We start from the raw sequence: 55,801 nt of genomic DNA, 5'->3' as shown, positions 1-55,801 counted from the left end.
ATTCCCTCCCCGAAAATACTGGTGCAGCAAGCTAGAACCAATTCGGGTTAACGGCGCAACAACGAATTCGCGGGGCGTACATGTACACCCTTGCCAAGCGCATTTTCGACAAAGTGGTGGACGTTACGGCATGGGCCTAAAATGGCCTCACCGACGCAAATCGATCGAAAAAATTTGGAAAATCGGCCCCAAAAGACCAAAAACAGGTGGTTTTGCGGGTGTTTGGCTCCATTGTTACATTATGGCAACAATGGGGCTAAAACATTCCGTTTACGTCAACATTAACGTAGCGGAATGCCTGTTTTTAAGGCAGCGGAACGGCCGGCCAAGGCCGTTCCGGCAGGTCACGAATCTGCCCGCTCAGCCGGCGTCGCGCACCCGCGTCAGGGCCACCGAAAGCTTCTCCTGCGCCTCGCGATATTCGGCGAGTTTTTCACGCTCGGCTTCCACGATCTCGACCGGTGCACTGGCAACGAATCTGTCGTTGGACAGCTTCTTGTGCAGGCGGGCGATCTCCTCGGTCACCTTGGCCAGTTCCTTCTGCAGCCGCGCCGCCTCGGCGGTCAGGTCGATCAGGTTGCCAAGCGGCAGGCAGATCGTCGCCTCGTTGAGCACGATCTGCGCCGAGCCCTTGGGGGCGGCATCCTGCAGCGAAATGTCACCGACCCGTGCCAGCCGCTGGATGGCGGAGGCATGGCGGTCGAGCCTCTGGTGCGTTTCCTCACGGGCGCCGACCACCACCAGCGGCGCGATCGCCGCCGGCGGCACATTCATCTCCGAACGCACAGAGCGGATGCCCGAGACGAGATCGACCAGCCAGTTGATGTCGGCGGCCGCGGCCACGTCCTCGAAGTCCGGCGACGGCCAGGCGGCGTGGCAAAGTAGCGAGCCGCGTTCCTTGCCCTCGCCCGCGGTCTCGGCCCACAGTTCCTCGGTCATGAACGGCATCATCGGATGCAGGAGCTTGTAGATCTCGTCGAGCACGAAGGCGACGCAGGCCCGGCTCTCGGCCTTGGCGGCCTCGTCTGTGCCCATGAACACCGGCTTCAGCAGCTCCAGGTACCAGTCGCAGAACAGGTTCCAGACGAAGCGATAGGCAGCGCCCGCCGCCTCGTTGAAGCGGTATGAGGCGATGCCATCGGTGACCTCACGCGCGGCACGCGTCAGCTCGGTCAGGATCCAGCGGTTGACCGCCAGCTTGGCGTCGTTCAGCCAGAAATCGTCATTGCGCGCGACCTCGTTCATCTCGGCAAAGCGGGTCGCGTTCCACAGCTTGGTGCCGAAGTTGCGGTAGCCGGCAATGCGGGCCGGATCGAGCTTCACGTCGCGGCCTTGCGCCGCCATCACCGTCAAGGTGAAGCGCAGCGCATCGGCGCCATACTCGTCGATGAGGTCGAGCGGATCGATGACGTTGCCTTTCGACTTCGACATCTTCTGCCCGTTCTTGTCGCGCACCAGCGCATGCACATAGACCGTGTGGAACGGCTCCTCATCCATGAAATGCAGGCCCATCATCATCATGCGGGCGACCCAGAAGAAGATGATATCGAAGCCGGTCACCAGCACGTCGGTCTGGTAGTAGGTCTTGAGCTCCGGCGTCTGATCGGGCCAGCCCAGCGTCGAGAACGGCCACAGCGCCGAGGAAAACCAGGTGTCGAGCACATCCTCGTCGCGGGTCAGGATCTCGCCCGGCTTAAAGTTCTCGAGCTTGTCCTCGACCCAGGCCTTCCACGGCCCTTCCAGCGCCAGATAATATTCGATGGCCGAGGCGAGCGCTTCCTCCTCGGTCTTCTCGACGAAGACGCGCCCGTCCGGCCCGTACCAGGCTGGGATCTGATGGCCCCACCACAGCTGGCGCGAAATGCACCAGGGCTGGATGTTCTCCATCCAGTCGAAATAGGTCTTCTCCCAGTTCTTGGGCACGAAATTGGTCCGCCCCTCGCGCACCGAAGCGATCGCCGGCTTGGCGAGTTCGGCGGCGTTTGCATACCACTGCTCGGTCAGGAACGGCTCGATCGGCACGCCGCCGCGGTCGCCATGTGGCACGGTGTGGCGGTGCGGCTCGATCTTGTCGAGGAAGCCGCCGGCCTCTATCAGTTCGACGACCTTCTTGCGCGCGACGAAACGGTCGAGGCCGTCGAGTTCGTCCCAGACGGCCTGGCGCTCCGGCGTCACGTCGAGGCCAGCGAGGAAATCCTCATTATCCTTGAGCGTAACAGCCGCCTCGGCGGTCAGGATGTTGATCGCTGGCAGCTTGTGGCGCCTGCCGACCTCGAAGTCATTGAAATCATGCGCCGGCGTGATCTTGACCGCGCCCGAGCCCTTTTCCGGATCGGAATACTCGTCCGCCACCACCGGTATCTTGCGGCCGACGATTGGCAGCACGACATTTTTCCCGACCAGGTGCCGGAAGCGCTCGTCGTCCGGATGCACTGCCACTGCCGTGTCGCCAAGCATGGTCTCCGGACGCGTCGTCGCCACGGTGATGAAGGTCATCGGGTTTTCCGGATCGAACGCCTCGCCCTCGATCGGATAACGGAAATGCCAGAGGTTGCCGTTGACCTCCTGCTGCTCAACTTCGAGGTCGGAAATCGCCGTAAGCAGCTTCGGATCCCAGTTCACAAGGCGCTTGTCCTTGTAGATTAGCCCTTCCTTGTAGAGCGTCACGAACACTTCGAGCACCGCCTTGGACAGGCCCTCGTCCATGGTGAAGCGTTCGCGCGACCAGTCGGCAGAGGCGCCGAGCCGCTTCAGCTGGTTGAAGATCGCGCCACCGGATTCGGCCTTCCACTCCCAAACCTTCTCGATGAAGTCCTCGCGCGAAAGATCGCGGCGGTGGATCTGCTTTTCCATCAGCTGGCGCTCGACCACCATCTGCGTGGCGATGCCGGCATGGTCCATGCCGGGCTGCCACAGCACGTTCTTGCCGCGCATGCGCTCGAAGCGCACCAATATGTCCTGCAGCGTGTTGTTGAGCGCGTGGCCCATATGCAGCGAGCCGGTGACGTTTGGCGGCGGGATGACGATGGTGAAGGCATCCGCCCCCTCCTCCGCGCCTGCGCCGGCGCGAAAGGCGTCGGCCTCTTCCCAGATTTTGGCGATCTTCGGCTCGACGGTTTTGGCGTCGTAGGTTTTTTCAAGCATGGAAAGAGGTCCGGGCTGTCGGGATTTGCTGGGTCCGGTGTAAATCGGAAGGCAGTTGGCAAGTCAACCGCGGGCAACTGACAGACGGCGACGACCAATAGATAGTGGCTGAGCAACTCAAGGCAACTCGCGAAGATGATCTGACTGCGTCCCGCGATCGTCAGCATCGTTGTCGGCGCGGCTTTTCGATACACCGTCTCAATCGCTCGATCGCGGAGAACCCTCGAAAAAAAAGCGCCGCCCGAGGGCGGCGCCTTGATCCGGAGATCGGTCTACAACGCTATTGCGCGCCGCGCGCTACGCGCTCGATTTCCTCGCGCACCAGCCGCTCGACCAGCGTCGGCAGATTGTTGTCCAGCCAGTCCTGCAGCATCGGCCGCAGCATGTCCTCGGCCATCTCGTCGAAGGTCTTCTTGCTGCGGCTGGCAAAGGCATCGGAAAGTTCGCCGAAGGCGGCGGCGACCTGACGGCCCGCATGTTCCGAAAGGATCGCTGGACGGGCGGCAACGGCATCGGACTGGCGGGCCATGCCGCCGCTGGAAGCGGCAGGTTCGAAAAAAGGTTCATCTGCGAGTTCGTCTTCGGCGATCTCGACCTCCGGTGCGGCATCAAACGTCCGCGCCTCGACCTTGTCCGGTCTGGCCGTACCCGCAGCCTTCGCCGTTTCGCCCACGGCCGCGATTTCGCGCCGCCAGTCGGCTACGATGGCATCGCTGGTTTCGGCGGCAGCCGCCGGCTCGGCCGAACTCGGCTCGGCGGCGATGCTGGCGCTCACTTCAGCAAGCGTCGTGGGCGCCTTTGGCGTGACCGGCGGAGCCGCCTCCGGGCGCACCTTCGTTTCCATGCGGGCTGTTTCCATGCGGGCTATGACCGGCTCGGCCGCCAGCTGTGCCTGCACCTCAGCCAGCGAAACCGGCTTCCTGGTGTCTGCTTCGGCGCGCAGCTCGGCGCGGAACGCATCCACTTCCGGCACCGGCGGCGCGGCTGGCGCAGGCTGGAGATCCTGTCGCAACTCGCCGGCATCACCGGGCTGCTTGCGACCGGTGTCGCTGTCTTCGATGATCCTTCTGATGGAAGCCAGTATTTCTTCCATGGAAGGTTCGCGCTGAGCGCTGCTTGCCGTTGCCATCGTCACATCCGCCGCCCTTGTGACCTATTCTCGATTTCCGTTCCGGCAAAGCCGGATTCGAATCATGGCCACAGGGTAGCCGACGGATCGTCATCCGAGAATCCCCAATCTGGGGAGATGTTGGATTTCAACAGATTAGCTCGAGCGCCCAACTGAAAAGACCGCGGGCTGAGCAGGGGCTCAACAATGAAAAAGCGCCGCGCATCCCATGGATACGCGGCGCTCCTCAAATCCGGGTTGTGATGCCGTTAGCGGCCGTCCGGCGTGCGCAAGCCGATCCACTTGTCCTTGACGGCGTTGTAGTGCTCTTCCGGCTTGTACTTCACCACATTCAGCGCCAGGCGCTCGACCGACAGCCGGCCCATTGCCGACAGGATGGCGTAGCTTGCCACCACCACGTCGCGCTCGGAGCTGGCAAGGTTGATCTTGGCACTGATGACGGCGTTCTGCGCATTCAGCACGTCGAGCGTGGTGCGCTGGCCGACATTGCGCTCCTCGATGACGCCGTTAAGCGCCAGTTGCGCGGCGGCGATCACCTCCCTGTTGGCGGCGACACTTTGCTGCGCGGCGGTGTACTGCGTCCATGCCGATGTCACGGCCTGGCGCACCTGGTCGCGGCTGACATCGACTTCGATGCGGGCCTGGCTGAGCGACTCCTTCGATTGGCGAACCAGCGCCGAGGTGCGGCCGCCCGAATAGATCGGTATGCTGAGCGTCGCGCCGATGCTGGCCGAATTGGTTGTACCATCCGACGACGACAGGACACCGGGAACTGTATTGCGATAGGCGCTGGAAACGCCTGCATTGGCGGAAAGCTGCGGCAACAGCGCGCCTTCTTGCGATTTCACCGAAAACGACGCCGCGTCGACCAGGTGCTGGGTAGCAAGGATGGCCGGGTGCTCAACCGATGCGATGGTGATCGCCGCGTCGAGGCTCGACGGCAAAAGCCTGCCCAGCGGCGATGCCGCCCTGAGCTTGCCCGGCTCGTCGCCGACGATCTGGTGGTAGGTCGCGGCACTGGCCAGCGCCTGCGCGCGGGCCGCACTCAACTGCGCCACGGCCGAAGAACGCGAAGCGTCGGCCTGGGCGACGTCGGTGCGCGTACCTTCGCCGACCTCGAAGCGCGAGCGCGCCGCGCGCGCCTGCTCGGTCAGGAACTGCAGGTTCTGCTCGGTCAGCACCGCCACCTGACGGTCGCGGATCACATCCATGTATGCGCTTGCCGCGTTGAACAGGATGTTCTCTTCGGTGTTGCGCAGGCTTTCGACAGAAGCGCGAACCTGCGCTTCTGCGGCCGCGACATTGTTCTTGGTCTGGAAGCCGTCGAACAGCATCTGGTTGATCTGGACCCCGAAATTGCCGGTGGTTATGCGCGCGGTCCGGTTCGTGCCGGCGATATGGCTGCTGGAATAGTCGATATCAGCCGAACCGTTAACGGTCGGCCGCCAGCCCGACTTGGCGATGGCCACGCCCTCGTCGGTGACGCGGACGCCCGCACGGGCGGAGTTCAACTGCGAATTGTTCTGGTAAGCCTTGGCAAGCGCGCCAGTCATGGTTTCGGCGGAAGCACTCAGCGGCGAAAGCGCGGTCGCGGAAACCAGGATGGCGGCTAGAACACTCTTGCGTAAGGACGGCACGTGATATCCCTCATTCGTTTTGCACGGGAACTGCGCCACGCCAGCCTCTCCTAGGATCAGCCAGCGCCGCGCTTTTATCGTTCCCCCGCCGACTGCCCCCAAAATACCCGGTTATGCAAATCAGCAACGATTGTTCAAATGCAAGCGATCATGACATCGCTTTCGCTGCAAGGCAAAACCGCTCAGAATTCAAACGCATGAATACGTTCAAATCCGGGTAGTGGCTTAATTGCCGCATTAAAGGCCCGTCTTCCGGTTACAACCCCCCCGGTTTTGAAAAACAGCCGGGCAACGCCCGAATTGCCCTGCCCCTCGACTGCGACAAGACGCCCGCCCTCGGAAAGCTGGTCAAACAGCGAGGCCGGCACGTCCTCGACACTGCCGCCGATGAAGATGACGTCATAAGGCGCCTTGGCGGCGTGACCTTGCGGCAGCGGCCCAGTGACTACCGTCACGTTGTCGCAGCCCAGCGCCGAGAGCGTCGATCTGGCGGTTTCCGCCAGCGCCGGATCACTTTCCAGCGCAACCACGGAGCGTGCCAGCCGCGACAGGAGCGCCGCCGAATAACCGGTGCCGCAGCCGACATCGAGCACCGATTCGCCAACGCCGATCTCAGCCAACTGCAGCAGCTTGGCGAGCGGTGAAGGCTCCATCAGGTAGCGCGCGCCGCCATTGGCGCCGTCGGAAATGCGGATGTCCCCGTCGATATAGGCGAGATCGCGCTGGTCCGCGCCGACAAAGGCCTCGCGCGGCACGGAAAGCATGGCATCGAGCAGCGGCGCGCTGGTCACGTCCGTGGTGCGGATCTGGCCGTCGACCATCTTCACGCGTCGTTCGGAGAAATCAGCGCTCATGTTCCAACCAATCCGCCCAAACCAATGCGCCCAAAACCAATGCGCTTGCCGCGCCAGGATTGCGGCTCATTCGACCGGAACCCCTGCTCCCAAGGGAGCCCAGGCAACTGGAGGCCTCGCCCGGAATCGAACCGGGGTGCAAGGATTTGCAGTCCTCTGCGTAACCACTCCGCCACGAGGCCTCGTTGCTCCCGGCGTTCCGAGCGGACTCAATATGTTGGCGGCAGAAAGTCGTCAAGCGCTCGCACATCATTCCCGACGCTTTCCTCGTCGAGGCTCGATACGCCTTCTGCTGATCTGGAAAGGTCCGCCGGCCAGGTCAATCCGGCCGGCGCCGGCGCTCCCACCACACGACAAGCCGGCGCCGGTGGCGGCGCACCAGCGCAAATTCATAGGAAAGCACCAGCAATCCGATCGGAATCATCCAGAAGCCCAGGATAGGCAGGAAGCCGAGGATGCCGCCCAGGATCAGGACGACGCCGATGGCGATTCTGAGAGCGCGCGAGCGCGGCATGGTGAATTCGCGGCCAAAGACCGTGATTTTCCGCGCCGGTGCGTGTTCGCCTGCTGCAGTCATGTCGAAGCCAGACCCAGTTCCAATCATTAAAGACACCCGCCGGTAAATGCCGCAACCGCCTTTTCGCTCCACGGCAGTGAGCAGAACCGCTCATATGAGGGCCCCCGCCGGCGATTGCCAGAAATCGTCATGCAAAAAAGCCCGGAAAAAATACGAAATGCTTCTTTGCAAAGGCGAAACGGGTTTGCTATAGGCTGCGCCACTCACATGAGAGCGCTGTTCCCCGGTAGCTCAGTGGTAGAGCAACCGGCTGTTAACCGGTTGGTCGCTGGTTCGAATCCGGCCCGGGGAGCCAATCTTTTCAAATACTTAGCAACGCAGCAAAATCGCCGATTTTGGCGATAGGTACGCTATAGGTACGCCGGACCCGATTGCTTTGCTGGAATCACTTGGGCGGCGGACGATTGGCGACCAGCTTTGATTCCCGCTAGTTTCCTGCGACTATCCGCTGGTCCACGCGACATGGAGGGGCTGATGGCAAAGTGGCGATGGGCTGTGTTTCCTTTGATGTGCTCGACCATTACGGCACAAGCCAATTTCTTCAGCGGCAACGACCTGCACGATTTCTGTACGGGATCGCCCCTTTTCGCGCGGGGCTACATAATGGGCGTAGCCGATTTGAACGACCTGAACTTGGGTGGCGTCGACTTGTCTGGCCAGACCTTCTTGCAGCGGAAGTTCATTTGTGTCCCCCAGGGCGTCACGGGCCAACAAGCTGGCGATGTGCAAGTACTTGGTGGATCACCCGGGAGAGAGGCAAAATCCGGCGGCCTTAATCGTCTATAAGGCCCTCCTGGCTGCATGGCGTTGCCCACTATGGGGAAAAAGCCCGCCACCGTGAGGCGGCGGGCCTTAGTTCGGGAGGAAATGAACGTCGCGGTCAAGGGGGCGCCCCTTTGCCCATCCCCTTTGCCCCCGTTTGACGACGGTACGCCTCACTTAGCTGGATAATAAGCGCGCGCCGGTTGAAGCTCTGCATATTCAAGCTGCGTGACTTTTCTGCCACAAGATAAAGAAAGCCCGCCACCAGCGGCAGCCGGGCAGTTTTTGCCGAACGGGCCTGTGAGTTTTGTCACAGACGCATCGACGCATCGGACCTAGCTTGCTGCGCGGGGTGTATCTGCAAGCGGTGAGGAGTACTCGGATGCTTATGAAGCTTCCTCTTGTCGCAGTTAGTCCCCTTGTCGATTGGCTCAGCCGCCGAGCCGCACAGAAGGCGCGGTTGAAGGCAATGGACGAGCTGACCGAGTCACCGGACGACCTGCTCAGCGACATCGGGATTTCCCGTGATGACATCGAGACCAGGCGCCTGCTGTCCAGCCGGAGGGCGGTGGGCTAACAAAAAGCCCGCTGCCGGTGGCAGCGGGCCATAGACTCCCCAAGTTGCGGAATTACTGGCGAGCAGCGAGGAACCGTTTCATTTCGCGATCAGCGCCACCTTTTGCTCCGGCGACATCGCCGCGAGGATTTTGAGAAGCTCGGAAACTCTTATAGCGACACCAAGGCTTCTTGCGATTCGGGATCGTTCTCCCACGTCATCGTTTCGCCGTCGTGGACAATCTCGGGCTCGTCGCCTGCGTCCTGCTCGCCATCGAAGAAAGCCATGTCGCCGCCGCCGGCCGCAAGCGCATGGTCCTGGTTCAATGTCACGGTCCAGCCCAACGAGGGCTCGTGCTCATCGCCGCTGTCCTCTAGATCGCCATCAGCTTCGCGATCGTCGTTGGCGCCGCCATTTGTAGGACCGAGCACCGTCCAGCCAAGCGACGCCTCAAGGTCGCCGGTCTCCTCCATGTCGCAATCGGCCTGCATCAGATCCAGCGCTGTTATGAGTGACATTGCACGGTCGAGTAGGTCGTTAAGGCATGTTTCGACCGATTCGCGCCATTCGCGTGGGTTCATTCCCTTCGGCATACCGAGGGGCTGTAGGATGGGCGTGCGCGCGTTCATGACGGCCACCGCTTCATGACCGAGAGTAGGCGCTTCCTGTTCTCTGGATCGAGCCGTCGCCAAGACTCCTGCATATCCTCGAATGCAATCGGGCGATCGGACATCGAGGCCGGGTAGATATGGGCCACCATGAAGGGGTTGCCGATTTCGGTCGACCAGTCGTCAAGCGCCAGCGCCCGTTCCCTGGCGAGCCTCCTAACGCGGATGCATGGTAGCTCCAGTGTTGCGATGCCGGTTGACGAAAGCGCCTCTGTAGCGACTCCTATGGCCGGAACAGAAGCGAAGGCGCCAAGTAAGGCGCGGCGGGAAAACCGCCCAATGATAGGCATTCCCTCGGCAGCAGGCACAGCTTCGCCGGCTGCCGGAACTGTGAGTTTCGGCATTGGATTTGCCTCCTGATTTGTGCTAACAGCACACTGTGTAATTTACACATGTGGAAATAGCACACAGGGGTATATGTGACAAGCGCACAGATGCGAGCCGCCCGCGGCCTTGTTAACTGGAGTGTCCGCGACCTCTCCGAGAAGTCAGGCGTTCATCGGAACACCATCACGAATTTTGAGACAGGCAAGTCCGGCGGAGATCCTGAGACGCTGCTCAAGCTCCGGCGCGCCCTCGAGGCGGCAGGCGTTGAGTTCATCCCCGAGAACGGCGGTGGTGCTGGGGTGAGGCTTAAGAAGCCGGCGCCAACCACTCATCTGCCCGACGGCGAAGCCGGCATCATCGACAACAGCGAAATGTAGGCGCATTGCGGAGTGTATCGTTTTACACAATCCCCAATTGCTGGACTCGCGCGATGCACCGGCAGTTAATTTCTGCGTCAGGCCAAAGGGGAAAAAGGCCGCGATGGGAGGACTTCGATGATCAAGAAACTTACTCGACACGTCCGGGCGCATAGTATGCGTGGTTTGATCCTTGGCCTGGCTGCCCTCGTGGTCACCTCGTCATTTGTGCAGGCAGCAGGCGACAGCATCGCCGGCCGGAAAGTCATGACGCAATGCCAAGTGTGCCACGGCAAGGATGGCATCGGCAAACTGTCTTACACGCCCAATATCTCCGGGCAGAAGTACGAGTATCTCGTCCACTCGCTGATGGCTTACAAGATCGGACAGCGCAAGAGTCAAATGATGTCGGCGGTCGTCAAGAACCTGAGCGATGAAGACATCGCCAATGTTGCGGCTTACTATGCCGCGATCAAGATTTCCGTCGAAGTTCCGCAGTGAGCCGCCCGCTGCCCGAGAGGTGGCGAGCGGTGATTCATCCTTTGTTCACCATATTAGCGCTCACTCATGAAGCTCAGGCATACTTCGGGTTGCGACTCTGGGCTCATCCGATTTGAGGGAAGAGAACACCGCCGTTTTGCCAAGTAGCAGCGAAGATTGACGGGCCTATAACGTCGCCGGCCGGCTTGCCTTGGCCGGTTAGGCCCGGCGGTCAAGCCAAAGGCGCCCCAGCCCCCGACCGTCGGGCCGCTGGACGTGGCCGAGCCCGCAACGGGTGGGTAGCGCCTACACCTTTGGCGTCGATTGAGTGACCGCTGATATGGTTGTAAACCTCCTAACGCGGGTTCGCACAAATCCGTAATGGCCGGTGGCCCAAAGTTCCCAAATGCACTGGCCATTTCTATTGCGGGGTGTCCCTACGCGAAGCAATTTCAAACTGAGGCACTACCCTCGATTGCGGAATCGATGCTCCTGAGCGCCTTCTCTTCATGGATGAACAAACACTGAGGAACATTCCTGGCATAGGCAAAGCCGGAATGGCGGAGATCGTCGGTTATAGGAATGTCTATACACGACGCTGAAATCGTCCAACCGCCACCTTGCGGGGGCGAAGCTTGCCCCGAATGCCACCGCCTTGAGGTTGGTCGTAGTTGGTGGCAGAATAATAGGGTAAGGGACGGCAAAATGAGGGCTGCCGTTATGCCATTCTCGCGTTACAGCGGAGTATTCGAGCCTACTGATCTGGACTTGCTCCAGCGGGTGTTCAACCAACTTTGTATCGAGCGTCGCCTAGCCCAAAAAGACTCGGAACAGAGGGAGGACCTCGCTGAGGAAATCGTCAGCGTTTTCCGGTGCGGGAGCACGGAGGAAGCGGACCTATTAGAGGCCCTATCTAAGCGCCGCATGGCTTAGGCCGTCACCGCAGTTAGCCCGGCGCCGTCTGGCGATACCGGCAGCGCGACATGGTAGGCATGTGCGCTTGCCTCCTGATGGCCATTCTAGGCCGTAGACTCATAAGCGCGCAGCCACAGGCGCATTGACGCGAGCTGGACCATGGCGAGGAAGTTGTCGGCGAGCTTGTCATAGCGGGTTGAGACGCGACGGAAGTGCTTCAACTTGGAGAAGAAGCGTTCGATCAGGTTGCGCTCGCGGTAGAGCCGCTTGCTGAAGCAGGGCTTCCATTTCCGGTTGCTCTTGGCCGGGATGTTGGGCGTGGCACCCTGCTCCTGGATCAGTTCCCGGATGCGGTCGGCGTCGTAGGCTTTGTCGGCCAGCACGATGGTGCGTGGGCCAAGATGATCGAGAAGCCGATCAGCGATCTGACCGTCATGTGCCTGTCCTGCTGTCAGGCCGAGCCGGATTGGGAGCCCTTGCGCGTCGACGACGACGTGGATCTTGGTCGTGAGCCCACCGCGCGATCGACCGAGACAATGATTTGCCCCCCTTTTTTGCCGTCGCAGCCTGCTGGTGCGCCCGGATGGAAGTGCTGTCGATCATCTGTATGGCGCCGTCGTGGGCGGCGCTGATGGCGTCCATCAGGCGGTCCCATACGCCTGCCTTCCGCCATCGCACAAACCGGTTGTAGCAGGTGGTCCGCGGCCCATAGCGCTCGGGCAGATCCCGCCACGGCGCGCCTGATCGCAGCACCCAGAAGATACCGTTCAGCACGCGGCGGTCGTCGACGCGCGGAACGCCTCGCGATTTGTTGGGTAGCAGCGGCTCGATCACGCGCCATTCGAAGTCGGTCAGATCATATCGGCTCATGCCGACGCTGAATCAGCTTCTCTCGGCTCAGGCAAGCCGTTCAATCGACAACGCTGATCGAAACCGGGGTGCCGTCCGGCAGGTCCTTGGTCTGCGCGTAGATCGAGGCCGTATAGCTGATCCACTCACTCCACGAGCACATCCAGATGTTGTCGGTCTTATATTCTCCACCGAACTGGGGGAGCGTCGTGAAGGCGTAGCACTGGGAGGCGTTGGGTTCATCCCCGCCGACCGGCACTGATCCACTAGTGGGCGCAACAACCAACCATCTTCATCATCGATGCACCGATGACGAAACTCCTCCTTAGAAGCAGCGATCTTTGTGATCGAAGCCGCAGACACTTCCAGCATGTGAACTGCACCGTTGGCATCAGCTAAAAATATGTCGGCGAATAGGTTGGCTCCCACGACACGGCATCGTGCTGGCAAAATGTCCGCCCACCCGCTTAGATCGGCGGCGGTCACCTCATCGGGAAGGAAATCCGAGCGAGCATGGTCCATCACGCAACCATGAACGGTAAGCCGACCGACGACAAGCTGGGACGCCTCAGTCTGTATCGTTTATGAGTTTACGACCTAGCGGTCGTGGTGCTGGTGCTGCCGGCGAGGCTCTAGCTTACGCGATCACACCATACGGAAACGGACCGCCTTACCCTACCTCAAGATGGCGGCGGACTCTTGAGCCCGTCACTGGCCGGCGCCTTTACCCCAAGCCCCCCGCCCAACGGGCGCCGGCCAACTCAATCAGAGATGATTCCTAACGCTTCTCGAAAGTCGGTCTCCAGTTGTGGTTCCGCTCCCGCTGCTGACCTTCGTAGTCAGGAATGCATGTGAAGAACACTGGCCTACGGTGGCGGCCAGCGGCTGCATTTCAAGCAGCCAAAGCGCCCGACCAGATCCTGATGCATCGATCCGTGATCCGGCCCGAGCCTGTCGATCAGCGCCTGGATATCTAGCTTTGTCGATCTGCCGCACATCGGGTGGGCGCAATTGACATAGACGGTTTCGCGAGCGGCCAAAGTGTCGGCGAGGGTTTTTTGGGGCATGCGATCTCCGTTGAAGGGTCCCGCAACTAGAGGCTTATATTCCTGCATCGATGCGAGCAAGGCGTATTGCGATGGAAACTCGCCGGGCGAAGACCCCAACCACCTCGAGCCCGGCGAGCCTAACCTGATCAGAGTATGCGATCAGGACCGGGATCAACCGGCAAGCTGGCGGTGCAATATGGATGCCAGGATTTGCTTCCCGGAATGGGACACAGGAGCTGTGCTCGGCGTGACCTTGCACATAGTGATAAACCGAGAATGCGCTCAGTCTGCCAAGCCTGGGCTATGGTAGTGAACTACAGCGTCGAGGATCGTTTCATAGACGCTACCCGTGCCCGTCTCCTCCACGATTCTGCCCCTCAATTCCCTGCTTTTGAGCATCAGCAAACAGTTTATCGGTTGCCTTGTCCGCGGACATGACGTCGGCGCCGGCGACGTTGGGCACATTGTCGGAAAGTGGTCAATAACCGTTAAGTTCGGATCGATCGTCAGGTTCCCACGAAAACGCGAGATCTGAGCCCTGGTTCATCCGATTTGAGAGGCAGAGGAGCCAGCCCTTTGGTTTTACTAAATTAGAAAAGACGTTATAATGGGTTATGCCGACAAAATCCCCTCTCATGTCGGCTAGGCCCGGCGGCCGAAACACCGCACCCAACGCCCTCGACCGCCGGACCGCTGGCCTAGCGGTCAACTGCTCGCTGCGGACGTGCCGCGCCAATCTTTTGCAACACAGAAAGCGTGAGACTCTTTCAAACGCTCGTTGCCGTTGAAGACCGAGCGACAATAGGACTGTACGCTTCCGACAATGGATAGCGAGTCATTACGGTACCGGCCTGCGGTGTCCCAGGTGACCCGGTTAATGATCTCCTTCGCAACTCTCGATAAATTAAAACCGAGAACCCGCGCCTTCTCCCTGTACGGAAGAAGCGCGCGGGCTGCCGGCACCACCCCCACCAAACAGGATTATTTGCCGAGCGGCCGTTGCCAGCAATAAAGTTTGACATAGTGGGCGCTATTTATTCACTCCTCCCGGAAATCCTGCAGCGACGCATGGCGTAGGTCTTCCTCGCCCCGTATGTGCTTGACACGGCCGATCAGCCCAGGCCTGACCCATTTGCGTTGCCGGCCGCCTCATGCCCTTCGGCGGTGGCCCTGCGTGTTCCCGAACGCGCTCCCAGAGCCGTTCCCGCATTTCCCGGTTTAGGGTGATGAAAGCCGAGCCGACATAGCGGCCTGTGTCTCGCTCGGCCATCAGAGCGAATGCCGGCTTGCCGGCCTAGCGCTCGACGCCGAGCAGCTCGTATTCATCGATGCCGCCTTTAGCCAGTTTGTGGATGGGCCGGATCGATACTTGCTCTCCTTCCGCTTCGAGACGACGCCTTCGAGGCCGGCCTGCTCGACGAGATGGAAAATCGCCTTGGCATCGCCCGGCAACGCCTGACTAAATTGGATGTGACCGCCATCCGGAATCATCTCGGCCAGTATCTCACGCCGGTCTTCTAGAACCATGTCGCGGAGGTCGTGGCCATTAAGGTGCAGCAGATCGAAGGCGACGAAGTACAGATCATGCTGGCGCCGGGTGATCGCTTTCCGAAGTGCTGCGAAGTCGGAGATCCCCGCCTCGTTGGTGACGATGATCTCGCCGTCAATGATGGCGCTTTCCACCTCGAGCGAGGCCGCGGCGGCTGCGAGGTCGCGGTATTTCGATGTCCAGTCGAGACCGCGCTTTGTGAAGATGCGCACGCCGTCGGCATCCCTCACGATCTGGGAGCGGTAGCCATCAAACTTGACTTCGTGAATCCAGCCATCGCCCTCGGCAGGCTTCTCCACCAAGGTCGGCATCAACGGAGGGATGAACTTCAAACGCATGCACAGACTCACGGAACGCGATTCAAGGCGTGGCGCCTAATCTTAGTTCCGAAGCATTTTAGCAAAATTGAATATTCGAATGAACGGCCTATAATTTGCCAGCCGGCAAACCTACCGGTTTCGCCGGTTAGGGAGGAAAGTTATGGCAGATGTGACGTCAAGAGATCAGAACTCCGAGATCGTTCGGCGCGGTTATGCCGCGTTCAATACTGGAGACATGGACACGCTGGCGCTAATCATCGACGAGACCTGCACCTGGCATACTCCGGGCAAGAGTCCCGTGGCCGGAGACCATAAAGGCCACGAGGCAATCTTTGGCCAGTTCGGCCAGTTGGGCAGCGAAACCCACGGGACCTTCAAGGCAAAACTTTTGCACGTGACGGAGAGCGAGGACGGGCTCGTGGTCGGCGTCCATCAGAATACCGGGGAGCGCAACGGCAAACGGCTGGACGTGCTCTGTTGCATCGTTTTCGACATCAAGAACGGCAAGTTGATGGACGCCAGGGACCACTTCTACGACCTCTACGCCTGGGACAATTTCTGGGCATAAGCCTCGAAAGCGACCCAGAGCTGGCTAGTCCCGACGAGGAGGTAGCCGGGCCGCCTGTTAACTCAGAGGCCCTGGCAGCCCCGCCAGCGCCATTGTACCGGAGGCTCACTTAGGCAGGACGACACCTGTCGTAACCTGGTGGACGATCAAAATCAGAACCGTCAACATTCCGGCGCCGAAGATGCCAAGGAAGGTCGCCAGAAATAGCCTCTCGACGTTTTCGGACCGGCTGTGTTTTTCAATGCTTCCGAACAACGGCTCTGAGGCAGCTTGGTGGTCCAGTGCGTTATGATGACCGCAACGCGGACACTTAGGCGTGGCCGAGCTTACTACCATGGTGCATTGCGCACAGTTGACCAACACGGCTCTTTGCCCCCCGGCAAGAAAGAGCGCCGGCTTGTTCCCGGCATTGCAGGCATTTTTAGCACAGGCGCGTATATTTGATACCGGTTCGGCTTCGGCTGGTTAACAGGGCTCGCGGCTCGCCCTGCTAGGCGCGCTGCCCAGCCCGGTACTCCCCGCCTAGATCACCCCACCAATGATCCGTTACGGCTATGAGGTACGTCATGAGATCGAGGGCCATGCCTGCGGCGGCAGCCCGAACAAGGCCGTTCGGCATCGGATCTTCTCCAAATCTGGTTTCGTGTGTGGCCCTGGTGCTTCCGTAAGAACGGAAATTATGATATCAGAGTTTCATGCCAAAGCAAGAAACCGTGGTATCAAAGAAACGCGGACCGGCCCCGACCGGAAAGGGCGTGCCGATCATGGTCCGCCTTCAACCGGACATGCTCGCAGGCGTCGATCAATTTGTTGCAGAACATGATGTTTCACGACCTGAAGCCGTCCGATTGATCATTCGTGACTGGTTGATCAGACACCAGGTACTGAAGGCTGAGTGAAAGCCGGTGACTTTCGGCGCGGCCTCGAATCGGCACGCGTCGAGTTCATTGCCAAGAATGACGGCGGTGCGCGTGTGAGGTTCAGGAAGTAGCCGCCTATGGTTTCCAGGAAGCAAGCGATCAGCAATGCGATCGACAGTGCAATACGCAAGCGCGTGCACTTACTGTTTATGGGCCACATGACCTGTATTCGTGGGTGTGGGCAGCTTGGGCACATCGCAACTCGTTCTACCTTATGCCGACAGGATTGGGACGGGTGCAAAAGGTAAGCCTCCATGCCGACCACAAATTCCGGCTGGCCTTCGACAGGCAAGATGTCGAATACCTTCGCTCACGCAACAGCCGGGGGTTTGTTGATGAGCGCGCAACCGTGGTCTGGGAAAAACCCACCTTGCCAGAGACAGGCGCCGTCGAGGTTGTATCACTCACTATCCCCGCAAGGCATCTTGCCCTCGGTAAGCAAGTAGGAAGACCGGGAAATGGCCTATTTGCATTCGGCATAGCGAACTACGAGAACGCCGCGCAATTCCATTTCTTCATGTCCAAGGAGCCAGCCGCGGCCCTCGGCCCGAAATTGAGCGCGGTGGGGATGCCAACATTTTTCTTCAATTTGGACAATGGCGAGAACGTTAGCATGGTTGTGCGCGAGGTGCCGTTCATGCCGCCCACTATGACATCGTCGCGCGGCGTTCCGCGGATGGATTTTCCAGCAGATATGCAGCATGGACTGACCGTCGGCCATGCGCTGCTGCACTCGCACCCACCCGATGGGGGTGCTCTTCACATTTGGGAGGCCGGGGGCGTCTCGCTGGACATGAACAGGCGTCACCTTGCCATCAACCCGCCTGGGAAAGCACTGAAACCAGATTAAAGGCGCACATTCCGGGAAAGTTCAGTCTGGTCGACGTCGACTTCAAGATGCCAAACTAACGCCGCTTGTCCGGCGTCATAGCACGGTTTGTGAAGAGGAGGTTTCGATCCTCGCGGCCGGCCTCTCGACATGGTTGGCAATAGAGCGCCTTGACCAGATCCAATGCATGCAGCGGTAGTCGTCGCCTAGGCGGCGGGCTAGCGCAGGCACCTCGAGCACGACAGCCCCGTGCCGATCGCGACTTTCTTGCCGAGTGTGTCCTCGAAAAACGGGTATTTCATGGTCACGGAAAGGCGATCTCCGTTGAAGGGGTGACTCCGGCAAGTGGGAAGGATCTGCCGTTCATCGGGTGCACGTTACGGGGCCGGTGAATTGGCGGGTAGATGTGCGACGGAAAAACAAAGTGATTTCGAGCGCCCTAAATCGTCCGAAATCGAAGTGTTGTTCGGCCATGACCTGAGACGATGGAGAAGCGAATGAAGCTGCCTGTTTTTGCCTTGGCCGGCGCGATTTTGTCGCTGACCTTCGGCGCCCAAGCGGCGCCGATGACACTTGGCGCGCCGGCCCACCGCGGCCTGGTCCAGGAGGCGCGAGTGACATGCGCTTACTTAACCCGGGACGGCTACTGCGTACGGCCGCGCAAAGTGCACAAAGAGCACTGGAAGCACCGTAAATATTACCAGCGCGCCTATCGGACCTATGAGGCGCAGCCGCCAGACGAATACTACTGGCGCTATGAACGTCCTCGTCCGATTATCCGGGTCGTTCCTGACTATCAGCCGCTCGATGATGACGAATGGGACGACTGAAGACGTGAGAGGGGGCAAAAGCCGCCCCTTCGATCGCAAGCCTAGTGCCGTGCCCCGCCAGCGAGGAGCGGCCTATCGGGCGATACAGCGCTATGAAAGACTCGAAGAGTTTGACGAGTTTGTCAAACTTTCCGGCTCAGCCGCGTCGGAGAGGACTACGGGGTGACGAGGCACGGCGATGCATGAGCAGCGGGGACAGGGGTGGGGGGCTTGGGGTTGGTCCCCGCTGCCTTGAGCTGCCTTCGCAGGGTGCAGTGGCAGCACAACCAAATAGGTGACTGAGCAATGAAAGAACTAATGACAGGGGAGCCGTTTTGAACGTCCTGTCAGTCCTCTTACACCGGCCAATGCCGGGGCCGGCGTCTCAAGGAGTGCGGCCGGGGGACGGACCTTCAAGACGTTGCGACTTCCGTAACCCCAACCGCACACCGGCCTGACGTACGTGCCCACCCAATTGACCCCAGCGTCAAGCGACAGATCAATAGTAGCCGATGTAGATCGCCCCCAAATCGGCCGCTCGAGCTAGCGCGGATAGACAATTCGGGTCAGCGAGGTTCGACGAGGAGAAAAAAGAAGGTCGGAATATCCGTGCCGCCGCCAGCGCGCGTTCTTGTTGGCCGCTGTCCTGCAGCGGAGATGCGCCTCGCGCGTCTTGGCGCCCGGCTGTGGCTGGCTGTGGCCTATGCGGCCTGCCCGTGCTCGTGGTAGACGCGCGCCAGCGCCATGCATTGCAGCGCCATGGTCCCACGCATAGTGCGCTTGCCCAGCCGAAAACAAGCAATCCTTGATTCCTGGCGGTTTCCTGCAACTATTGCCCTAAATCCATGTCAAATGGATGCAATGGGGGCATTGGACCATGGTGAGGTATCGGTTTGCAGGGCACGCCCTGGCTCTCTTGGCTGCTCACGCCTTCATCTCCGATGGTCGCGCCAATGACGCGGCAATGCCGGTCGCGGCAGACGCGCGGGTGTCTCACCTGCTCGACCGCTCCGATATGGCGCGAGCCTATTCAGGCGAATCGGACCTGGTGACCGCCTACATGACGGGAATGGCGCGCAATCGTCTCAATCTGACCGCGCGTGGCGACGAAAGCGACCTTGCGGTCCCGCTTGAGCCAAGGCTCCTGCGCGCGGAATTCCGTGCGCGAACGTGGCGGGCGGCGGACGGCAGCCTGTTGCAGGGTTTTGCCGGCACGGGCGGCTTCCGGCTGACGACCGGAAATTGCCTTGCCCGCATCTGCTCCGCCAGCGAATGCAGCGATGACGGTTGGCCGGTCTACAAATGCAGCGACGGCCGCAAACGCAAGATGTCGGTCACCGACTTCGTGACGGCAGTCTTCGACGGCGTCCCCTACCGGCGATTGAGCGCCCCTCCTCCCAAGGAGTAACGCCGCACATCAATGCCATGAGCGACAATACCGGGCACGGGCGAAGCGATTGAGGCCTGAGGCGCTGGGCAGGCAAAACGGGGCAATGATTTGAGCGACACCCCGTGGCGCTACGCAAGGGCCGAAGGGCCGGCTTACGCGATCGCGCAATAATCAATCCGGCGGACTTTGCTATGCTTGGCTCAGCGGCGGACTTGACGCCGCGTGGCCGGCGCTCCCAGCCAACCCCAATCTCCCCGCCCCCTGCGGCGCCGGCCATCCTCGAAAAGCGGCGATCGATCGATCGGACCGATTTCAGATTCCGTATCCCCCGACGGTGGCTTTGCGACCCAAGTCCTGTTCGGTTCTGCCTGCGAGAGGCGCTTGCACGCGCATGCCCGCCGGGCGATGGTGCAACCGTGTCTTTGGGAGGAACCATGCGAAACATCCTGGCATCGGCGCTGCTGCTTTGCGCCGCGCTCTGCGCAGACACCGCCGCGGCGCTGGACAGCAGCGGCACGCCGGTCGTCGTGACGCCGCTTGCCGATCGCACCGAGACGGCCTCGGGCCAGCCGATCACGCTGCCGCAGAAAAACGTCCAGGTCCTGGTTTCGACCTTCGACATTGCGGTGGGCGCGACCTTGCCGGTGCACAAGCATCCGTTTCCCCGCTACGCCTATGTGCAGGCGGGAACGCTTCAAGTGACGAATGTCGAGACCGGCAAGAGCAACACCTACAAGACGGGCGATTTCATCATCGAGATGATCGGCCAGTGGCACCAGGCCACCAATGTCGGCGACGGCCCGGTCAAGCTTTTGGTCATCGACCAGGTCGAGCAAGGCGCCAAGAACACGGTGCTGCGCCAGTAGCCACGTTCAGCCCCAGGCACCGACCGGCTGTCTGGTGGCGGCGTTGAGGCGGTTGAACGCATTGATGAGCGCGATCTGGACCGCCAGCGCGGCCAGCCCTTTCTCGTCATAGTGCCGGGCGGCCTCGTCCCATACATCGTCGGGCACCGCATCGGAGCGGTCGCTCAACCGGGTCGTGGCCTCAGTCAGCGCAAGGGCGGCGCGTTCGGCATCGTTGAAATAAGGCGTTTCTCGCCAGGCGGAGACGGCGAAGATGCGTTCGTCCTTTTCACCGGCCTTCTTCAGTTCGCGCGCATGCATGTCGACGCAGACGCTGCAGCTGTTGATCTGGCTGGCACGCAGGTGCAGGAGCTTGCGCGTCACATAAGGCACATCGGCAGCTTCGGTCGACTTGTCCAGCGCCAGCAGCGCCTGCAAGGCGCCGGGAATGAGCATCACCGGGTTTTTCAGTCGTGCTTGCATGATTGGTCTCCTTCAAATCGGTTTCGGCAGGGCTGTCGTCGGCCGCGAAATCAATAACCAACTGGCTATGGATTATCCATAACTCGTCGGTTATGGAAATGTCAAGCGGCGTCTGGTCCTGAATAGGCGCCCCACTGTCGCGTGTGGACCGATCATTGCTGCTTTAACGACGGCAGGCCCGATGCTAGGGCTGGCCGTCTGCAATCATGAACGGATCGTCCTCTTGGCCAGAAATGCTCGCCTGCCCCTGATCGAACTTTGCGTCGAAGGCATTGATGGCCTGCTCGCAGCGCAAGCTGCCGGCGCCGACCGGGTCGAACTCTGCGCCAGCCTGGTCGAAGGCGGCATCACGCCGAGCCTCGGCACCGTGCGCGCGGCACTGGAGCTTGCGACCGTTCCGTTCCACGTCATCGTGCGGCCGCGCGGCGGTGACTTTCTCTACAGCGAGACCGAATACCGTTCGATGCTGGCCGATGTCAGCGCGCTCCGCGATCTCGGCGCCGCCGGTGTCGTCGTCGGCTGCCTCAACGCGGACGGCAGCATCGACGAACAGCGCATGAGCGGGCTGGTGCAGGCGGCCGGCTCGCTCAATGTCACCTGCCACCGCGCCTTCGACATGACGCGCGATCCGGTCGAGGCGCTTGAAGCCCTGATCCGCTGCAAGGTCGGCCGCGTGCTGACCAGCGGCCAGCGCGACACGGCGCTGGAGGGAGCCGATCTGCTGGCCGACCTTGTCCGGCAGGCCGGCGACCGCATCATCATCCTCGGCTGTGGCGGGCTCGCCCCCGACAACATCGCCGAGGTGTTTGGAAAAACCGGGCTGAGCGAAATGCATTTCGCCGCGCTCACCGACGTGCCGAGCGTAATGGCCTACCGCAATCCGCATGTCGGCATGGGCGGCACCGACCTCGACCGCGAATACCGCACCACCATCACCGATGAGGCGCTGGTGGCGGCGACCATCGCGGCTGCCAGACCATGAGCGCAGCTTTGCCGATAGACCGGGTCTTGCTCGAGGATGAAGCTGCCATCCTGGCGCTCAACAACGCGCATGCCGCCGAATTGTCATGGCTCGAGCCCGAGCGGCTGTCTTTCCTGATTGGCGAGGCGTTCTACGCGCGCCGCATCGGCGCGCTCGAAGCCTTCATCATGACCTTCGACCAGCATGCAAACTACGACAGCCCGAACTTCCTCTGGTTCCGCGAGCGCTATGCGCGCTTCGTCTATGTCGATCGGGTCGTCGTGGCCGCGCAAGCGCGCGGCCGCGGCCACGCCCGCCGGCTCTACGAGGATCTGTTCGATCATGTTTCGCGCGCCGGGCAGACCGTCGTCACCTGCGAGGTGAATGCCGAGCCGCCGAATCCGGCCTCGGATGCCTTCCACGCCGCGCTCGGCTTTGCCGAGGTCGGCGATGCGGTGATCCATGGCGGCCAGAAGGCCGTGCGCTACTATGCCAGGCATATCCCGACCTGAGCCCGGGCAGGCGCTGGCCACATAAAGAAGCAGCAGCTAATATGAGTGCTTCCGCGGCCGGAGCCCCCTGTCATGGCAAGCAACGTCTTCCGCTTCGACGAGAACTGGGACATTCCCGAGGCCACACCGCAGGAGGTGTGGGACGTGCTCTCCGATGCCGAACTGCTGCCGCTCTGGTGGGGCGACGTCTACAAGGAGGTCGTGCCGCTCGACAGCAAGGGCAAAGGCGTCGTCGGCTCGCGGGCACGAGCCCGGGCGCGTGGCGCCCTGCCCTATGAGTTGAACTTCATCATCGAGGCGGTCGAAATGGATCCCGGCAAACTCGTCGCGGTCAAGACGATCGGTGACTTCGACGGGCTGTGGCGCGCCGAGCTGTCGCCATCGGGTTCGGGCACCCATGTCAAGCTAACCTGGCAGGTCACGGTGCTGAGGCCGATCCTGAAATTCCTCGCGCCGCTGCTGCGGCCCGCCTTTGCCTGGAATCATCGCTGGACGACACCGCGCGGCGAAGCCGGCCTGCGCCGCTATCTGGCGCAGAAGCGGGCATGGCGGCACGATCACGCCCTGTAGCACCCTGGAGCAATTCCAGGAAAAGTGCGCAGCGGTTTTCCGTCCGGAATTGCGTAAAAACAAATACCGCAGCCCCGCCATTCACGCATGATGGCGAGTCGAAAACCGATGAAAAAGGGGCCGTGAAGGCCCCTTTTTCATGCCATGAGATCGCAAGTGATCAGGCGTTGGCAGCGGCCACCGCGCGCTTGGCCATCACCGCCACCAGATTGGCGCGGTATTCAGCCGAGGCATGGAGGTCGCTCATCAAATTCTTCGCCGGCACTTTCACGCCATCGAGCGCCGCGGCCGAAAAATTCTTCGCCAGCGCCGCCTCGATCTCCTTCGAACGGAAGACGCCGTCGTCACCGGCGCCGGTGACGGCCACGCTGACGCCGTCCTTGCCCTTGGCCACGAACACGCCGACGATCGCGTAGCGCGAGGCGGGGTTGCGGAATTTTTCGTACGCAGCCTTGGCCGGCGCGGTGAAGCTCACCGCGGTGATGATCTCGCCGTCCTTCAGCGCCGTCTCGAACAGGCCCGTGAAGAATTTGCCGGCTGATATCTCGCGCTTGTTGGTGATGATGGTTGCGCCCAATGCCAGCAATGCCGCCGGATAGTCGGCGGCCGGATCATTGTTGGCGACCGAGCCGCCGATCGTGCCCTTGTAGCGCACCGCCGGGTCGCCGATCAGCGAAGCCATGTGGGCGAGCGCCGGGCACACCTTCATCAGCTTCTCATCGCTGGCGACGTCGTAATGCGTCGTGGCGGCACCGATGGTGACGGTCTTGCCCGACACCTTGACGCCTTGCAGCTCCTTGATCCGCGACAAGTCGACGAGATCGGAGGGTGCGGCGAGCCGCGTCTTCATCGCCGGGATCAGCGTCATGCCGCCCGATAACAGCTTGGCATCGCCGCTCTTGACCAGCTTGGCGGCGTCGGCGACCGAGGTGGCGCGGTGGTAATTGACCGAATACATGGCTGTTCCTCCTCAGTGCTTCGTCGTCGCGCGGATCGCTGCCCAGACCGTGGACGGCGATGCCGGCATGGCAATGTCGGTGATGCCGATGGCGTCGGTGATGGCGTTGATGACCGCCGGCGGCGATCCGATGGCGCCCGCCTCGCCGCAGCCCTTGATGCCGAGCGGATTGCTCGGGCACGGCGTGTTCGAAGTCGAGACCTTGAACGACGGCAGGTCGCCGGCGCGCGGCATGGTGTAGTCCATGTAGCTCGCCGTCAGCAATTGTCCGCCGGCGTCATAATGCGCGCCTTCCAGCAAGGCCTGGCCGATGCCCTGGGCGATGCCGCCATGCACCTGACCCTCGACGATCATCGGGTTGATGATGTTGCCGAAATCGTCCGCCGCGACGAACTGGACGATCTCGGTCGTGCCGGTTTCCGGATCGATCTCGACCTCGCAGATGTAGCAGCCTGCCGGGAAAGTGAAATTCGCCGGATCGTAGAACGCCGTCTCCTTCAGCCCCGGCTCCATGCCGCTTGGCAGATTATGGGCGGTGTAGGCGGCGAGCGCCATCTGGAACCACGGTATGTTCTTGTCGGTGCCGGCTACCTTCAGCGCCCCGTTCTCGATGACGATGTCGCCCTCGTCGGCTTCGAGCAAATGGGCGGCGATCTTCTTGGCCTTGGCCTCGACCTTGTCCAACGCCTTGGCGATGGCCGACATGCCGACGGCGCCCGAGCGTGAGCCATAGGTGCCCATGCCCATCTGCACCTTGTCGGTGTCGCCATGGACGATCGAAACGCTGTCGATCGGCACGCCAAAGCGCTCATTGACCAGTTGCGCAAAGGTCGTCTCGTGGCCCTGGCCGTGGCTGTGCGAACCGGTCAGCACCTCGATCGTGCCGACGGCGTTGACCCGCACCTCGGCCGATTCCCAAAGGCCGACACCGGCGCCGAGCGAGCCGACCGCCGCCGACGGCGCGATGCCGCAGGCCTCGATGTAGCAGCTCATGCCGATGCCGCGCAGCAGCCCCTTCTTGGCGGCGGCTGCCTTGCGCTTGGCAAAGCCGGCATAGTCGGACGCCTTCGTAGCTGCGTCGAGCGAGGCGGCATAGTCGCCGGCGTCGTAATTCATGATCACCGGTGTCTGGTGCGGGAAGGAGGTAATGAAGTTCGTGCGCCGCAGTTCCGCCGGCGACACGCGAAGTTCGCGCGCCGCCGCCTCCATGGTGCGCTCGAGCAGATAAGTGGCTTCCGGCCGCCCTGCCCCGCGATAGGCGTCAACGGGCGCGGTGTTCGTGTAGACCGTGCGCACATTGGCGTGGATTGCCGGGATGTCGTACTGGCCCGACAGCAGCGTCGCATAGAGATAGGTCGGCACGCAGGACGAGAACAGCGACATGTAGGCGCCGAGATTGGCGATGGTGTCGACTTTCAGACCGGTTATCCGGTTGTTTTTGTCGAAGGCCATCTCCACCGTCGAGACATGGTCGCGGCCATGCGCGTCCGACAGAAAACTTTCGGTGCGGTCGGCGACCCATTTGACGGGCACGCCGGTCTTCTTCGAAGCCCACAGGCAGACGATCTCTTCCGGATAGATGTAGATCTTGGAACCGAAGCCGCCGCCGACATCGGGCGCAATGACGCGCAATTTGTTTTCCGGCGCGATGTTGTAGAAAGCGCTCATCACCAACCGCGCGACATGCGGGTTCTGCGACGTCGTCCAGCAGGTATAGTGGTCCTCGGCCTTGTCGTAATGGCCAAGGGCGGCGCGAGGCTCCATGGCGTTGGGCACCAGCCGGTTGTTGACGATCTTCATGCGGGTAACGTGGGCGGCAGCCTTGATCGCCGCGTCGGTCGCCTTGGCGTCGCCGATCTCCCAGTCGAAGATCAGATTGTTCTCGGCCTCCGGGTGGAGCTGCGGCGCGCCTTTTTCGAGCGCCTTTGTCGCATCGACGACGGCTTTCAGTTCCTTGTAGGTGATCTCGACCGCTTCGGCCGCATCGCGCGCCTGGCCCTTGGTTTCCGCGACCACGATGACGACCGCATCGCCGACATAGCGGACCTTGTCGACGGCGAGCGGCGACCAGGCGCCCATCTTCATCGGCGAGCCGTCCTTGGAATGGATCATCCAGCCGCAGATGAGATTGCCGATGCCGTCGGCCTTGAGCTCCTTGCCGGTCAGCACGCCGATAACGCCGGGCATGGCTTGGGCCTTCTTGACGTCGATCTTCTTGATCTGCGCATGCGCGTGCGGGCTGCGCACGAAGGCCGCATGCTTCATGCCGGGAACCACCATATCGTCGACATAGCGGCCGGCGCCGGTGATGAACCTCTTGTCTTCCTTGCGCGCGACCCGAGCGCCAACACCTTCAATGCCCATCGCAGAAATTCCTCCCGAAATAGCGAATAGAGAGTAGCAAATAGTGAGTAGTGAATGGTGGTGAGTTGCAACTCGGCCAGACGGACACCGACTACTCGCTACTCACTATTCGCTACTCCCTTATGCCTATGCAGCTTGCCTGGCCTTGCCCTTGACTCCCTTGGCCATCGTCTTCGATGCGGCGAGGATCGCCTTGACGATGTTGTGGTAGCCGGTGCAGCGGCAGATATTGCCTTCCAGTTCGGCGCGCACGGTCGCCTCGTCGAGGCCTTCCGGATGGCGCGCGATCATGTCGGTCGCGGTCATGATCATGCCGGGCGTGCAGAAGCCGCATTGCAGGCCGTGATGTTCCTTGAACGCAGCCTGCACCGGATGGAGGTCGGCGCCGTTCGCCAACCCTTCGATCGTCACGACGCTCGACCCGTTGGCCTGCACCGCGAGCATCGAGCAGGATTTCACCGCCTTGCCGTCGACATGCACGACGCAGGCACCGCATTGCGAGGTGTCGCAGCCGACATGTGTCCCGGTGAGGCCGAGATTTTCCCGCAAGAAATGAACCAGCAGCGTCCGGTCTTCGGCTGTGCCGCTGACCCGCTTGCCGTTCACCATCAACGATACGTCCGACATGAAACCTCCCTGGGTAATTTACCTTGGTCGTCCCGGCGCCGGTGTTGCCCGGACGCAGTGGCTATCGGCCTATTCCTATACCGCACAAAGCACGGGAAAAAGTGCCTTGCGCCCTCCACGACGCGAGAATGCAGTTCGTCCGAAACGGCGCATATTGTACTTTCGGTCACGCCTGACGGGGCCGGCCCATTGCCAAAGCGACCCCCGAAGACAACAATGCCCTGCAACGCCCGCGTGCCGGACACGCACAAGAACAAGCGTTGGAGGACCCGCAGGAGGAAGGCAGCTGGCCAGTTCGAGCACGCGCTACGCATGCGGCCTCTCGGCGCTCACCACGGATGAGCCCGACGCCAATGTTTTCGCCCAGGCCATCGCGGCGGAAGCGGCAGCCATCGACGCCGGCTTCGCGCTGCTGTTCTTCTCCCAGAGCCTGGTCGACGCGACAGCCCTGTCCCAGGCGCTGAAGGCGCACGCGCCGTCGCTTGCCTATGCCGGCTGTTCGACCGCCGGCGAGATCACGCCGCAGGGTCTGGAGGAAGGTCACATCCTTGCCTTGCTGCTGCCTTCGGCGTCGTTTTCGACGGTCAGCATCATGGTCGACAACCTTTCCTCGTCGGGCATGGACAGGATCACCGGCGAAGTCGCCGCCCTCAGGCGCCTGCTGCGCGGCCGCGTCGGACACGAACTGGCCAAGGGCACCTTCGCGCTGTGCTTGATCGATGGGCTGTCCTATGCCGAGGAAGCGGTGACCTCGGCCATCCATTGGGGGCTGGACGACATTCCGCTGATCGGCGGCTCGGCCGGCGACGATCTGAAGTTCGAGACGACGCGGCTGATCTCCAATGGCAAGGTCGCCTCCGACAGCGCCATCATCATGCTGATCACCACGGAAATTCCGTTCCACGTCTTCAAGACCGATAATTTCATCCCCACCGACGAGAAGCTGGTGGTGACCGCGTCCGATCCCGATCACCGCATCGTGCGCGAATTCAACGCCACCAACGCCGCAGAGGAATATGCCGCTTCGGTCGGCATCATCCCGCAGACGCTGACGCCGCTCAGCTTCGCCTCGCATCCGGTGGTGGTGAAGGTCGGCGGCGAATATTATTGCCGTTCGATTCAGAGAATGCATGCCGACGGCTCGCTGTCGTTCTTCTGCGCCATCGACGACGGCGTCGTGCTCTCCATTGCCCAGCCGAAGAACATGGTGGAAGCGACGCGCGCCGCCCTCAAGGACGTCGAGGAAAAGCTGGGCGGCATCGACATGATCCTCGGCTTCGACTGCGTGCTGCGAAGGCTCGACGCCCGCAACCGCCAGGTCTTTCGCGACATTTCGGAGCTCTACCGGGTCAACAACGTCATCGGCTTCGGCACCTATGGCGAACAGTACCGATCGATGCATCTCAACCAGACCTTTACCGGCATCGCCTTCGGCGAGCGCCAGGCGGCGGAATAGGATCCTTTCTCCATGCCGCTGAGAGACATCAACGACCTGGAGAAGCTGAAGAAGATCAACGCGGCCCTTGTCAGCCGCGTCGAGCGCTCGATGGACCAGCAAGGCAATGCCTTCTCGCTGTTCCAGACCGCGATTTCGCTGGAGAACCGGGTGCGCACGCGCACCGAGGAACTGCATTCCACCTTGCGCCGGCTTGAACAGTCGAACATCGACCTCAGCGCCGCCAAGGAAACCGCCGAGCTGGCGAACCTGTCCAAGACCAGGTTCCTGGCCGCCGCCAGCCACGACGTGCTGCAGCCGCTGAACGCCGCCCACCTCTCCGTCTCGGCCCTTGCCGAACTGCAGACCAGCGACGAAGGCAAGAAGCTGGTGCGCCAGGTCGAGCGCTCGCTGGAAACGATGGAAGACTTGCTTCGCACGCTGCTCGACATTTCCAAGCTCGACGCCGGCGTCGTGCAGCCCGACATCGGCGATGTCAGCCTGGAGACGCTGTTCTCCTCGCTGCGCTCGGATTTCCTCCCCGTCGCCGAGATGAAGGGGCTGACGCTGAAATTCCGGCCGGTCAACGCCGTCGTGCGTTCCGACCGCACGCTGCTGCGGCGCATCCTGCAGAACATCCTGTCCAATGCGCTACGCTACACCCGCTCCGGCGGCGTGCTGGTCGGCACCAGGCATCGCGGCGACACCATCCGCATCGACGTCGCCGACACCGGCTGCGGCATCCCCGACGACCAGCGCGAGGCGGTGTTCGAGGAATTCCACCGCGGCGGCACCGCGCTCGCCGATACCGGCCTGTCCGGCGGCGGGCTGGGACTAGGCCTCGCCATCGTGCGCCGCATGGCGGCCGCCCTTGGCCATCCCGTGACGTTTTCGTCGAAGGTCGGGCGCGGCACGATTTTCCACATCGATGTGCCGGTCGGCATTGGTGCTTCGGCCGACGCCATCGCCGGCGCTGCCGACATGGAACGGCCGCGCGGCTACGGCCTGTTCGGCACCAAGGTGCTGCTGGTCGAGAACGACGCCGACGTGCTGCAGGCGATGACATCCCTGCTCGAGCGCTGGCAATGCGTGGTGCGTGCGGCGACCTCGACCGACGATGCGCTCGACATGCTCGGCGATACCGACTGGGTTCCGGACATCGTCATAGCCGACCAGCATCTCGACGGCGGCGACCTCGGCACCACCACTATCGCCGAGGTCCGCGACTATCTCGGCCGCCCGGTTCCGGCCCTGATCGTCACCGCCGACGCTTCAGAAATTGTCGCCAAGGCCGCCCGCGCCGATGGAATCGAGCTGATGCGCAAGCCGCTGAAGCCCGCGCAACTGCGCGCGCTTCTGGCGCATCTGCTGGCTTAGCTCCATGCCCTCCCCTCGATGGGGAGGGTAAAAGGCTCAAAACCCAGCCTGATCCCGAAACAGCTCCGCATTGTCCAGCTTCGAAACCTCGATCACGGCTTGCGTGCGGCTGTAGACATTGAGCTTGCGCAATATCTCCGAGACATGCGCCTTGACCGTGGTCTCGCCGACCTGCAGTTCATAGGCGATCTGTTTGTTGAGCATGCCCTGGCGCAGCATCTGCAGCACCCTCAACTGCTGCGGCGTCAACCTGGACAGGCGCTGCAGCATGTCGGCGCGGTCGGCGCTGTCGGCGTCCGGCGGCTGGCCCTCATAGGTTTCGGGCACATAAATCGCGCCATCCATCACCGAACGGATGGCGACGGCGAGATCGCTCTTGCGCGCCGATTTCGGGATGAAACCGGCAGCCCCATAAGACAGTGCCTCGGAAATGATCCTGGGCTCTTCATAGCCAGAGACGATGACCACCGGCAGGCGCGGATGGCGGGTCCTGAGCTGCAGCAGTCCGTCGAAGCCATGTACGTCGGGCATGCTGAGGTCGAGCAGCGCAAGGTCGAACAGTTTTGTGCCGGCCAGCAGATCGAGCGCCTCGGCGATCGAGCGCGCCTCGACCGTGTCGACATCCGGATAGGCCATCTGCACGGCGCTATGCAGCGCCTCGCGAAACAGCGGATGGTCGTCGATGATCAGAAACCGGGCGCGATCGTTGACTGCGGTCATGGTGAGGTCGCTTCACTTCGCTCAGAATAGGATAATCCCGCGACCATGGCCAGATTATTGCAAGATAGTACATCTCCATATTTGACCAGCGCTTGCCCGGCCGTCCAAATCGGTCGAATGTGCCGGCGAACAAAACCATGGCTTTGCAGAGACCGTGCATGACAGAATTCGTCCTCCCCTTGCCCGCAACCCCTTCGGTGGCCGTCGCAGGCTCTGAGTGGCGTCGACAGGATAGGCACGATCGAACTGACCATCGGCCAGCCGACAGCGTGATCCGATGAGCGACCTCGTCCTTCACAACTACTACCGCTCCTCCACCTCCTACCGGGTGCGGATCGCACTGGAGATGAAGGGCCTGACCTATGATTATGTGCCGCATCATCTGCGCCATGGCGAGCATCTGGAGCCAGCCTATCTCGCGGTTAATCCGCAGGGGCTGGTGCCGGCGCTGATCCTGGGCGACGGCACCCTTCTTACACAGTCGCTGGCGATCATCGAATATCTGGACGAGACGAAGCCCGAACCGCCGCTTCTGCCGAAGGATGCTCTCGGCCGGGCGCGCGTCAGGATGCTGGCGCAGATGATCGCCTGCGACATCCATCCGGTGAACAATCTGCGTGTCCTGACCTCGCTGCGCACCCTGTTCGGCGCCGGCGACCAGGATGTCGTCAACTGGTTCAGGCACTGGGTGAACGAAGGTTTCCAGCCGCTTGAGAAAATTCTGGCTTCGTCGCCCGAGACCGGCACATTCTGTCACGGCGATACGCCGGGGCTGGCCGACATCTGCCTGGTCGCCCAGGTCACCAACAATGCCCGCTTCGGCGTCGACATGACGCCCTACCCGGTGATCTCGCGCATCCACACCGCCTGCATGGCGCTGCCAGCCTTCGAGAAGGCGGCGCCAGAGAATCAGATAGATGCCGAATAGAAGCACAATGCCGGGGCAGAGCATGGGGAGTTGCCGATGAAAGCCGTCGTCTTCGAAAAATTCGGCGAGGCGCCGACGATCCAGACCGTGCCCGACCCGAAGCCGGCGCCCGAAGGCGTCGTCATCAAGGTCGAGGCGACCGGACTCTGCCGCAGCGACTGGCACGGCTGGATGGGCCATGACGACGGCATCACCCTGCCGCACGTGCCGGGTCACGAGTTGGCCGGCGTCGTGGTCGCCGCCGGCAAGCGGGTGACCCGCTGGAAGGCCGGCGAGCGCGTCACCGTGCCCTTTGCCGTCGGTTGCGGCCGCTGTTTCGAATGCAACTCGGGCAACCACCAGGTCTGCGAGCACCAGACGCAGCCGGGTTTCACTGGCTGGGGCTCATTCGCCGAATATGTCGCCATCGACCATGCCGACACCAACCTCGTCCGCTTGCCTGACTCGATGGAATTCGCCACCGCCGCCAGCCTCGGCTGCCGCTTTGTCACTTCGTTCCGCGCCATCGTCGACCAGGGCCGGGTGACGCCGGGCGAATGGGTGGCCGTGCATGGCTGCGGCGGCGTCGGCCTGTCGGCGATCATGATCGCCAGTTCGATGGGTGCCAATGTCATCGCCATCGACCTCACCGACGAGAAGCTGGATTTCGCCAAGAAGATCGGCGCGGTGGCGACGATCAATGCCGCGAAGACGCCGAATGTGGTCAAGGCGGTCAAGCAGATCACCAATGGCGGCGCGCATATGTCGATGGACGCGCTCGGCCACCCGACGACCTCGTTCAATTCGATCGCCAATCTACGCCGTCGCGGACGCCACGTGCAGGTCGGCCTGATGCTCGCCGAGCACGCCAGGCCGCAGGTGCCGATGGACAAGGTGATTGCCTTCGAGCTCGAGATCCTCGGCAGCCACGGCATGCAGGCCTACCGCTACCCGGCGATGATGGAGATGATCCGCACCGGCAAGCTCAAGCCCGAACTGCTGGTCGGCAAGAAGATCAGCCTCGAAGAGGCGCCCGCCGCGCTGATGGCGATGGGCGGTTTCGAGGGCATCGGCATCGGCGTGGTGACGAAGTTTTAGCTGCGGCAGGCACTATCAGCCAACAGTCGCGGGTCGCGGCGCTTCCTGCTTGGCGAATTTCTTGGCGCCGACAACGCAAAGCACCACGCCAAGCGTGACGACAATCATCAGCGGGCTCACCTGTTCATGCAGCAGCGTTGCCGCCAGCGCGAGGCCGAAGAACGGCTGCAGCAACTGCAACTGCCCGACCGCTGCAATGCCGCCTTGCGCCAGGCCGCGATACCAGAAGACGAAGCCGATCAGCATGCTGAACAGCGAGACATAGGCGAGGCCAATCCACGCGCCGGAGCCGACGTCGGCAAAGGATGGCGGCATCGTCGCAAATGTCAGCACCAGCATGATCGGCAGCGACAGCACCAGCGCCCAGCAGATCACCTGCCAGCCGCCGAGCTTGCGCGACAGCGCCGCGCCCTCGGCGTAGCCCAGCCCGCAGGCGATGATTGCCGACAGCATCAGGAGATCGCCGATCGGTGAGGCGGACACGCCTTGGCTCAGGGCAAAGCCGACAACAAGCGCGCTGCCGAGGCAGGAGAACAGCCAGAACGCCGGCCTTGGCCGATCGCCACCGCGCAGCACGCCGAAGATCGCGGTCGCCAGCGGCAGCAGGCCGACGAAGATGATGGAATGGGCCGAGGTTACGTGCTTGAGCGCCAGCGCGGTCAGCAAGGGAAAGCCGACCACCACGCCCAACGCCACGATCACCAGCGACAGCAGATCCGCGCGCTCCGGACGTTTCTGGCGGAACAGGAGCAGCAATGCCAGACCAAGCAGTCCGGCAATCGCCGCTCTGGCCGACGTCAGGAATGTCGGGTCGAAGTCCATCACCGCCACGCGCGTCGCCGGCAGCGAGCCACTGAAGATCAGCACGCCGATCAAGCCGCTCACCCAGCCGTTCAAACTCTTGTCCATGATCTGCTCCGTTTGCCCTTCCGTACCGGTTCGGGCTATGGCGCCGCCAGAGACAATGCGGTACAGTTTGGCAAAACTGTTATGGCTCATCGAGAAGTACAGATGGACACGCCTGCTCCAAAAGCGGACAGCGAAGGAACGCTTGTCGAAGCGGTCATGGCAGCGATCAGGCAGCGGATCACCGCGCGCACCCTGACGCCTGGGGCGCGGCTGCCGTCAATCCGGGCCTTTGCCGGCACGATGCAGGTGTCCAAGTCGACCGTCGTCGAAGCCTATGAGCGCCTAGCCGCCGAAGGCACGATCCGTTCGCGGCCTGGTTCGGGCTTCTACGCCGCCGGACCGCTGGCGCCACTGTCGCTGGCCGAGATCGGCCCTCGGCTCGACCGGGTCATCGATCCGCTCTGGGTCTCGCGCCAGTCCCTGGAAGCCGGCGACGAGACCCTGAAACCCGGCTGTGGCTGGCTGCCAGCCTCATGGATGCCGCAGGCGGCGTTGCGCCGGGCGCTGCGCACAGTGGCGCGGACCGACGATGTCACGCTGGCGGACTACGGCACACCGCTCGGCCTGCCAGCGCTGCGCCAGCTGCTCGCGCGGCGCATGGCCGGGCACGGTATCGAGGCGTCTCCAGAACAGATCATGCTGACGGAATCGGGCACGCAGGCCATCGATCTCCTCTGCCGCTTCCTGCTCGAACCCGGCGACACGGTGCTGGTCGACGACCCCTGCTATTTCAACTTCCATGCCCTGTTGCGCGCTCACCGGGCCAAGGTCGTCAGCGTTCCCTATACGCCGTCGGGGCCGGATATCGAGCTGTTCGCCCAAGCGCTGGCCGAGCACCGGCCGCGCCTCTACATCACCAATTCCGCCATCCACAATCCGACCGGCGCGATCCTGTCGCCTGTCACCGCCCACCGCCTGCTCAAGCTCGCCGACCAGTCGGACCTCACCATCATCGAGGACGACATCTTCGCCGATTTCGAGCACGCGCCTGCCCCGCGCCTTGCGGCGTTCGATGGCCTGAGCCGTGTCGTCCATATCGGCAGCTTCTCCAAGACGCTTTCGGCATCGGTGCGCTGCGGCTTCATCGCGGCGCCCCGCGACTGGATCGAACAACTCACCGACCTCAAGATCGCCACAACCTTCGGCGGCGGCCGGCTCGCGGCCGAACTGGTGCTGACGCTGCTCAAGGACGGCAGCTATCGCAAGCACATGGACTTGCTGCGGACGCGGCTTTCGCGCGCCATGGGCGAAACGAGCGCCCGCCTGAAGGCGATCGGCATCACGCCCTGGATCGAGCAACCGGCCGGCCTGTTCCTGTGGTGCAGCCTGCCGGATGGGGTGGATGCGACAGAAGTGGCCCGCCGTGCTTTGGCCGCCAACATCGTGCTCGCACCTGGCAATGCGTTCAGCCTGTCGCAGACCGCCAGCCGTTTCTTGCGCTTCAACGTTGCCCAGTCGGGAGACGAGCGGATTTTCACCACGCTCGAAGCGGTGATGTCGCGTTGATGTCGTGATCACCAGTCAGCGGGAAGACGTGCAAACCTCCCGAACGCAATCCCGCAGCCAGCGCTGCGCCGGATCGGCGTCGAGGCGCGGATGCCAGAGCATGGAAATGGTGACCTCCACGGTGGTGACCGGCAGGGGAAAGCTGAACATGCCGGCACGTGCCCCGTGCGAATGCCGCTCGGGGACGCTGGCGATCAGATCGGAAGCACGCGCCATGGCCAGTGCGGCCGAGAAGCCTGAAACCATGCACACCACAGTCCGCTGCATTCCGAGTTGGCTCAATGCCTCGTCAATCGGCCCCCTTTCGCGGCCACGCCGCGAAACACTGATGTGGCGGCCGGCCGCGAAGCGCTCCGGTGTGATGGCGCCCCGGCTCAGCGGATGGCCGGCCCGCACCACACCGATGAAGCGGTCGCGGAACAGCGCCTGGATACGCACCTCGGGCCCGGTCTCACCGGCAACGCCGATCTCCAGGTCAACAGCCGCTTCGCGCAGTGAGGCGACGTCCTTGTCGGACTTTGGCGCAAAACGCAGCCGAACCTCGGGCGTATCCGCTTCGATGCGGGCGACAAGCCGCGGCCCGAACTCCTCGACGAAGCCTTCATTGGTGCGCAGCGTAAACGTCCTGTCGAGACGTGAAAGGTCGAGCAGCCTCGCCGGACGCAACAACGCTTCCGCGTCCTGAACCACACGCCCTGTCTGTTGCCGCAATTCAAGTGCCCGCGGCGTCGGCACCAGGCCGCGCCCGGCGCGGACCAGCAAGGGATCGCCCGTTGCCTCGCGCAGGCGCGCCAGTGTGCGGCTCATCGCCGAGGGGCTGAGGCGCAGCCGCTGGGCGGCCCGCGCCACGCTGCCCTCGGTCAGCAAAATGTCGAGAGCGAAGAGCAAATTGAGATCAGGCGATGCCATCGACGGATCATAACACATGACATGGCGTTCTGTGCATGAAAAAGGTGCAAATGCTGCGCCTTCCGCCATATCAGCCAGAAGGCTAGATCTCCGATAGCTCCGGTTCTGGGGCTGATGGAAAGGAGATCGCCTTGGCAATCGCTGAGCAAAATCGGGACGAGCGCGTATCGGTGCCGCAACAGACGCAATCCGCAGGCTGGGCGCTGGTAAGCCTGTCGCTCGCCACGCTGCTGTCATCGCTTGGAACCAGCATCGCCAGCGTCGGCCTGCCGTCGCTGATACAGGCGTTCGGCGCGTCGTTCCAGTCAGTGCAATGGGTTGTTCTCGCCTACCTGCTTGCCATCACCACATTGATCGTCAGTGCCGGACGGCTGGCCGACATGTTCGGTCGCCGGCCATTGCTGCTTGGCGGCATCGCGCTGTTCACGCTCGCCTCGGTGCTCTGCGGCCTGGCGCCGACCCTTTGGCTGCTGATTGCCGCGCGGGCTCTGCAGGGACTTGGCGCGGCGCTGATGATGGCGCTGACGCTGGCCTTTGTCGCGGAAACGGTGACCAAGGCCAGGACGGGCAGCGCAATGGGCCTGCTCGGCGCCATGTCGGCGATCGGCACGACACTCGGCCCCTCACTCGGCGGCTTGTTGATCGCCGGCTTCGGCTGGCGGGCGATTTTCCTCGTCAATGTCCCGCTTGGCGTCCTGACCTTCGCTCTCGCCTGGCGTGCCTTGCCGGCACGCAGTAAGACCGCGCAAGCCGATCGAGGCGAATTCGACGCGATAGGCACCGTCCTGCTGGCCCTAACGCTGGCCGCCTACGCGCTGGCCATGACGCTTGGCAGAGGCAATTTCGGCTCACTCAACATCGGCCTGCTGGCTGTCGCCGGCATCGGCGTCCTTCTGTTCGCCGGCGCGCAGGCGAAGGTGAAAAGCCCGTTGATCCAGCTCGCCAGCTTTCGTGACCTCGAGCTGAGCGCCAGCCTCGGCATGAGCCTCATCGTCGCCACCGTGATGATGGCGACCCTGGTCGTTGCCCCATTCTATCTGTCTCGTGGGCTCGGGCTGGATGCCGCAATGGCCGGTCTCGTGCTGTCTACGGGGCCGCTTGTCTCGACCCTTTCCGCGCTGGTGGCCGGACGCCTTACCGATCGCTTCGGAGCCCACAGGATGATGATTGCCGGCCTGCTCGGCCTCGCCACGGGCACTTTCCTGCTGTCGCTGGCCATGACGGAACTCGGCATTGTCAGCTATGTCGTTCCGATCAGCGTCGCCTGCATCGGCTACGCGCTGTTCCAGACGTCCAACAATGCAGCCGTGATGATGGGTGTCGGTGCCGGCGAGCGCGGAGTCGTTTCCGGCCTGCTCAACCTGTCGCGCAATCTTGGTCTGATCACCGGTGCATCGTTGATGGGCGCCATCTTCGCCGCAGCATCGGCTGGCGGCACGGACGAGGTGATATTGGGCTCTGCGGCAGCTGCCCGGGGCATGCAGGTCACCTTCCAGGCGGCCACGGTGCTTGCGCTGGTCGCGCTCAGCCTCGCAGTGTTCTCCTGGCGCACCGTCGCCAAACGCGAGACACGGGCGTAGGGGCTTCAGGCCCCTGCCCGCTTGCGGCGCTCGTAGAGCATCACCAGCGTCTCGGCGGTCAAGGCCGGCTTCTGCTCGCCTTCGATCTCGACCGTATTGGCGGCCTTCATCAGATACTGGCCGGGACCTTTGTCCTCCATCGACAGGAGTGTCGTGCGCAGCCTGATGCGCGCGCCGACCCGGACCGGCGCCAGGAAGCGCACCTTGTCGAAGCCGTAATTGAAGGCGGCCTGCGTGTTTTCGGGCACGATGCCCATGCCGAGCGCCAGCGCGCCGATGATCGACAGCGTCAGATAGCCATGCGCGATCGTGGTGCGGAACGGGCTTTGCCGTTTCGCTCTTTCAGGGTCGACATGGATCCATTGATGATCGCCTGTGCATTCGGCAAACTGGTCGATGCGGTGCTGATCGACCGTCGTCCACTCCGACACGCCAAGCTCCTGCCCGGCCATCGTCCTCAGTTGCTCGAAGGTCGGCGGAGTCCTCGACCGTGTTTCCGTCATTCCTGCATTCCCGATCGCTCTACCTGTCTCCGGACCACGAACCGCCAGTCTCTGTCAATTCGCCTCGAGCGATTCCACTTCACCATCCTAAGACCGCGTCAGGATTGATTTCCATGCACGAAAAGCCTGCGGCTGAACATTTCCAGCTGCCTCGATGGTCTTCATCCCAAGCTTCAAGCGCAATCGTCGAACCAGGGAAAAACGGCTTTGGTACGGAAGCGACTATTTCTTCTCGTAGCCGGAGCGGATTTCCGCCATCGCTTCCTTGATGCGCTCGCGCAGGATCTCGACGGATTCGGTGCCGGATTTCCGAACCAGTTCGGACACCTCGCCGGCATTCTTCAGCGCGGTTTCGAAGGATTTCCGCGCGAACTCCGCCTGCTTGGCCATCAGTTCCTGCGGATTGCCCGGCGCCCGGTAGTTCTGCGCCATGTCGGCGACCTCGCGCAGCGTGTCCTGCAGCATCTCGCGCTGCCTGGAGAACAGCGAGGTCGCTCCGGCAGCACCGGCTCTCGCCGACTTCTCCAGCGCTTCGAGGTTCTTGCGATGGTGGCTGAGGATCGCTTCTATATCGACATTCGGCACCTTCAGGTCACGGCCGAATCTGCTGAACATGTCCAGGAACGAGTCGGATTCCGGTTGTTTTGCCATAGTCGTTTGCTCCCCAGTCTGCCGCGAATACTAACCCTCATGGAAGAATAGAGCATGACGCGCCCGCGTCAATTGACGAGGAACAATCGCTCCGCCGTATAAAGCGCTATGCCGGCAAGTCCGCCGATGACCATGCCGTTGAAGCGGATGTATTGCAGGTCCCGGCCGATGTTCATTTCGATCAGCCGGGTGAGCTGGGCAAGATCCCAGCGCTTGACCTGGTCGGCGATGAATTTCGACACGCCGCTCTTCTGGCTTTCGACGAAGGAAGACAGCGCCACGATGAACCCCTGGTTCATGTCGGCCCTGATCTGCGCGTCGCTGGCCAGGTGGCGGCCGACCTCGACGAACATGGCCGCGAGATGGGCGCGGATCATCGAATTCGGCGCCTTGGCATCCTGCTCGATAAACAGGCTGAGGCTCTCCCACATGTCGCCGGCCAGTGACTTCACCTCCGGCCTTGCCAGGAAATCGCGCTTCAGCTGCTCGGCGCGCTTGGCATATTGCTTGGACGTCCTCAGCCGCTCGATGAAGGTCCGCGCAAAGCGGTCGAATTCGGCGCGCATCGGATGATCGGGATCGGCCCGCACCTCGTCGAGCAGAGAACCGGCGGACGCGACGATCTTCTTCAACAGATAGGCGTCGGCGCGAAACAGGTTGAACAGCGACGGCAGTTCCTCGCGAATCTTCTCGCGCATGGTCGCCAGCGCCTCCTCATCGTTGAGGAAGCGGCCTATCACCCTGGTGAATTCGTCGAACAGTTTCTGGTGGCGGCGGTCGTCGGTCAGCGCCGACAGCAATTCCGCGGCCAGCGGCGCCAGCGGCACCTTGTCGATTTGCTCCAGCATGCGGCTGGTGACGAAACCGCGCAGGCCGGATTGCTCGACCGCTGTGAGCGTCTGCGGCACCAGACGGGCGACGAAGCGCGACAGGCCGGCGGCGCGCTCGGCATCAGCCAGCCAGTCGGCGACCAAAGCCGAAAAGTCGACCTCGGCCAGTTTCTCGCGCACCGGCTCGGGCGCCAGGAAATTGACCTCGATGAAGCGGCCGAGATTGTCGGCGATACGGTTCTGGTTCTCCGGGATGATGGCGGTGTGTGGGATCGGCAGGCCGAGCGGCCGCTTGAACAGCGCCACCACCGCATACCAGTCGGCCAGCCCGCCGATGGTCGCCGCCTCGGCGAAGGCGGCGACAAACCCAAGCCATGGATAAGTGCCCTCGAACGACTTGGCCAAAGCAAAGACGAGGACGCAGAGCACCAGCGCCGCGGTGGCCGCGAACTTGGTACGCCTCAGCGCCGAGAGCTTCACTTCGGCATCGATGTCGATGCGAACGGCGGCAGCCGGGGCAAGAACCTGGACTGGTGGTGACATGGGTCGAGCCGCTCCTGATCGGTGTCGCGATCTTATTTAGGATCGGTCCCGGTCAAATGCCCGCGACACGCCATCCGGGTCACAAATGCGCGCGGTCATGCACATAAAGTTGACGAACTTGTTCATCTATTATGCGCCGCCAGTCTGGAATTGTTCCAAGGTATAGGCCATATTGAACCCAAGCTACTGCTTCGTGAGGACAAAATGCGGCTTACGCGCCAGACCAACTACGCCATGCGCATCCTGATGTATTGCGCCGCCAACAGCGATCGGCTGAGCCGCATCCCCGAGATCGCAGCCGCCTATTCGGTGTCGGAGCTTTTCCTGTTCAAGATCCTGCAGCCGCTGGTCGAGCATGGTCTGGTCGAGACGGTGCGCGGCAGGAATGGCGGCGTCAGGCTTGGCCGCGCCGCCGAGCAGATCAGCCTGTTCGACGTCGTGCGGGTGACGGAAGAGAGCTTCGCCATGGCCGAGTGCTTCGAGAACGACGCGGCCGAATGCCCGCTGGTCGACAGCTGCGCGCTGAATTCGGCGCTGCGCGAGGCGCTCAACGCCTTCTTTGCCGTGCTGTCGCGCTATACGATCGCCGACCTGGTGGCGGCGCGCCCTAATGTGCGCCAGTTGCTTGGCATCGACATGCTGGTGCAGCGCGCTCCGGCCGCCTGATCCTCTGGCTGTCGCTAAGCGGCCGATTGCGGCAACACGAACGGCACGTTGCCAGCCGGCAGCACGCCGACCTTCAGCCGGCAATCGAAGACCTTTTCGATCAGCTCGTCGCTGAGCACATCCTGCGGCGCGCCGGCGGCGACGAGCCGTCCGCGATGCATGACATGGATGCGGTCGGCATACATGGCCGTCAGGTTGAGGTCGTGCAGGATGACGATCACGCCACCGCCGCGCCTGGCGAAGTCGCGGGCGATGTTCATGATGATCAGCTGATGCTTGATGTCGAGGCTGGAAACCGGCTCGTCGAGGAACAGATAGCGCGGTTTGCCGTCCAGCATCGGCGCCCAGACCTGGCACAACACGCGCGCCAACTGGACGCGCTGCTGCTCGCCGCCCGAAAGCTCCTGGTAGAAGCGTCCGGCAAAACCCTCGAGGTCGACACGCGCCAGTGCGCGTTCAGGCAGCCGCGCGTCCTCGCCTGGCAAGACACCCGAACGGCCGCCGACGAGGCCAAGCTTGACCACCTCCCGCACCGTGAAGGGGAAGGACAGCGTCGTCGCCTGCGGCAGCACCGCTCGCTGCGTCGCGGCCTCGACCGGCCTCATCGCCGACATGTCGCGGCCGTTGAGGGCAATGCTGCCCGTATAGGCAAGCTCTCCCGACAGGGCCTTGAGGAAGGTCGTCTTGCCGGACCCGTTGGGGCCGACAATGGCGGCCACTTCGCCCGGCCGCGCATCGAAATCGACACCGGTAACGATAGGTTTGCCAGCGATCGCCACCGAAACATCCCTTGCCTCGATCATCCGGCCCTCACAGGTCGACGATGCTGCGCTTGCGCAGCAGGATCCAGAGGAAGAACGGCGCGCCGGCGATCGCGGTGACGATGCCGATCGGCAGTTCGGCGGGCGCGACGATGGTGCGGGCAACGGCGTCTGCCAGCAAAAGCAGCGAGGCGCCGAGCAAGGCCGAGGCCGGCAGCAGATAGCGATTGTCGGGCCCGATCAAGAGCCGCAGCAGATGCGGCACCACGATGCCGACGAAGCCGATGCCGCCGCTGACCGCGACGGAGGCGCCCACCGCCGCCGAAACACCAACGATCGCCGTGTATTTCAGCCGCTGGACTGGAATGCCGAGATGGCCGGCGGTCGCCTCGCCGAGCGTCAGCGCATTGAGACCCCGCGCCAGGAACGGCATCGCCGCCAGCGCCAGCCCGATGACCGGCCCGACGGAACCGATCTTCTGCCAGGTCGCGCCGGCCAGTGAGCCGAGCTGCCAGAAAGTCAGGTCGCGCAGCTGCCGGTCATCGGCCATGAAGATCAGGATACCGGTCAGCGCCATGGCAAGCGCCGCCAGCGCGATACCGGCGAGCAGCATGGTGGCAACCGAGGTTTGCCCGCGCCGCGTGGCAACCTGATAAAGCACCAGTGTCGTGGCAAGACCGCCGACGAAGGCCGCCAGCGGCAGCGCAAGCGTACCGAGCAAGGCGGTTACCGGCGCCAGGACTGTCGCACCGAGCACGATGACAGCGACCGCGCCGAGGCTGGAGCCTGCCGAGACGCCGATGAGGCCGGGGTCGGCGAGCGGATTGCGGAACAGCCCTTGCATCACTGCGCCCGACACGGCGAGTGCCGCCCCGATCAGCACGCCGAGCAGCACGCGCGGCATGCGGATGTCCCAGACGATCAGCTGGTCGCGGGCGTTCAACGCCGCGTCGCCCGGCACCGAACCGAACAGCCAGTCGCCGATGACGCCGACGGCCGAGGCGTCGGACGCGCCTGAGGTCAGTGACAGGAAAATCGAGACGCCAAGCGCTAGGCACAAAAGCAGGATGACGAGGCGCGCACGCGCCGAGCGGTCGCCTTCGGCTGCCGTCGCCATCCCGCCCGCCACGCCAGCGATCGACTGATCCGCCATCCGCTCAGTCCGTGACCTGGCCGCCATAAAGCGAGACGGCAAGATCGTGGATGGCGTCGGCCGTGCGCGGCCCGAAGCCGAGCAGGTAGCCGCCATCCATCCGAACCACCTTGCGAGTGTTCCCCGCCGGCGTCGAGGCGATGGACGGGTGCGAAAACAACTCGTCGTCGGACACGGCCGGTCCGGCATTCTTCATCATCAGGATGACATCAGGCCTGGCGGTGACGATCGCCTCGTCCGACATTTGCTTGTAGCCGGAAAGGCCTTCGACGGCGTTGACGGCGCCGGCCAGCTTGACGATGCCGTCGGCGGCGGTCTCGCTGCCGGCGGCAAGGATCTTGCCACCCTGTATCGACAGTACGAACAGGATGCGCTTGCGCTCCTTGATCAAGGCCGTCTGTTTCTCCGCCGCCTTCAGCTTGGCGTCGACTTCGCCCGCCAGTGTCTCGGCTTTGTCCTCGGCGCCAAGCGCCTTGCCGACGATGCGTATCTTTTCGAGGATGCCCTCATGGCTGTAGCGTTCCGGCACCTCTATGAAAGGGATGCTGGTTTTCTTCAGCACGTCGACGGCTTCCTTCGGGCCGCTGCCATGCAGCGCCAGGATTCCCGACGGATTGACCGACAGCACGCCTTCCGGTGACAGCTGACGCATATAGCCGACATCAGGCAGTTGGAGCGCCGCCTCGGGATAGCGGCTTGTCGAGTCGCGCGCGACCAAATGGCTCTGCTGGCCAAGCGCATAGACGATCTCGGTGATCGAACCGCCGATCGCCGCGATCCTGGATGTGTCGGCAAAGGCGGCAACGGTTTCGCTCGCGCGGGCCGGCAAGACGGCGAGAAGCAGCGAGAGGCCGATCGCCGGGACAAGCGTCGCACGAAACAACCGGGGCAATGAAATCATCGTCATGTTTCCTTAGAGCAATTCCAGGAAAAGTGCGTAGCGGCTTTCCGCCCGGAATTGCGTAAAAACAAAGAGTTAGAGCGGCTCAACCATTCTATCAAACGTTGAACCGCTCTAGGCCGCGGTCGGGCTTGGGATGCGCGGCAGGTTCTCGGCCAGGAAGCGCCAGTCGTCGCGCTCGCCCTCGCCCTCATGGCGCTTGCCGAAGAACTGGATGATCATCTTGCCGTCGGCGCCATAAACCTCGAGCGAAGTCACATGGCCGTCCTTGGTCGGCTTGCGCACGGCCCAGACCTCGTGGATGTGGTCGGTCCGCAGATGCAAATGGAAGGTCTCGTCGAGCACATTGATCCAAGGCCCCATCGGCTTGATCGACTTGACCGGGCCGGAATGGATCTGGATGCAGCCGCGATTGCCGACAAAGCACATGATCGGCATTTCACCGGCGGCGGCATGATGGAACATGGCGCTGACAGCGTCGTTGTCGACCAGCCAGGCATAGTCCTGACCGACCATGCGCACCGCCTGGCGGCGGCTGAGCTTGAGCGTCTTCAGCATGCCGAAGAACTGGTGCACGTCGGTCAGCCTGCTCCACTGATCGCGCAGATCGTCGACACTGGCAGCGGCACCCTGGACCTCGTTCTCCTCCTCGGCGCCGCTTGCCGAGACCGCCACGGTCGGTTCCTGGTTCGACGATTCCAGCCCCGCCACCAGCTTCTGATAGGCATAGAGGTTGGATGCGGGCCGCAGATGCACCTTGTGCACGGCTTCGCCGGCCGCGTCGAAGAACTGCAGGCTGCGGCGGATGTCGCCGCCATCGCGCTTTTCGACGGCAAAGCCGTGCGCCCAGACTTTCGGGAAGATGCGCAGGTCGATGTTCTCGCCTAACACCATGGCATTGTGGTTGCCGGTGACGACCTTGTCGTAGATGCCTATCTTCTCGTGCACCGCGCTTTCGTTGCGAGTCAGCGCCATCACCTCGCCAACGGCTTCGAGGCCGGTCAGGAGATCGTTGACGCGCGGCTCGACGCGAACAACGCCTTCGCCGCAATGCGCCGCGACGAGTTCGGCCTCCGAAATGCCGAGCTCGGCGGCGAGATCGCGCTCGCGCGTTTTGGGATTGTCTTCCCGCGCCCGCCGGATTTCATGCGGGGAAGGTTTCACGCGCTGGTCCATGTCGGTACCTTACTTGTTGAGGATAAGCTTGCCCTGGCGGGTGATCTTCAGCCGGTAGAGCGCGCCATGATGCTCGATGCCGATCTCGTGCTCGCCCTGGAACAGCGTGTTGCTGGAGAGCGTCCGCACCGCCAGCGGAACCCGGTCGAAACGGGCTGATGTGTCGTCGGAGCGGCGGACGCGATAGCGGAAGTCACTGGGATTGTGCGTGTTCATCTGGTCGGTCCCTTTCCTGTGCCGGCCACCTGGCCGGGCGCCTGCGTAAAATGCCGATTCATTTCTTGACTTGAATAATCATGTTTACTAGTCAGTGCAATACCGGACTAAATGAGTCAACATTTAAGACGCCGGAACGCAATGAAAAAATGCCAGCGAGCCCCGGGCCAGCCAGCATCGAACCTGGATTTTTGGAGTTGGGGCATGGGGTTGGCGAATTGGGGACTGGGCCTGGCGGACAGCGCTGGCCCGGCGCATCGATCGATGGCAAAGGGAGTGGCCACATTGCTGGCAGGTGCGGCGGCAATCGCATTGTTCGCACCGCCCGCCAATGCCCAGCAGGCCGCCCAACCGGCGGCTGACCAGACGGATGAGCCGAAGAAGACGGAAGAGCCTAAGCCTGCCGAGGCAGGCGCAACACTGCTCGACAAGATCCTTGTCATAAGCCGCACCGGCGAAACGGCGATCGAATCGCTGGCCTCGGCCAGCCATGTCGACCGCGAACAGCTCGACCGCCGCATGGCGACGACGCCAAACGAGATGCTGCTCGGCGTGCCGGGCGTCGCGGTACAGGCCGACGCACGGCGCGTCAGCTCCAGCATCAACATCCGCGGCCTGCAGGATTTCGGCCGAGTCGCCGTCATCGTCGACGGTGCCAGGCAGAATTTCCAGCGCTCCGACCACGGCACGCAATCGACCTTCTATGTCGATCCCGAGCTCATCAAATCCGTCGACGTCATCCGCGGCCCGGTCGCTAACACCTATGGTTCCGGCGCCATCGGTGGCGTCGTCTTCTTCGACACCAAAGACGTCGAGGACTTCCTCAAGCCAGAGGAAACCTGGGCCGGCTCCGTCACCGGGCGCTATGAAAGCAACGGCAAGGGCTGGACCACCAGTGCCAGCGGCGCTCACCGCTTCAACGAAAACTGGGATGTGCTGGGCAACATCGTCTACCGCAACTATGACGACTACAAGAATGGCGGCGGCGACACCGTTGCCGGCACCGGCTTCGACGTATTGAGCGGCCTGCTCAAGACCACGATCCGCCCGAGCGAAAACAGCGAATTGAAGCTCGGCTGGGTCGGCTCGAGCGACGGATGGACAGAGACCAGCAGCGGCGTGCCGGCGAACGATGTCGACTTGAAGTCGAACACCTTCACCGCTCGCTACAAGATCACCGACGACGCCAAGAGCTGGCTCGACCTCCACATCAACGCCTCCTACAACAAGACCAACCTCGATCTGACGACACTTGTTGCGCAAAACCGGTTCGATCCGGTCACCGGCCTTCCCGTGGTGCTGCCGGCGGGCTCGATATCGACCTTCGATGTCGGCACCACAGGCATCGACATCTGGAACACGTCACGCTTCGAGACCGCGGGCATCGCGCATGAGTTGACCTATGGCGGCGACTGGGTGGGCGACAATGTCGAGACGGGCGGCACGGCCGGCGGCGACAGTTTCTATACGCCGTCGGGCAAGCGCAACGTCTCCGGCGGCTACGTCCAGGACAAGCTGACCTGGGACTGGCTCGAAGTCATCACCGGCCTGCGCTATGACAACTACAGCCTGAAGGACTCGAGCAACGAAACATCCGGCGACAGGCTGTCGCCGCGCATCACCGTCGGTGTCTCGCCATTCGAAAGCGCCGGCCTCGCCGGTCTGCAGTTCTACGGCACCTATGCGGAAGGCTACCGATCGCCGTCGCTGACCGAAACGCTGATCAGCGGCAACCATCCGGCCGGCGTCAGCTTCCCGTTCCTGCCCAATCCCAATCTGCGGCCCGAAACCGGCAAGACCACCGAGTTCGGTATCAACTACAAGCAGAACGACATTCTCGAAGCCGGCGACGCGCTGCGACTGAAGGCCGCCTACTTCAACAACAATGTCGACGACTACATCGAGGGCGTGACGCTCTCGCCCTTCGACCCGACCAGCGGTTGCCCATTCGGCCCGGGCATTCCGATCTGCTTCCAGTACCAGAACTTCGCCAAGGCCAAGATCAACGGCTTCGAACTGGAAAGCGTCTACGACGCCGGCTGGGGTTATGCCAGGCTCTCGGCCTCGATCATCAACGGTCACACCATCTCGTATGAAGGCGAGCGGGCCGACCTCGCCACCATCCCGTCCTCCCAGGTGACGGCGCAGCTTGGCGTTCGCTTCCTCGAGGACAAGCTGACCGTGGGCGGCGAAGTGCAATACAACGGCAAGCCCAAGGGCAATCCCGTGGCCAAGAATTATACGCTGGTCAACGCCTTCGCCAGCTACCAGGCGACCGACAATTTGAAGGTGGACTTCCGCGCCGACAATTTGTTCGATGTCAAATATACCAATCCGCTGAACGGAAGCACCACCGCCGTCCTCTACGAACCCGGCGTCACGCTGAAGCTGGCGGCAACCATGGGCTTTGGAGGCTGACGAATGAACTTGACGACATCGCTTCGTCTGCTGACCTCGGCGCTGGCGATGTCGCTTGCGACGGTGCCGGCGTGGACCCAGTCCGCGCCGGCCCCTGTCCTCACGCTCGAACTCAACGGCGCGCAGCCCTCCGAGAAGGGCTGCCGGCTGACCTTCGTGGTCAACAATGCACTAGGCGCCGACCTTACCAAGGCGGCGTTCGAGATTGCGCTGTTCAACGACGCCGGCGTCGTCGACCGGCTGACCGTGCTCGATTTCAAGGACCTGCCCAACGGCAAGACCAAGGTGACGCGCTTCGACCTGGCGGGAACGGACTGCGCCAAGGTCAGTCGCGTGCTGATCAACAGCGCAACCGAATGCGCGGGCAGCGGCGTCGAGCCGGGCGCCTGCATGCGCAAGATGAAGACCGAGACAAAGACCGGCATTGCTTTCGGCGTCTGAGGGCGACAGTGGGACTGCATCCCGCCTTCATGGAAGACACCGCGGCTTGGCCCGTCTCCGGTCCGCTGCCGTGGCAGGCAACCGATCTTGATTTGACAATCTCGCACAGGTCGCGGCAATTTTCCGCCCGCGCCATGCAGGACATCCCCCAAATCTCCGACACCAGCAGCGAATTGACAGTGGCTCCGGGCGAGTCGCTGGCCGACCTCCGGCCGCGCGGCGAGAACAGCAGGTGGACAGTGGCGATCGCGGCCTCATGCTTGATCCATGGCGCGTTGGCGGCGACCTTGCTGATATCACCGGCGGCAAGAAACGATTTTCAGGATTCGGCCCAAACGGAGGGCAGCGACAGGTCCGGCGCCAACGTCGTGGGCAGTGCGCTCAACTCGGAACCGTCAGCCGTGAATGTCGCCTTGGTGGCGGCCCCGCAGCCGCCCAAGCCAGCGCAGCCGACAGCGCCGGTTCGACCCGCCGAGGCGCCGAAACCACAGCCTTCGCCGGAAGCGGTCGAAAGAAAGCCGATTCAGCCTGACATACTTGTCGTCAGCGCCCCGCGTGACGACGCAGAGAGCGTCGTTCAGGATGACAAGAAGCCGGCGCCCACAGAAACCCAGACCGAAAGCCCTCCTCCCGTTCCCGCACAACCGCCTATTCCGACCGCCAGACCGGTCTTCGAAAAATCCCGCGAGGCGGAAGACAAGAGCGGCACCACGGATGGCCGGAACCGCTCCGAGCGGACGGCGAGCAAGGGCCGGAAGCAGAACGAGGTGGGGACAGTCGCGGAAGCGAGCTACCGTAGCGACGTCATCAGAAAACTTGGCCGCGTCTATCGAGCAGTACCGCCTTCGCTACAAGCGACGGCGCGCACCAACACCGTTGTCACCTTCGTCATCGGCAGACAGGGCAACGTCGATGAACTGCGTGTCGTCGAAAGTTCAGGCTCGACAACTTTCGACCAGATCGTTCTCGGCTTCGTTCGCAAGGCGGCGCCCTTCCCTCCCATCCCGGCAAAGGTCGGGAACAGTCTGGAATTCACCGGTGCGATCGGGCCGTTTTGAGACAATCTTGGCTCGCCATTTTGAAAGGAACCCCATGTACATCGCCATGAACCGCTTCAAGGTCCAGAACGGCTCGGAAACCGCCTTCGAGGACGTCTGGAAGAACCGTGATTCCAGCCTTTCGGAGATGAAAGGTTTTCGGGAATTCCATCTGCTGCGCGGCCCGGTCAACGAAGCTGAAGGCTACACGCTGTTTGCCTCGCACACGGTGTGGGCGAGCCACGATGATTTCGTCGCCTGGACCAAGTCGGAGAATTTCCGCGCCGCGCACCGCAACACCGGCACGACAAAAGTCCATTATCTCGGCCATCCGCAATTCGAGGGCTTTTCCGTCGTCGAAGGCGCCTGAGATGGCATCGCCCGCGGCCGACCCGGCCCGTAGCATCCCGGTCCTGCCCTCGCCCGACATCGCGGCGACGCGCGATTTCTATTGCGATGAGCTCGGCTTCGGCATCGTCGGGCCGGAGATGGACGACTATCTGATCGTGCGCCGTGGCGAAATCGAGATCCATTTCTGGAAGAGCGACGACCTCAAACTGCCCGAAGTTTCGTCCTGCTACATCAGGGGTGGCGAGGTGCCGGCGCTGCACGCCGAATTTTCAGCGCGCGGCGTCGAGAAACTCAGCCCGTTCACCGTGCGGCCATGGAACATGAAGGAGTTCTACCTCCGGGACCCGCATGGCAATCTGCTGAAATTCGGCTGCGCGCCCGAGGAGATCTGAAGCTTCGCCGGGCAACGCGTGTCAGCGTGGCGCCCAACCGAACAGCCGCCGCACTCTCCGCGTGAAGCGCTTGCGCAACTGTCGCCGGCGGTTCTTGCTACTGAGAAACGGCGTCAGCCGGGGATCGGCGGCCAGAGTGCCGAACCGCCGGACATGCTGCGCAAGGAACCCGGGCACGAAATCCCTGCCGTTGATGGCGCGTAGCCGCTCCGCATGGGCCAGCACATAATCGAGGACATCCGCGCCCATGGTCGCTTCGTGGGCAAGATAGGCCAGCGATTGCTGCACATGGCCGCCGGCATAGGCAGCGCCGGCCGATGCGTTGGCGCCATGCAGACGATAAAGGCCGAGACTCTCGGACAGGATCAGGCTGCCAGCGGCCAGATGCGCGCATGTCGCGGCAAAGTAGTCGGTCCCTGTCTTCACCCGAAACGGGAACGCCAGAACCGGTTCCAGCGCACCGCGCCGGAAAACCATCGACGAGGTCGGCGCCCACATCCAGCCATAGGCGCCGGGTCCGAAATAGGTCACCGGATGGTCCGATTGATAGGCAAGCTCGCCAGCCATCGCGCCAAGCTGCCTGAAGGCCGGAATGCCGATCCCGGCCGCCTCCGGTTCCGGTCGCGGCTTGCGCAGCACGACATAGGTGCTCGCGAGCAAGGTCCGCTCGCTATCGACGAAGAAAACATCCGAGCTGGATAGCGACGCCGTTCGCGTCGGGTTCAGATGCGCCGACAGATGCGCAAGCAAGAAATTCGGCAGCCAGATATCGTCGGCATCGAGGAATGCAACGAAAGGCGCGTCGGTCGCGGCAAAGCCATCGCGAAATCCCGCGATCTGCCCGCCATTCTCCGAGCGCGCCAGCAGCCGCAGGCGCGGGTTGCCAATCGCCTGGAGGAGTTCGCGGACATGTTCGGCCGAGCCGTCGGTCGAGGCATCGTCGACGATGACGCAGTCCCAGTTCCGGTAGGTCTGCGCCAACACCGAGCGGATCGCCTGTTCGACGTATGGGCGGTAATTGTAGCAGGTAATGACCACCGCCACGCGCGGCAGCTCAAACGGTGGGGACGTGTCTTCCATCTGATCGGCCTCGCCCGCTCGAATTGCCACCCATGTTCATCCGGCAGCTTTTCCTTTGCAACTCGACGCAGGCGAGCGAAGTACGAAAACCTAGGCCGCGGCCAGCAGGCTGGCATTGCCGCCCGCCGCCGTGGTGTCGACGCAGACAGCACGCTCATGCGCATAGGCCGCCGGGTTGAGCACCTCGCTGACCAAAGGCACGATCGGGCCGCTTCGCTCGGCGATCACCTTGCGCACGATGCGCGCGGCCTCGGGCGTGCCGGAGAAGGCGACGACGTCGACGCGTAGCGAACGCGCCTCGACCGGATCGGGACGGCCGTCGATGGCCGCCAGCGGCAGGCCCTTGCCGGTCAGCGCCGACAGTGCCGCCGGCGCCCCTGGCGCGACGGCGAGCACCGCGTTGCCGGCGGCGAGTGCCTGGATCGCCTGCGCCAGCAACGTGTCCTGATCGGGACCGAGGCAGAGCACCCGGCCCCGTGGCGACAGCGAAAGCGTGTTGGCTTCGCCGGTCGGCCCGGGTAGGTCGACTTGGCCGAAATCGATGCTGGCGGCAGCCCCGATGGCCGCCGCACCCTTGCCGCGCAGATGCTTGCGCAGGATGGCCACACGATCGGGCCGCGTCGACCAGCCGCCAAGCGTCGGATCGGGCAGATTGTCGGCAAGCTCGGTCGCCGTCACCTTATGGCCGTCCTCGATATGCGTGCCCGCCTCCGGCCCTTTGCGGAAGCGCCTCAGATAATGTGGCCCGCCGGCCTTCGGTCCGGTGCCGGACAGCCCCTCGCCGCCGAAGGGCTGCGAGCCGACCACGGCGCCGATCTGGTTGCGGTTGACATAGATGTTGCCGGCGTGGATGCCGTCGACGAAATGCTGGGCGCGGCCCTCGATGCGGGTGTGCAGGCCGAAGGTCAGGCCATAGCCCTTGCGGTTGATCGCGGCGATGACGGCGTCGATCTCGTCGGCGTCGAAGGTGGCGACATGCAGCACCGGGCCGAACACCTCGCGCTCCATCTCCTCGATGCCCTTGACCCGAAACACATGCGGCGCGACGAAGCGGCCATTCTTCGGCGCTTCGAGCTTGGCGATCAGCCGACCCTGCAGACCCATTTTCGTGCAATAGTCGCGGATCGAGGCCTGCGCCTCGTCGTCGATGACCGGACCGACATCGGTCGAAATCTGCCAGGGGTTGCCGAGGTTGAGTGCCTCCATGGCGCCCTTCAGCATCTCCAGCATCTTCTTCTCGACGTCCTTCTGCACGTAGAGCACGCGCAGTGCCGAGCAGCGCTGGCCGGCGCTCTGGAAGGCCGAGGCAAGGATGTCGCGCACCGCCTGTTCGGGAAGCGCTGTGGAATCGACGATCATCGCATTCAGCCCGCCGGTCTCGGCGATCAGCATGGCGTCGGGCGCGGCGGTCTCGGCCAGCTGCTTCTCGATCAGCTTGGCGACCTCGGTCGAGCCGGTGAAGCAGACGCCGGCAATGCGCGGATCGGCGGTCAGCGGGCCGCCGACCGACGGACCATCGCCCGGCAGCAACTGGATGACGTCTTCCGGCACGCCGGCCTCGCGCAGCATTTCGACGGCGCGGAAGGCGATCAGCGGCGTCTGCTCGGCCGGCTTGGCAACGACCGAATTGCCGGTGACCAGCGCGGCCGCGATCTGGCCGGTGAAGATGGCGAGCGGGAAATTCCACGGCGAGATGCAGACGATCGCGCCGCGTGCCTGCGTGCCGCTCTCGGCATTGACCGCCTCGGCGGCGTAATAGCGCAGGAAGTCGACCGCCTCACGCACCTCGGCGACACCATCGGCGAGTGACTTGCCGGCCTCGCGTGTGGCCAGCGCGAAGAACTCGACGGCATTGGCTTCATAGAGGTCGGCGGCGCGGTTGAGGATCGCGGCGCGCTCGGCGGCGGGGCGTTTCGCCCATGCCGGCTGCGCCTCTACCGCGATGCGCACGGCGGTCGCGACCTGCTTGGCGTCCGCCTCGTGGACAGAACCCACCACTTCGTCTGGCTTCGCTGGATTGGTGATCGGACGCTGCTTGCCGTAGCCGGCGGCGCGGGTGATCGGCTTGGCGTGCCAGCGGTCCGACCCGGCAAATTTCGCCTTCGCCTTTTCGATCGCAGCCAGCGTCACCGTATCGGTGATGTCGAATCCCCTGGAGTTGCGGCGTCCGCCACCGAAGATGGCAAAGGGCCGGGCGATAGCCGGATTGGCGGCCGGTCCCTGCTTCTCGACCGTTTCCAATGGATCGCGGGCGATATCCTCCGGCTCGACCTCCTCATCGGTGAGTTGGTGGACGAAGGAGGAGTTGGCGCCGTTCTCCAGCAGCCGGCGGACCAGATAGGCCAGCAGGTCGGAATGGGCGCCGACCGGCGCATAGATGCGGCAGCGCGTGCCTTCGGCCTGGCGCACCGTCTCGTGCAGTGCCTCGCCCATGCCGTGCAGGCGCTGGAACTCGAAGGCATCGCGGTTCGTCGCCATCGACAGGATGGCGGCCACGGTATGGGCGTTGTGGGTGGCGAATTGCGGATAGATGCGGCCGGTCATCGACAGCAGCTTCTTCGCGCAGGCCATGTAGGAGACGTCGGTGTTGGCCTTGCGGGTGAAGACCGGATAGCCGTCGAGCCCGAGCGTCTGCGCCCGCTTGATCTCGGTGTCCCAATAGGCGCCCTTGACCAGCCGCACCATGATGGTGCGGTCGTACTTTTTCGCCAGCGCGTAGAGCCAGTCGATGGTGAAGGCGGCGCGCGGGCCATAGGCCTGGACGACGACGCCAAAGCCGTTCCAGCCGGCAAGCTCCGGCTCTGCCAGCACGCGCTCGATGACGTCGAGCGACAGGTCGAGGCGATCGGCCTCCTCGGCGTCGATGTTGAGGCCCATGCGCGAATGCCGCGCCGCCAACGCCAGCGACAGAAGCCGCTCGGCCATGACCGGCAGCATCGTTTCCTTCTGCGCCACCTCATAGCGCGGATGCAGCGCCGACAGCTTGACCGAGATGCCGTGGTTTTGGCGGATGTCCGGCCCATTGGAACCGGAGTCGAGCGAGGAAATGGCGTCGGCATAGGCCTTGTGATAGCGCAGCGCGTCGGCCTCGGTGCGGGCCGCCTCGCCCAGCATGTCAAAGGAATAGAGATAGCCCTTCTGCGTCATCGGTCGGCCGCGCTTGACCGCCTCGGCGATGCTGCGGCCAAGCACGAACTGCTCGCCCATTTCGCGCATCGCTGCCGCGACCGCCTTGCGGATGACCGGCTCACCGAGCCTGCGCACCATGGCGCGCAGCGTGCCTTCGATGCCACCCTCGCCTTCGTCGAGCACACGCCCGGTCAGCATCAGCGCCCAGGTCGAGGCGTTGACGAAGATCGAACTCGAGCCGCCCGAATGCGCTGACCAGTCATGCGGCGCGATCTTGTCGGCGATCAGATCGTCCATCGTCTCGGTGTCGGGCACGCGCAGCAACGCTTCGGCCAGGCACATCAGCGCCACGCCCTCCTTGGTCGACAGGCCGTAGGCGGAGAGAAAGACCTCCATCAGCCTGGGATCGGAGGAGCCGCGCACCGCCCGCACCAGATCGGCCGCACGGGCCGAGATCGCGTTGCGGTCCTTCGTCGACAGTTCTGTCGCCTCGGCCAGCCGCTTCACGGCCGCGTCTTCGGCGGGCAGATAGTTGGCACGGATCTGCTGGCGGATGGCATCGAGCGCTGGCATGGCGGTCCTGTGAACGAGCAAGAGGGAGCGGGCCGGCGGTCACCGGACCGAATGGCGCAAGCTAGCACAATTGCGGATTTCGGTCGGTCCAAAGAAATCGACAAGGCAGGCTGATTGATCTATCATTTGCGCCAACTCCTCACCAATATGACCGTCAAATCGATGACCGAAGACCAATTGGACCGCATCGACCGGAATATCCTGTCGGCATTGGCGCGCGATGGGCGGCTTTCAATGTCGGAACTGGCCGGCAAGGTCGGCCTGTCGAAGACACCGGTGCAGGCGCGGGTCAAGCGGCTGGAGATGGACGGCTTCATCCGCGGCTACCAGGCGATCATTGATCGTGAGCGCATGGGTGAAGGCCATGTCGCCTTCGTCCAGGTGAAACTGTCCGACACCCGTTCGGCCGCCCTTGACGCTTTCAACCGCGCCGTCCAGGCCGTGCCGGAGATCGAGCAGTGCCACATGATGGCGTCGAGCTTCGACTATCTTCTGAAGGTCCGTACCACCGACATCGCCGCCTATCGGCGCGTGCTCGGCGAGCGTATCTCGGCGCTCCCCCACGTCGCCCAGACCTCGACCTTCGTGGCGATGGAGACGGTCAAGGACCGCTAACTCACTCGGCCAGCGTCTTCAAAAACGCCACCAGTGCGGCGCGTTCACGGTCTGAAAGCTGCAGCGGGTGGACTTCCGACACGCCTTCGACACTCGCCGGCGCCTTCGAATAATGCGCCACCACCTCGTCCAGCGACGAAAACTGCCCGGCATGCATATAGGGCGGTCGCGTCGCTGCACCCCGCAGAGACGGCGTCTTGTAGGCACGGATCAGTTCCGGCCCTGTCTTGACCATGAAGCGCAGTTCACGACAGGCGCTGTCGTCACCGTCGCGGAAAGCGCCGAAGCAGTTGAACGGATCGACCTCGACCTGCGCCACCGCGTCGATTCGTCCGCGGTCCGGCGGCAGATCGGCAACCGGCGGCACACCGGTGTTGTGAAAACTGTTGTCGGTGAAGCGCGGGCCGTTGTGGCAGGTCACGCAATTGGCCTTGCCGATGAACAGCTTCAGCCCGAGGATCTCCTCAGGCGAAAACGCATCGTCGCCCTGCGGCTTGGCGCCCGACGCCAGATCGATTGCAAAACGGTCGAAGCGCGTCTGCGGCGGCTCGATGGATCGCTCGAAGGCGGCGATCGCCTTGCCGATATTGGCAAAGACGCGATTGACGTCCTCGGCCTGGCTGTCGTGCATGGCATTCCAGGCTGCTTTCTCGGCATCGGTGCCGAGCGGACTGGCATTGGCGGGCACGCTCGAAAGATCAGGCAGCGGCCCGAAGATGCGCTCGTAGCGCTCGCCGAAACGCTTCTTGATGTAATGCGCGAAGGCGGCGCGGTTGCCGCCCTGCTCGAGCGGATTTTCGAGCGGCGTCAGCGCTTGCGCCCACAGGCTATCGCGGCGCCCGTCCCAGAAGAACCACGGACCGCGCGCGACACCCGCCAGCGGCATGGTGCGCCGGTTGGTGCGGCCGATGCCAAC

At 62.9% G+C, this 55,801-nt stretch carries 53 protein-coding genes, 2 tRNA genes and 1 pseudogene (1 of these 56 only partly in view); 27 read left to right on the top strand and 29 right to left on the bottom strand.

The annotated features are described in order from the left end of the window. Window positions 1–360: 360 nt before the first annotated feature. From ACFX5Q_RS19650 to ACFX5Q_RS19625, 6 genes are all read right to left on the bottom strand, one after another. Window positions 361–3,144, bottom strand: coding sequence for a valine--tRNA ligase (locus tag ACFX5Q_RS19650; protein ID WP_404280635.1), 2,784 nt, complete (start codon window positions 3,142–3,144; stop codon window positions 361–363). Between the two features lie 280 nt (window positions 3,145–3,424). Further along, on the bottom strand, window positions 3,425–4,273 hold the full coding sequence (locus ACFX5Q_RS19645; protein ID WP_404280634.1) for a DUF2497 domain-containing protein: 849 nt from the start codon (window positions 4,271–4,273) through the stop codon (window positions 3,425–3,427). 248 nt (window positions 4,274–4,521) lie between these two features. Further along, complete coding sequence (locus ACFX5Q_RS19640) at window positions 4,522–5,910, bottom strand: TolC family outer membrane protein (protein WP_404280633.1); 1,389 nt, start codon at window positions 5,908–5,910, stop codon at window positions 4,522–4,524. Between the two features lie 182 nt (window positions 5,911–6,092). Continuing rightward, entirely contained in the window at window positions 6,093–6,764 is a 672-nt protein-coding gene (locus ACFX5Q_RS19635) for a protein-L-isoaspartate O-methyltransferase (RefSeq protein ID WP_404280632.1), read from the bottom strand. Between the two features lie 108 nt (window positions 6,765–6,872). Beyond that, window positions 6,873–6,946, bottom strand: a tRNA-Cys gene (locus ACFX5Q_RS19630). A 137-nt stretch (window positions 6,947–7,083) separates the two neighbouring features. Further along, window positions 7,084–7,341 (bottom strand): hypothetical protein, encoded by a 258-nt coding sequence (locus ACFX5Q_RS19625; protein WP_192177464.1) that lies wholly within the window; start codon window positions 7,339–7,341, stop codon window positions 7,084–7,086. A 220-nt stretch (window positions 7,342–7,561) separates the two neighbouring features. On the opposite strand from ACFX5Q_RS19625, the gene ACFX5Q_RS19620 reads away from it, so the two are divergent. From ACFX5Q_RS19620 to ACFX5Q_RS19610, 3 genes are all read left to right on the top strand, one after another. Next, window positions 7,562–7,636 (top strand) — tRNA-Asn (locus ACFX5Q_RS19620). Between the two features lie 179 nt (window positions 7,637–7,815). Further along, window positions 7,816–8,127: a hypothetical protein gene (locus tag ACFX5Q_RS19615; RefSeq protein WP_404280631.1), complete on the top strand. Its 312-nt coding sequence runs from the start codon at window positions 7,816–7,818 to the stop codon at window positions 8,125–8,127. A gap of 358 nt (window positions 8,128–8,485) precedes the next feature. Next, complete coding sequence (locus ACFX5Q_RS19610; protein ID WP_404280630.1) at window positions 8,486–8,680, top strand: hypothetical protein; 195 nt, start codon at window positions 8,486–8,488, stop codon at window positions 8,678–8,680. Window positions 8,681–8,829: 149 nt separating this feature from the next. Here the strand turns inward: ACFX5Q_RS19610 and ACFX5Q_RS19605 are convergent, their stop codons facing one another. Both ACFX5Q_RS19605 and ACFX5Q_RS19600 read right to left on the bottom strand, forming a co-directional pair. Next, on the bottom strand, window positions 8,830–9,288 hold the full coding sequence (locus ACFX5Q_RS19605; RefSeq protein ID WP_404280628.1) for a hypothetical protein: 459 nt from the start codon (window positions 9,286–9,288) through the stop codon (window positions 8,830–8,832). Beyond that, a complete protein-coding gene (locus ACFX5Q_RS19600; protein ID WP_404280627.1) occupies window positions 9,285–9,671 on the bottom strand; it encodes a hypothetical protein in 387 nt (128 codons plus the stop codon). The genes ACFX5Q_RS19605 and ACFX5Q_RS19600 overlap by 4 nt, the downstream gene beginning before the upstream one ends. Before the next feature lie 90 nt (window positions 9,672–9,761). Here ACFX5Q_RS19600 and ACFX5Q_RS19595 point away from each other — a divergent pair, with 90 nt between their 5' ends. Next, a complete protein-coding gene (locus ACFX5Q_RS19595) occupies window positions 9,762–10,031 on the top strand; it encodes a helix-turn-helix domain-containing protein (protein ID WP_404280626.1) in 270 nt (89 codons plus the stop codon). A gap of 117 nt (window positions 10,032–10,148) precedes the next feature. Then, on the top strand, window positions 10,149–10,511 hold the full coding sequence (locus ACFX5Q_RS19590) for a c-type cytochrome (protein WP_404280625.1): 363 nt from the start codon (window positions 10,149–10,151) through the stop codon (window positions 10,509–10,511). 998 nt (window positions 10,512–11,509) lie between these two features. On the opposite strand, the gene ACFX5Q_RS19585 is transcribed toward ACFX5Q_RS19590, so the two are convergent. The 3 genes and pseudogenes from ACFX5Q_RS19585 to ACFX5Q_RS19575 all read right to left on the bottom strand — a co-directional run bounded on the left by ACFX5Q_RS19585 (window position 11,510) and on the right by ACFX5Q_RS19575 (window position 15,190). Then, window positions 11,510–12,275, bottom strand: a protein-coding gene (locus tag ACFX5Q_RS19585) for an IS5 family transposase (protein WP_404280624.1) whose coding sequence is annotated in 2 segments (ribosomal slippage) — window positions 11,510–11,968 and window positions 11,970–12,275 — 765 coding nt in all. Because the reading frame shifts where the segments join, the coding sequence is not laid out codon by codon here. Between the two features lie 845 nt (window positions 12,276–13,120). Continuing rightward, window positions 13,121–13,321 (bottom strand): hypothetical protein, encoded by a 201-nt coding sequence (locus ACFX5Q_RS19580; protein ID WP_404280622.1) that lies wholly within the window; start codon window positions 13,319–13,321, stop codon window positions 13,121–13,123. 1,020 nt (window positions 13,322–14,341) lie between these two features. After that, window positions 14,342–15,190: pseudogene (locus ACFX5Q_RS19575) on the bottom strand (RNA ligase family protein). A gap of 142 nt (window positions 15,191–15,332) precedes the next feature. On the opposite strand from ACFX5Q_RS19575, the gene ACFX5Q_RS19570 reads away from it, so the two are divergent. The 6 genes from ACFX5Q_RS19570 to ACFX5Q_RS19545 all read left to right on the top strand — a co-directional run bounded on the left by ACFX5Q_RS19570 (window position 15,333) and on the right by ACFX5Q_RS19545 (window position 20,554). Next, a complete protein-coding gene (locus ACFX5Q_RS19570) occupies window positions 15,333–15,740 on the top strand; it encodes a nuclear transport factor 2 family protein (protein ID WP_404280621.1) in 408 nt (135 codons plus the stop codon). 695 nt (window positions 15,741–16,435) lie between these two features. Continuing rightward, window positions 16,436–16,639: a ribbon-helix-helix domain-containing protein gene (locus ACFX5Q_RS19565; protein ID WP_404280620.1), complete on the top strand. Its 204-nt coding sequence runs from the start codon at window positions 16,436–16,438 to the stop codon at window positions 16,637–16,639. A 256-nt stretch (window positions 16,640–16,895) separates the two neighbouring features. Next, window positions 16,896–17,510: a hypothetical protein gene (locus tag ACFX5Q_RS19560; RefSeq protein WP_404280619.1), complete on the top strand. Its 615-nt coding sequence runs from the start codon at window positions 16,896–16,898 to the stop codon at window positions 17,508–17,510. 476 nt (window positions 17,511–17,986) lie between these two features. Further along, window positions 17,987–18,319: a hypothetical protein gene (locus ACFX5Q_RS19555; protein ID WP_404280618.1), complete on the top strand. Its 333-nt coding sequence runs from the start codon at window positions 17,987–17,989 to the stop codon at window positions 18,317–18,319. An 895-nt stretch (window positions 18,320–19,214) separates the two neighbouring features. Beyond that, window positions 19,215–19,706, top strand: coding sequence for a hypothetical protein (locus tag ACFX5Q_RS19550; RefSeq protein WP_404280617.1), 492 nt, complete (start codon window positions 19,215–19,217; stop codon window positions 19,704–19,706). A 416-nt stretch (window positions 19,707–20,122) separates the two neighbouring features. Then, window positions 20,123–20,554 (top strand): cupin domain-containing protein, encoded by a 432-nt coding sequence (locus ACFX5Q_RS19545; protein ID WP_192183520.1) that lies wholly within the window; start codon window positions 20,123–20,125, stop codon window positions 20,552–20,554. Between the two features lie 6 nt (window positions 20,555–20,560). On the opposite strand, the gene ACFX5Q_RS19540 is transcribed toward ACFX5Q_RS19545, so the two are convergent. Continuing rightward, the gene (locus ACFX5Q_RS19540; RefSeq protein ID WP_404280616.1) at window positions 20,561–21,016 is read right to left on the bottom strand and encodes a carboxymuconolactone decarboxylase family protein; all 456 of its coding nucleotides are present in this window, start codon (window positions 21,014–21,016) and stop codon (window positions 20,561–20,563) included. Between the two features lie 181 nt (window positions 21,017–21,197). On the opposite strand from ACFX5Q_RS19540, the gene ACFX5Q_RS19535 reads away from it, so the two are divergent. From ACFX5Q_RS19535 to ACFX5Q_RS19525, 3 genes are all read left to right on the top strand, one after another. After that, on the top strand, window positions 21,198–21,998 hold the full coding sequence (locus ACFX5Q_RS19535) for a copper homeostasis protein CutC (protein ID WP_404280615.1): 801 nt from the start codon (window positions 21,198–21,200) through the stop codon (window positions 21,996–21,998). Next, the gene (locus ACFX5Q_RS19530) at window positions 21,995–22,489 is read left to right on the top strand and encodes a GNAT family N-acetyltransferase (RefSeq protein WP_404280614.1); all 495 of its coding nucleotides are present in this window, start codon (window positions 21,995–21,997) and stop codon (window positions 22,487–22,489) included. The genes ACFX5Q_RS19535 and ACFX5Q_RS19530 overlap by 4 nt, the downstream gene beginning before the upstream one ends. 72 nt (window positions 22,490–22,561) lie before the next feature. Next, a complete protein-coding gene (locus ACFX5Q_RS19525) occupies window positions 22,562–23,059 on the top strand; it encodes an SRPBCC family protein (RefSeq protein ID WP_404280613.1) in 498 nt (165 codons plus the stop codon). A gap of 160 nt (window positions 23,060–23,219) precedes the next feature. Here the strand turns inward: ACFX5Q_RS19525 and ACFX5Q_RS19520 are convergent, their stop codons facing one another. The 3 genes from ACFX5Q_RS19520 to ACFX5Q_RS19510 all read right to left on the bottom strand — a co-directional run bounded on the left by ACFX5Q_RS19520 (window position 23,220) and on the right by ACFX5Q_RS19510 (window position 27,008). After that, the gene (locus ACFX5Q_RS19520; protein ID WP_404280611.1) at window positions 23,220–24,017 is read right to left on the bottom strand and encodes an FAD binding domain-containing protein; all 798 of its coding nucleotides are present in this window, start codon (window positions 24,015–24,017) and stop codon (window positions 23,220–23,222) included. A gap of 12 nt (window positions 24,018–24,029) precedes the next feature. After that, complete coding sequence (locus ACFX5Q_RS19515; RefSeq protein WP_404280610.1) at window positions 24,030–26,381, bottom strand: xanthine dehydrogenase family protein molybdopterin-binding subunit; 2,352 nt, start codon at window positions 26,379–26,381, stop codon at window positions 24,030–24,032. A gap of 126 nt (window positions 26,382–26,507) precedes the next feature. Continuing rightward, on the bottom strand, window positions 26,508–27,008 hold the full coding sequence (locus tag ACFX5Q_RS19510) for a (2Fe-2S)-binding protein (RefSeq protein ID WP_404280609.1): 501 nt from the start codon (window positions 27,006–27,008) through the stop codon (window positions 26,508–26,510). Between the two features lie 286 nt (window positions 27,009–27,294). Here ACFX5Q_RS19510 and ACFX5Q_RS19505 point away from each other — a divergent pair, with 286 nt between their 5' ends. Continuing rightward, the gene (locus tag ACFX5Q_RS19505) at window positions 27,295–28,464 is read left to right on the top strand and encodes an FIST N-terminal domain-containing protein (protein WP_404280704.1); all 1,170 of its coding nucleotides are present in this window, start codon (window positions 27,295–27,297) and stop codon (window positions 28,462–28,464) included. Between the two features lie 12 nt (window positions 28,465–28,476). Continuing rightward, the gene (locus tag ACFX5Q_RS19500; protein WP_404280608.1) at window positions 28,477–29,820 is read left to right on the top strand and encodes a hybrid sensor histidine kinase/response regulator; all 1,344 of its coding nucleotides are present in this window, start codon (window positions 28,477–28,479) and stop codon (window positions 29,818–29,820) included. Window positions 29,821–29,856: 36 nt separating this feature from the next. On the opposite strand, the gene ACFX5Q_RS19495 is transcribed toward ACFX5Q_RS19500, so the two are convergent. Then, entirely contained in the window at window positions 29,857–30,540 is a 684-nt protein-coding gene (locus ACFX5Q_RS19495; RefSeq protein ID WP_404280607.1) for a response regulator, read from the bottom strand. 277 nt (window positions 30,541–30,817) lie between these two features. Between ACFX5Q_RS19495 and maiA the strand changes: the two genes are divergently transcribed. After that, window positions 30,818–31,468: a maleylacetoacetate isomerase gene (gene maiA, locus ACFX5Q_RS19490; RefSeq protein ID WP_404280606.1), complete on the top strand. Its 651-nt coding sequence runs from the start codon at window positions 30,818–30,820 to the stop codon at window positions 31,466–31,468. A gap of 36 nt (window positions 31,469–31,504) precedes the next feature. Next, the gene (locus tag ACFX5Q_RS19485; RefSeq protein WP_404280604.1) at window positions 31,505–32,545 is read left to right on the top strand and encodes a zinc-dependent alcohol dehydrogenase family protein; all 1,041 of its coding nucleotides are present in this window, start codon (window positions 31,505–31,507) and stop codon (window positions 32,543–32,545) included. Window positions 32,546–32,560: 15 nt separating this feature from the next. Here ACFX5Q_RS19485 and ACFX5Q_RS19480 read toward each other — a convergent pair whose 3' ends face one another. Next, window positions 32,561–33,454, bottom strand: a complete 894-nt coding sequence (locus tag ACFX5Q_RS19480) for a DMT family transporter (RefSeq protein WP_404280602.1) — start codon at window positions 33,452–33,454, stop codon at window positions 32,561–32,563. Window positions 33,455–33,556: 102 nt separating this feature from the next. Between ACFX5Q_RS19480 and ACFX5Q_RS19475 the strand changes: the two genes are divergently transcribed. After that, window positions 33,557–34,960, top strand: coding sequence for a PLP-dependent aminotransferase family protein (locus ACFX5Q_RS19475; RefSeq protein WP_404280600.1), 1,404 nt, complete (start codon window positions 33,557–33,559; stop codon window positions 34,958–34,960). 15 nt (window positions 34,961–34,975) lie between these two features. Here the strand turns inward: ACFX5Q_RS19475 and ACFX5Q_RS19470 are convergent, their stop codons facing one another. Beyond that, a complete protein-coding gene (locus ACFX5Q_RS19470) occupies window positions 34,976–35,869 on the bottom strand; it encodes a LysR family transcriptional regulator (protein ID WP_404280599.1) in 894 nt (297 codons plus the stop codon). Between the two features lie 131 nt (window positions 35,870–36,000). Here ACFX5Q_RS19470 and ACFX5Q_RS19465 point away from each other — a divergent pair, with 131 nt between their 5' ends. After that, window positions 36,001–37,449 (top strand): MFS transporter, encoded by a 1,449-nt coding sequence (locus tag ACFX5Q_RS19465; RefSeq protein WP_404280598.1) that lies wholly within the window; start codon window positions 36,001–36,003, stop codon window positions 37,447–37,449. Between the two features lie 5 nt (window positions 37,450–37,454). Here the strand turns inward: ACFX5Q_RS19465 and ACFX5Q_RS19460 are convergent, their stop codons facing one another. From ACFX5Q_RS19460 to ACFX5Q_RS19450, 3 genes are all read right to left on the bottom strand, one after another. Beyond that, complete coding sequence (locus tag ACFX5Q_RS19460; RefSeq protein WP_404280597.1) at window positions 37,455–37,952, bottom strand: MaoC family dehydratase; 498 nt, start codon at window positions 37,950–37,952, stop codon at window positions 37,455–37,457. Window positions 37,953–38,174: 222 nt separating this feature from the next. After that, window positions 38,175–38,603 (bottom strand): phasin family protein, encoded by a 429-nt coding sequence (locus ACFX5Q_RS19455; RefSeq protein WP_192183534.1) that lies wholly within the window; start codon window positions 38,601–38,603, stop codon window positions 38,175–38,177. A 68-nt stretch (window positions 38,604–38,671) separates the two neighbouring features. Beyond that, the gene (locus ACFX5Q_RS19450) at window positions 38,672–39,976 is read right to left on the bottom strand and encodes a DUF445 domain-containing protein (protein WP_404280596.1); all 1,305 of its coding nucleotides are present in this window, start codon (window positions 39,974–39,976) and stop codon (window positions 38,672–38,674) included. Between the two features lie 204 nt (window positions 39,977–40,180). On the opposite strand from ACFX5Q_RS19450, the gene rirA reads away from it, so the two are divergent. Continuing rightward, entirely contained in the window at window positions 40,181–40,642 is a 462-nt protein-coding gene (gene rirA, locus ACFX5Q_RS19445; protein ID WP_006203413.1) for an iron-responsive transcriptional regulator RirA, read from the top strand. Window positions 40,643–40,656: 14 nt separating this feature from the next. Here rirA and ACFX5Q_RS19440 read toward each other — a convergent pair whose 3' ends face one another. From ACFX5Q_RS19440 to hemP, 5 genes are all read right to left on the bottom strand, one after another. Further along, window positions 40,657–41,445 (bottom strand): heme ABC transporter ATP-binding protein, encoded by a 789-nt coding sequence (locus ACFX5Q_RS19440; RefSeq protein ID WP_404280595.1) that lies wholly within the window; start codon window positions 41,443–41,445, stop codon window positions 40,657–40,659. Between the two features lie 7 nt (window positions 41,446–41,452). Then, entirely contained in the window at window positions 41,453–42,556 is a 1,104-nt protein-coding gene (locus tag ACFX5Q_RS19435) for a FecCD family ABC transporter permease (RefSeq protein ID WP_404280594.1), read from the bottom strand. A 4-nt stretch (window positions 42,557–42,560) separates the two neighbouring features. Then, a complete protein-coding gene (locus tag ACFX5Q_RS19430) occupies window positions 42,561–43,457 on the bottom strand; it encodes a hemin ABC transporter substrate-binding protein (protein WP_404280593.1) in 897 nt (298 codons plus the stop codon). Window positions 43,458–43,571: 114 nt separating this feature from the next. Further along, complete coding sequence (locus ACFX5Q_RS19425) at window positions 43,572–44,633, bottom strand: hemin-degrading factor (RefSeq protein ID WP_404280592.1); 1,062 nt, start codon at window positions 44,631–44,633, stop codon at window positions 43,572–43,574. Window positions 44,634–44,642: 9 nt separating this feature from the next. Continuing rightward, window positions 44,643–44,849, bottom strand: coding sequence for a hemin uptake protein HemP (hemP, locus tag ACFX5Q_RS19420; protein WP_006203408.1), 207 nt, complete (start codon window positions 44,847–44,849; stop codon window positions 44,643–44,645). Between the two features lie 264 nt (window positions 44,850–45,113). Here hemP and ACFX5Q_RS19415 point away from each other — a divergent pair, with 264 nt between their 5' ends. From ACFX5Q_RS19415 to ACFX5Q_RS19395, 5 genes are read left to right on the top strand one after another with little or no spacing between them, the layout of a single operon-like run. Further along, the gene (locus ACFX5Q_RS19415) at window positions 45,114–47,267 is read left to right on the top strand and encodes a TonB-dependent hemoglobin/transferrin/lactoferrin family receptor (RefSeq protein ID WP_404280591.1); all 2,154 of its coding nucleotides are present in this window, start codon (window positions 45,114–45,116) and stop codon (window positions 47,265–47,267) included. A 3-nt stretch (window positions 47,268–47,270) separates the two neighbouring features. Beyond that, the gene (locus ACFX5Q_RS19410; protein ID WP_404280589.1) at window positions 47,271–47,708 is read left to right on the top strand and encodes a hypothetical protein; all 438 of its coding nucleotides are present in this window, start codon (window positions 47,271–47,273) and stop codon (window positions 47,706–47,708) included. An 8-nt stretch (window positions 47,709–47,716) separates the two neighbouring features. Next, the gene (locus ACFX5Q_RS19405; RefSeq protein ID WP_404280588.1) at window positions 47,717–48,766 is read left to right on the top strand and encodes an energy transducer TonB; all 1,050 of its coding nucleotides are present in this window, start codon (window positions 47,717–47,719) and stop codon (window positions 48,764–48,766) included. A gap of 34 nt (window positions 48,767–48,800) precedes the next feature. After that, window positions 48,801–49,115 (top strand): antibiotic biosynthesis monooxygenase, encoded by a 315-nt coding sequence (locus ACFX5Q_RS19400; protein ID WP_006203404.1) that lies wholly within the window; start codon window positions 48,801–48,803, stop codon window positions 49,113–49,115. A 1-nt stretch (window position 49,116) separates the two neighbouring features. Further along, window positions 49,117–49,488 (top strand): bleomycin resistance protein, encoded by a 372-nt coding sequence (locus tag ACFX5Q_RS19395; protein ID WP_404280587.1) that lies wholly within the window; start codon window positions 49,117–49,119, stop codon window positions 49,486–49,488. Window positions 49,489–49,509: 21 nt separating this feature from the next. Here ACFX5Q_RS19395 and ACFX5Q_RS19390 read toward each other — a convergent pair whose 3' ends face one another. Both ACFX5Q_RS19390 and putA read right to left on the bottom strand, forming a co-directional pair. Further along, window positions 49,510–50,568, bottom strand: a complete 1,059-nt coding sequence (locus ACFX5Q_RS19390) for a glycosyltransferase family 2 protein (RefSeq protein WP_404280585.1) — start codon at window positions 50,566–50,568, stop codon at window positions 49,510–49,512. A gap of 90 nt (window positions 50,569–50,658) precedes the next feature. Further along, window positions 50,659–54,270, bottom strand: a complete 3,612-nt coding sequence (gene putA / locus ACFX5Q_RS19385; protein WP_404280583.1) for a bifunctional proline dehydrogenase/L-glutamate gamma-semialdehyde dehydrogenase PutA — start codon at window positions 54,268–54,270, stop codon at window positions 50,659–50,661. A gap of 162 nt (window positions 54,271–54,432) precedes the next feature. On the opposite strand from putA, the gene ACFX5Q_RS19380 reads away from it, so the two are divergent. Next, window positions 54,433–54,885, top strand: a complete 453-nt coding sequence (locus ACFX5Q_RS19380; protein ID WP_404280703.1) for an Lrp/AsnC family transcriptional regulator — start codon at window positions 54,433–54,435, stop codon at window positions 54,883–54,885. Between the two features lies 1 nt (window position 54,886). Here the strand turns inward: ACFX5Q_RS19380 and ACFX5Q_RS19375 are convergent, their stop codons facing one another. Next, window positions 54,887–55,801: the 3' portion of a cytochrome-c peroxidase gene (locus tag ACFX5Q_RS19375; protein WP_404280582.1), read on the bottom strand. Its footprint extends 294 nt past the window's final position; 915 of the gene's 1,209 nt are visible here — the last part of the coding sequence; the start codon falls outside the window, past its right edge; the stop codon is at window positions 54,887–54,889.

The organism is Mesorhizobium sp. IMUNJ 23033 (assembly GCF_044778005.1).
Classification (GTDB): Bacteria; Pseudomonadota; Alphaproteobacteria; order Rhizobiales; family Rhizobiaceae; genus Mesorhizobium; species Mesorhizobium amorphae_A.
Note: the sequence above shows the minus strand (reverse complement) of the source record. Positions and strands in the feature narration are given on the sequence as shown.

Coding starts and splice junctions, on each gene's coding strand:
- ACFX5Q_RS19510 (WP_404280609.1), bottom strand. CDS start 27,008: ATGTCGGACGTATCGTTGATGGTGAACGGCAAGCGGGTCAGCGGCACA.
- ACFX5Q_RS19470 (WP_404280599.1), bottom strand. CDS start 35,869: ATGGCATCGCCTGATCTCAATTTGCTCTTCGCTCTCGACATTTTGCTG.
- ACFX5Q_RS19545 (WP_192183520.1), top strand. CDS start 20,123: ATGCGAAACATCCTGGCATCGGCGCTGCTGCTTTGCGCCGCGCTCTGC.
- ACFX5Q_RS19410 (WP_404280589.1), top strand. CDS start 47,271: ATGAACTTGACGACATCGCTTCGTCTGCTGACCTCGGCGCTGGCGATG.
- ACFX5Q_RS19530 (WP_404280614.1), top strand. CDS start 21,995: ATGAGCGCAGCTTTGCCGATAGACCGGGTCTTGCTCGAGGATGAAGCT.
- ACFX5Q_RS19425 (WP_404280592.1), bottom strand. CDS start 44,633: ATGGACCAGCGCGTGAAACCTTCCCCGCATGAAATCCGGCGGGCGCGG.
- ACFX5Q_RS19590 (WP_404280625.1), top strand. CDS start 10,149: ATGATCAAGAAACTTACTCGACACGTCCGGGCGCATAGTATGCGTGGT.
- putA (WP_404280583.1), bottom strand. CDS start 54,270: ATGCCAGCGCTCGATGCCATCCGCCAGCAGATCCGTGCCAACTATCTG.
- ACFX5Q_RS19625 (WP_192177464.1), bottom strand. CDS start 7,341: ATGACTGCAGCAGGCGAACACGCACCGGCGCGGAAAATCACGGTCTTT.
- hemP (WP_006203408.1), bottom strand. CDS start 44,849: ATGAACACGCACAATCCCAGTGACTTCCGCTATCGCGTCCGCCGCTCC.
- ACFX5Q_RS19555 (WP_404280618.1), top strand. CDS start 17,987: ATGAAGCTGCCTGTTTTTGCCTTGGCCGGCGCGATTTTGTCGCTGACC.
- ACFX5Q_RS19500 (WP_404280608.1), top strand. CDS start 28,477: ATGCCGCTGAGAGACATCAACGACCTGGAGAAGCTGAAGAAGATCAAC.
- maiA (WP_404280606.1), top strand. CDS start 30,818: ATGAGCGACCTCGTCCTTCACAACTACTACCGCTCCTCCACCTCCTAC.
- ACFX5Q_RS19610 (WP_404280630.1), top strand. CDS start 8,486: ATGCTTATGAAGCTTCCTCTTGTCGCAGTTAGTCCCCTTGTCGATTGG.
- ACFX5Q_RS19520 (WP_404280611.1), bottom strand. CDS start 24,017: ATGTATTCGGTCAATTACCACCGCGCCACCTCGGTCGCCGACGCCGCC.
- ACFX5Q_RS19635 (WP_404280632.1), bottom strand. CDS start 6,764: ATGAGCGCTGATTTCTCCGAACGACGCGTGAAGATGGTCGACGGCCAG.
- ACFX5Q_RS19390 (WP_404280585.1), bottom strand. CDS start 50,568: ATGGAAGACACGTCCCCACCGTTTGAGCTGCCGCGCGTGGCGGTGGTC.
- ACFX5Q_RS19460 (WP_404280597.1), bottom strand. CDS start 37,952: ATGACGGAAACACGGTCGAGGACTCCGCCGACCTTCGAGCAACTGAGG.
- ACFX5Q_RS19430 (WP_404280593.1), bottom strand. CDS start 43,457: ATGATTTCATTGCCCCGGTTGTTTCGTGCGACGCTTGTCCCGGCGATC.
- ACFX5Q_RS19565 (WP_404280620.1), top strand. CDS start 16,436: ATGCCAAAGCAAGAAACCGTGGTATCAAAGAAACGCGGACCGGCCCCG.
- ACFX5Q_RS19440 (WP_404280595.1), bottom strand. CDS start 41,445: ATGATCGAGGCAAGGGATGTTTCGGTGGCGATCGCTGGCAAACCTATC.
- ACFX5Q_RS19475 (WP_404280600.1), top strand. CDS start 33,557: ATGGACACGCCTGCTCCAAAAGCGGACAGCGAAGGAACGCTTGTCGAA.
- ACFX5Q_RS19600 (WP_404280627.1), bottom strand. CDS start 9,671: ATGCCGAAACTCACAGTTCCGGCAGCCGGCGAAGCTGTGCCTGCTGCC.
- ACFX5Q_RS19535 (WP_404280615.1), top strand. CDS start 21,198: ATGCTAGGGCTGGCCGTCTGCAATCATGAACGGATCGTCCTCTTGGCC.
- ACFX5Q_RS19450 (WP_404280596.1), bottom strand. CDS start 39,976: ATGTCACCACCAGTCCAGGTTCTTGCCCCGGCTGCCGCCGTTCGCATC.
- ACFX5Q_RS19615 (WP_404280631.1), top strand. CDS start 7,816: ATGGCAAAGTGGCGATGGGCTGTGTTTCCTTTGATGTGCTCGACCATT.
- ACFX5Q_RS19400 (WP_006203404.1), top strand. CDS start 48,801: ATGTACATCGCCATGAACCGCTTCAAGGTCCAGAACGGCTCGGAAACC.
- ACFX5Q_RS19480 (WP_404280602.1), bottom strand. CDS start 33,454: ATGGACAAGAGTTTGAACGGCTGGGTGAGCGGCTTGATCGGCGTGCTG.
- ACFX5Q_RS19570 (WP_404280621.1), top strand. CDS start 15,333: ATGGCAGATGTGACGTCAAGAGATCAGAACTCCGAGATCGTTCGGCGC.
- ACFX5Q_RS19595 (WP_404280626.1), top strand. CDS start 9,762: ATGCGAGCCGCCCGCGGCCTTGTTAACTGGAGTGTCCGCGACCTCTCC.
- ACFX5Q_RS19540 (WP_404280616.1), bottom strand. CDS start 21,016: ATGCAAGCACGACTGAAAAACCCGGTGATGCTCATTCCCGGCGCCTTG.
- ACFX5Q_RS19645 (WP_404280634.1), bottom strand. CDS start 4,273: ATGGCAACGGCAAGCAGCGCTCAGCGCGAACCTTCCATGGAAGAAATA.
- ACFX5Q_RS19380 (WP_404280703.1), top strand. CDS start 54,433: ATGACCGAAGACCAATTGGACCGCATCGACCGGAATATCCTGTCGGCA.
- ACFX5Q_RS19580 (WP_404280622.1), bottom strand. CDS start 13,321: ATGCCCCAAAAAACCCTCGCCGACACTTTGGCCGCTCGCGAAACCGTC.
- ACFX5Q_RS19435 (WP_404280594.1), bottom strand. CDS start 42,556: ATGGCGGATCAGTCGATCGCTGGCGTGGCGGGCGGGATGGCGACGGCA.
- ACFX5Q_RS19515 (WP_404280610.1), bottom strand. CDS start 26,381: ATGGGCATTGAAGGTGTTGGCGCTCGGGTCGCGCGCAAGGAAGACAAG.
- ACFX5Q_RS19415 (WP_404280591.1), top strand. CDS start 45,114: ATGGCAAAGGGAGTGGCCACATTGCTGGCAGGTGCGGCGGCAATCGCA.
- ACFX5Q_RS19495 (WP_404280607.1), bottom strand. CDS start 30,540: ATGACCGCAGTCAACGATCGCGCCCGGTTTCTGATCATCGACGACCAT.
- ACFX5Q_RS19650 (WP_404280635.1), bottom strand. CDS start 3,144: ATGCTTGAAAAAACCTACGACGCCAAAACCGTCGAGCCGAAGATCGCC.
- ACFX5Q_RS19485 (WP_404280604.1), top strand. CDS start 31,505: ATGAAAGCCGTCGTCTTCGAAAAATTCGGCGAGGCGCCGACGATCCAG.
- rirA (WP_006203413.1), top strand. CDS start 40,181: ATGCGGCTTACGCGCCAGACCAACTACGCCATGCGCATCCTGATGTAT.
- ACFX5Q_RS19395 (WP_404280587.1), top strand. CDS start 49,117: ATGGCATCGCCCGCGGCCGACCCGGCCCGTAGCATCCCGGTCCTGCCC.
- ACFX5Q_RS19605 (WP_404280628.1), bottom strand. CDS start 9,288: ATGAACGCGCGCACGCCCATCCTACAGCCCCTCGGTATGCCGAAGGGA.
- ACFX5Q_RS19525 (WP_404280613.1), top strand. CDS start 22,562: ATGGCAAGCAACGTCTTCCGCTTCGACGAGAACTGGGACATTCCCGAG.
- ACFX5Q_RS19455 (WP_192183534.1), bottom strand. CDS start 38,603: ATGGCAAAACAACCGGAATCCGACTCGTTCCTGGACATGTTCAGCAGA.